51 protein-coding genes and 1 pseudogene (1 of these 52 running past the window's edge) are annotated in these 57,047 nt (G+C 70.1%); 25 read left to right on the forward strand and 27 right to left on the reverse strand.

The window, feature by feature from the left end; translation table 11 throughout:
• Positions 1-1,197: 1,197 nt before the first annotated feature.
• The 6 genes from ACFWVV_RS19960 (at position 1,198) to ACFWVV_RS19985 (ending at position 7,649) form a co-directional block, all read left to right on the forward strand.
• Positions 1,198-1,848, forward strand: a complete 651-nt coding sequence (locus ACFWVV_RS19960; protein WP_384352840.1) for a GPP34 family phosphoprotein — start codon at positions 1,198-1,200, stop codon at positions 1,846-1,848.
• Between the two features lie 69 nt (positions 1,849-1,917).
• The gene (locus ACFWVV_RS19965; protein WP_384352843.1) at positions 1,918-2,652 is read left to right on the forward strand and encodes a DUF3159 domain-containing protein; all 735 of its coding nucleotides are present in this window, start codon (positions 1,918-1,920) and stop codon (positions 2,650-2,652) included.
• A gap of 40 nt (positions 2,653-2,692) precedes the next feature.
• Positions 2,693-3,943, forward strand: coding sequence for a peptide synthetase (locus ACFWVV_RS19970; RefSeq protein ID WP_384352846.1), 1,251 nt, complete (start codon positions 2,693-2,695; stop codon positions 3,941-3,943).
• Between the two features lie 166 nt (positions 3,944-4,109).
• Entirely contained in the window at positions 4,110-5,417 is a 1,308-nt protein-coding gene (locus ACFWVV_RS19975; protein WP_384352849.1) for an FAD-binding oxidoreductase, read from the forward strand.
• Positions 5,414-5,575, forward strand: a complete 162-nt coding sequence (locus ACFWVV_RS19980; protein WP_384352852.1) for a BBE domain-containing protein — start codon at positions 5,414-5,416, stop codon at positions 5,573-5,575. Before ACFWVV_RS19975 ends, ACFWVV_RS19980 begins: the two co-directional genes overlap by 4 nt.
• Positions 5,576-6,083: 508 nt before the next feature.
• Positions 6,084-7,649 (forward strand): alpha/beta hydrolase, encoded by a 1,566-nt coding sequence (locus ACFWVV_RS19985; RefSeq protein ID WP_384352854.1) that lies wholly within the window; start codon positions 6,084-6,086, stop codon positions 7,647-7,649.
• Positions 7,650-7,769: 120 nt separating this feature from the next.
• Here ACFWVV_RS19985 and ACFWVV_RS19990 read toward each other — a convergent pair whose 3' ends face one another.
• The 4 genes from ACFWVV_RS19990 to ACFWVV_RS20005 all read right to left on the reverse strand — a co-directional run bounded on the left by ACFWVV_RS19990 (position 7,770) and on the right by ACFWVV_RS20005 (position 11,473).
• Positions 7,770-9,050: an MFS transporter gene (locus tag ACFWVV_RS19990; protein WP_384353124.1), complete on the reverse strand. Its 1,281-nt coding sequence runs from the start codon at positions 9,048-9,050 to the stop codon at positions 7,770-7,772.
• Between the two features lie 130 nt (positions 9,051-9,180).
• Positions 9,181-9,408 carry an NADPH-dependent FMN reductase gene (locus tag ACFWVV_RS19995; protein WP_384352857.1) on the reverse strand — a complete coding sequence of 76 codons (228 nt, stop codon included), beginning with the start codon at positions 9,406-9,408 and terminating at the stop codon, positions 9,181-9,183.
• An 84-nt stretch (positions 9,409-9,492) separates the two neighbouring features.
• Positions 9,493-10,578: an LLM class flavin-dependent oxidoreductase gene (locus ACFWVV_RS20000; protein WP_384352860.1), complete on the reverse strand. Its 1,086-nt coding sequence runs from the start codon at positions 10,576-10,578 to the stop codon at positions 9,493-9,495.
• A 118-nt stretch (positions 10,579-10,696) separates the two neighbouring features.
• Positions 10,697-11,473, reverse strand: coding sequence for an MBL fold metallo-hydrolase (locus tag ACFWVV_RS20005; RefSeq protein WP_384352863.1), 777 nt, complete (start codon positions 11,471-11,473; stop codon positions 10,697-10,699).
• A gap of 58 nt (positions 11,474-11,531) precedes the next feature.
• Between ACFWVV_RS20005 and ACFWVV_RS20010 the strand changes: the two genes are divergently transcribed.
• The 3 genes from ACFWVV_RS20010 to ACFWVV_RS20020 all read left to right on the forward strand — a co-directional run bounded on the left by ACFWVV_RS20010 (position 11,532) and on the right by ACFWVV_RS20020 (position 14,780).
• On the forward strand, positions 11,532-12,176 hold the full coding sequence (locus ACFWVV_RS20010) for a CGNR zinc finger domain-containing protein (protein WP_384352866.1): 645 nt from the start codon (positions 11,532-11,534) through the stop codon (positions 12,174-12,176).
• Between the two features lie 142 nt (positions 12,177-12,318).
• Positions 12,319-12,924 carry an MBL fold metallo-hydrolase gene (locus ACFWVV_RS20015; protein ID WP_384352869.1) on the forward strand — a complete coding sequence of 202 codons (606 nt, stop codon included), beginning with the start codon at positions 12,319-12,321 and terminating at the stop codon, positions 12,922-12,924.
• A 512-nt stretch (positions 12,925-13,436) separates the two neighbouring features.
• Positions 13,437-14,780: a polysaccharide lyase family 1 protein gene (locus tag ACFWVV_RS20020; RefSeq protein WP_384352872.1), complete on the forward strand. Its 1,344-nt coding sequence runs from the start codon at positions 13,437-13,439 to the stop codon at positions 14,778-14,780.
• Between the two features lie 176 nt (positions 14,781-14,956).
• Here the strand turns inward: ACFWVV_RS20020 and ACFWVV_RS20025 are convergent, their stop codons facing one another.
• Both ACFWVV_RS20025 and ACFWVV_RS20030 read right to left on the reverse strand, forming a co-directional pair.
• Complete coding sequence (locus tag ACFWVV_RS20025; protein WP_384353127.1) at positions 14,957-15,172, reverse strand: hypothetical protein; 216 nt, start codon at positions 15,170-15,172, stop codon at positions 14,957-14,959.
• A pseudogene (locus tag ACFWVV_RS20030) lies at positions 15,172-15,510 on the reverse strand (LD-carboxypeptidase); the annotation flags it as partial. The pseudogene ACFWVV_RS20030 and the gene ACFWVV_RS20025, both read right to left, overlap by 1 nt.
• Before the next feature lie 493 nt (positions 15,511-16,003).
• On the opposite strand from ACFWVV_RS20030, the gene ACFWVV_RS20035 reads away from it, so the two are divergent.
• A complete protein-coding gene (locus ACFWVV_RS20035) occupies positions 16,004-16,336 on the forward strand; it encodes a hypothetical protein (RefSeq protein WP_384352875.1) in 333 nt (110 codons plus the stop codon).
• Here the strand turns inward: ACFWVV_RS20035 and ACFWVV_RS20040 are convergent.
• Positions 16,300-16,821, reverse strand: coding sequence for a pyridoxamine 5'-phosphate oxidase family protein (locus tag ACFWVV_RS20040; RefSeq protein WP_384352878.1), 522 nt, complete (start codon positions 16,819-16,821; stop codon positions 16,300-16,302). The two genes, ACFWVV_RS20035 and ACFWVV_RS20040, sit on opposite strands and share 37 nt — an antisense overlap.
• A gap of 441 nt (positions 16,822-17,262) precedes the next feature.
• On the opposite strand from ACFWVV_RS20040, the gene ACFWVV_RS20045 reads away from it, so the two are divergent.
• Entirely contained in the window at positions 17,263-17,514 is a 252-nt protein-coding gene (locus ACFWVV_RS20045; RefSeq protein ID WP_384353130.1) for a transketolase C-terminal domain-containing protein, read from the forward strand.
• Between the two features lie 359 nt (positions 17,515-17,873).
• Positions 17,874-19,298: a hypothetical protein gene (locus ACFWVV_RS20050; RefSeq protein ID WP_384352881.1), complete on the forward strand. Its 1,425-nt coding sequence runs from the start codon at positions 17,874-17,876 to the stop codon at positions 19,296-19,298.
• Between the two features lie 184 nt (positions 19,299-19,482).
• Here ACFWVV_RS20050 and ACFWVV_RS20055 read toward each other — a convergent pair whose 3' ends face one another.
• From ACFWVV_RS20055 to ACFWVV_RS20065, 3 genes are all read right to left on the reverse strand, one after another.
• On the reverse strand, positions 19,483-20,067 hold the full coding sequence (locus ACFWVV_RS20055; protein WP_384352884.1) for a DinB family protein: 585 nt from the start codon (positions 20,065-20,067) through the stop codon (positions 19,483-19,485).
• A 247-nt stretch (positions 20,068-20,314) separates the two neighbouring features.
• The gene (locus ACFWVV_RS20060; RefSeq protein ID WP_384352887.1) at positions 20,315-20,950 is read right to left on the reverse strand and encodes a LysE family translocator; all 636 of its coding nucleotides are present in this window, start codon (positions 20,948-20,950) and stop codon (positions 20,315-20,317) included.
• Positions 20,951-21,177: 227 nt separating this feature from the next.
• The gene (locus ACFWVV_RS20065; protein WP_384352890.1) at positions 21,178-21,369 is read right to left on the reverse strand and encodes a hypothetical protein; all 192 of its coding nucleotides are present in this window, start codon (positions 21,367-21,369) and stop codon (positions 21,178-21,180) included.
• Positions 21,370-21,404: 35 nt separating this feature from the next.
• Here ACFWVV_RS20065 and ACFWVV_RS20070 point away from each other — a divergent pair, with 35 nt between their 5' ends.
• On the forward strand, positions 21,405-23,075 hold the full coding sequence (locus tag ACFWVV_RS20070) for a hypothetical protein (RefSeq protein ID WP_384352893.1): 1,671 nt from the start codon (positions 21,405-21,407) through the stop codon (positions 23,073-23,075).
• Positions 23,076-23,429: 354 nt separating this feature from the next.
• On the opposite strand, the gene ACFWVV_RS20075 is transcribed toward ACFWVV_RS20070, so the two are convergent.
• Both ACFWVV_RS20075 and ACFWVV_RS20080 read right to left on the reverse strand, forming a co-directional pair.
• On the reverse strand, positions 23,430-23,777 hold the full coding sequence (locus ACFWVV_RS20075) for an ArsR/SmtB family transcription factor (protein WP_384352896.1): 348 nt from the start codon (positions 23,775-23,777) through the stop codon (positions 23,430-23,432).
• Between the two features lie 67 nt (positions 23,778-23,844).
• A complete protein-coding gene (locus ACFWVV_RS20080) occupies positions 23,845-25,392 on the reverse strand; it encodes an FAD-dependent monooxygenase (protein WP_384352899.1) in 1,548 nt (515 codons plus the stop codon).
• Between the two features lie 107 nt (positions 25,393-25,499).
• Between ACFWVV_RS20080 and ACFWVV_RS20085 the strand changes: the two genes are divergently transcribed.
• The 9 genes from ACFWVV_RS20085 to ACFWVV_RS20125 all read left to right on the forward strand — a co-directional run bounded on the left by ACFWVV_RS20085 (position 25,500) and on the right by ACFWVV_RS20125 (position 39,191).
• A complete protein-coding gene (locus tag ACFWVV_RS20085) occupies positions 25,500-27,083 on the forward strand; it encodes an MFS transporter (RefSeq protein ID WP_384352902.1) in 1,584 nt (527 codons plus the stop codon).
• Between the two features lie 1,371 nt (positions 27,084-28,454).
• Positions 28,455-29,669 carry a cytochrome P450 gene (locus ACFWVV_RS20090; protein ID WP_384352905.1) on the forward strand — a complete coding sequence of 405 codons (1,215 nt, stop codon included), beginning with the start codon at positions 28,455-28,457 and terminating at the stop codon, positions 29,667-29,669.
• 228 nt (positions 29,670-29,897) lie between these two features.
• A complete protein-coding gene (locus ACFWVV_RS20095) occupies positions 29,898-30,893 on the forward strand; it encodes a ScbA/BarX family gamma-butyrolactone biosynthesis protein (protein WP_384352908.1) in 996 nt (331 codons plus the stop codon).
• A 49-nt stretch (positions 30,894-30,942) separates the two neighbouring features.
• A complete protein-coding gene (locus ACFWVV_RS20100) occupies positions 30,943-31,599 on the forward strand; it encodes an HAD-IA family hydrolase (protein WP_384352911.1) in 657 nt (218 codons plus the stop codon).
• A gap of 174 nt (positions 31,600-31,773) precedes the next feature.
• Complete coding sequence (locus tag ACFWVV_RS20105; protein WP_384352914.1) at positions 31,774-34,539, forward strand: AMP-binding protein; 2,766 nt, start codon at positions 31,774-31,776, stop codon at positions 34,537-34,539.
• A 4-nt stretch (positions 34,540-34,543) separates the two neighbouring features.
• On the forward strand, positions 34,544-35,506 hold the full coding sequence (locus tag ACFWVV_RS20110; protein ID WP_384352917.1) for an NAD-dependent epimerase/dehydratase family protein: 963 nt from the start codon (positions 34,544-34,546) through the stop codon (positions 35,504-35,506).
• On the forward strand, positions 35,496-36,623 hold the full coding sequence (locus ACFWVV_RS20115; protein WP_384352920.1) for a methyltransferase: 1,128 nt from the start codon (positions 35,496-35,498) through the stop codon (positions 36,621-36,623). Before ACFWVV_RS20110 ends, ACFWVV_RS20115 begins: the two co-directional genes overlap by 11 nt.
• Positions 36,620-38,059 (forward strand): FAD-dependent oxidoreductase, encoded by a 1,440-nt coding sequence (locus ACFWVV_RS20120; RefSeq protein WP_384352924.1) that lies wholly within the window; start codon positions 36,620-36,622, stop codon positions 38,057-38,059. The genes ACFWVV_RS20115 and ACFWVV_RS20120 overlap by 4 nt, the downstream gene beginning before the upstream one ends.
• A gap of 157 nt (positions 38,060-38,216) precedes the next feature.
• On the forward strand, positions 38,217-39,191 hold the full coding sequence (locus ACFWVV_RS20125; protein ID WP_384353133.1) for a CynX/NimT family MFS transporter: 975 nt from the start codon (positions 38,217-38,219) through the stop codon (positions 39,189-39,191).
• Positions 39,192-39,660: 469 nt separating this feature from the next.
• Here ACFWVV_RS20125 and ACFWVV_RS20130 read toward each other — a convergent pair whose 3' ends face one another.
• From ACFWVV_RS20130 to ACFWVV_RS20200, 15 genes are all read right to left on the reverse strand, one after another.
• Positions 39,661-40,116: a CYTH domain-containing protein gene (locus tag ACFWVV_RS20130; RefSeq protein WP_384352927.1), complete on the reverse strand. Its 456-nt coding sequence runs from the start codon at positions 40,114-40,116 to the stop codon at positions 39,661-39,663.
• Positions 40,117-40,130: 14 nt separating this feature from the next.
• Positions 40,131-40,985 carry an EamA family transporter gene (locus ACFWVV_RS20135; RefSeq protein WP_384352930.1) on the reverse strand — a complete coding sequence of 285 codons (855 nt, stop codon included), beginning with the start codon at positions 40,983-40,985 and terminating at the stop codon, positions 40,131-40,133.
• Positions 40,982-42,004: a FomB family phosphonate monophosphate kinase gene (locus tag ACFWVV_RS20140; RefSeq protein WP_384352933.1), complete on the reverse strand. Its 1,023-nt coding sequence runs from the start codon at positions 42,002-42,004 to the stop codon at positions 40,982-40,984. Before ACFWVV_RS20140 ends, ACFWVV_RS20135 begins: the two co-directional genes overlap by 4 nt.
• Positions 42,001-42,261, reverse strand: a complete 261-nt coding sequence (locus ACFWVV_RS20145; RefSeq protein WP_384352935.1) for a phosphopantetheine-binding protein — start codon at positions 42,259-42,261, stop codon at positions 42,001-42,003. Before ACFWVV_RS20145 ends, ACFWVV_RS20140 begins: the two co-directional genes overlap by 4 nt.
• 43 nt (positions 42,262-42,304) lie before the next feature.
• A complete protein-coding gene (locus ACFWVV_RS20150; RefSeq protein WP_384352937.1) occupies positions 42,305-42,853 on the reverse strand; it encodes a thiamine pyrophosphate-dependent enzyme in 549 nt (182 codons plus the stop codon).
• 1 nt (position 42,854) lies between these two features.
• Positions 42,855-43,403, reverse strand: coding sequence for a thiamine pyrophosphate-binding protein (locus ACFWVV_RS20155; protein WP_384352940.1), 549 nt, complete (start codon positions 43,401-43,403; stop codon positions 42,855-42,857).
• A gap of 64 nt (positions 43,404-43,467) precedes the next feature.
• Positions 43,468-44,196 carry a maleylpyruvate isomerase N-terminal domain-containing protein gene (locus ACFWVV_RS20160; RefSeq protein WP_384352943.1) on the reverse strand — a complete coding sequence of 243 codons (729 nt, stop codon included), beginning with the start codon at positions 44,194-44,196 and terminating at the stop codon, positions 43,468-43,470.
• Complete coding sequence (locus ACFWVV_RS20165; protein WP_384352946.1) at positions 44,193-46,442, reverse strand: FAD/NAD(P)-binding protein; 2,250 nt, start codon at positions 46,440-46,442, stop codon at positions 44,193-44,195. The genes ACFWVV_RS20160 and ACFWVV_RS20165 overlap by 4 nt, the downstream gene beginning before the upstream one ends.
• Positions 46,443-46,479: 37 nt before the next feature.
• Entirely contained in the window at positions 46,480-47,601 is a 1,122-nt protein-coding gene (locus ACFWVV_RS20170) for a pyridoxal-phosphate-dependent aminotransferase family protein (RefSeq protein ID WP_384352949.1), read from the reverse strand.
• Positions 47,598-48,491 carry a hypothetical protein gene (locus ACFWVV_RS20175; protein WP_384352953.1) on the reverse strand — a complete coding sequence of 298 codons (894 nt, stop codon included), beginning with the start codon at positions 48,489-48,491 and terminating at the stop codon, positions 47,598-47,600. Before ACFWVV_RS20175 ends, ACFWVV_RS20170 begins: the two co-directional genes overlap by 4 nt.
• Positions 48,488-49,666 carry a nucleotidyltransferase family protein gene (locus ACFWVV_RS20180; protein WP_384352956.1) on the reverse strand — a complete coding sequence of 393 codons (1,179 nt, stop codon included), beginning with the start codon at positions 49,664-49,666 and terminating at the stop codon, positions 48,488-48,490. The genes ACFWVV_RS20175 and ACFWVV_RS20180 overlap by 4 nt, the downstream gene beginning before the upstream one ends.
• A 1-nt stretch (position 49,667) precedes the next feature.
• Positions 49,668-51,356 (reverse strand): amino acid adenylation domain-containing protein, encoded by a 1,689-nt coding sequence (locus ACFWVV_RS20185; RefSeq protein ID WP_384352959.1) that lies wholly within the window; start codon positions 51,354-51,356, stop codon positions 49,668-49,670.
• On the reverse strand, positions 51,353-52,396 hold the full coding sequence (sbnB, locus tag ACFWVV_RS20190) for a 2,3-diaminopropionate biosynthesis protein SbnB (protein WP_384353136.1): 1,044 nt from the start codon (positions 52,394-52,396) through the stop codon (positions 51,353-51,355). Before sbnB ends, ACFWVV_RS20185 begins: the two co-directional genes overlap by 4 nt.
• The gene (gene sbnA, locus ACFWVV_RS20195; RefSeq protein ID WP_384352962.1) at positions 52,389-53,363 is read right to left on the reverse strand and encodes a 2,3-diaminopropionate biosynthesis protein SbnA; all 975 of its coding nucleotides are present in this window, start codon (positions 53,361-53,363) and stop codon (positions 52,389-52,391) included. The genes sbnB and sbnA overlap by 8 nt, the downstream gene beginning before the upstream one ends.
• 47 nt (positions 53,364-53,410) lie before the next feature.
• Positions 53,411-54,271 carry an isocitrate lyase/phosphoenolpyruvate mutase family protein gene (locus ACFWVV_RS20200; protein ID WP_384352966.1) on the reverse strand — a complete coding sequence of 287 codons (861 nt, stop codon included), beginning with the start codon at positions 54,269-54,271 and terminating at the stop codon, positions 53,411-53,413.
• Between the two features lie 349 nt (positions 54,272-54,620).
• On the opposite strand from ACFWVV_RS20200, the gene ACFWVV_RS20205 reads away from it, so the two are divergent.
• The 3 genes in view from ACFWVV_RS20205 to ACFWVV_RS20215 are tightly spaced (at most 47 nt apart) and all read left to right on the forward strand, a layout consistent with a single transcriptional unit that may run on beyond the window.
• Entirely contained in the window at positions 54,621-55,589 is a 969-nt protein-coding gene (locus ACFWVV_RS20205) for a TauD/TfdA family dioxygenase (protein ID WP_384352970.1), read from the forward strand.
• A gap of 47 nt (positions 55,590-55,636) precedes the next feature.
• On the forward strand, positions 55,637-56,983 hold the full coding sequence (locus tag ACFWVV_RS20210) for a TldD/PmbA family protein (RefSeq protein WP_384352973.1): 1,347 nt from the start codon (positions 55,637-55,639) through the stop codon (positions 56,981-56,983).
• Positions 56,980-57,047, forward strand: partial view of a TldD/PmbA family protein gene (locus tag ACFWVV_RS20215; protein ID WP_384352976.1) — the 5' end (the start) only. The gene runs 1,276 nt beyond the window's last position; 68 of the gene's 1,344 nt are visible here — the first part of the coding sequence; its start codon is at positions 56,980-56,982; its stop codon lies beyond the right edge, outside the window. The genes ACFWVV_RS20210 and ACFWVV_RS20215 overlap by 4 nt, the downstream gene beginning before the upstream one ends.

Here is a 57,047-nt window from a genome sequence, read left to right on the forward strand (position 1 = left end):
GCTCAGCTTCGCCGTCATGTCCTCGGCGATCATCTCCGCAGCAGCCTGGAGAATCTTCTCGCGTGTTTCCATGCCTCCCGCTCTCCTTCGCTTTCTCACAGCCCTCCCACTGTACTAGCACGCCGTACTAGCACAGTGTGCTAGCGTTCCGTTTAACACGCTGTACTAATACGGGTGCGGCTGATGCCGAGGGGGAGGCGGAGCATGACGTGGAAGCAGTGGGCCGCATCGAAGCGCCTCAAGCCGGGAGACGGCAGGGAACTGCAACGATTCCGCCGGTGGCAGCTCCCCCAGCGCTCCCGGACTCGCCCGAGACCGTTTTCTGACCAGCCGCAGGCCAAACAACCGGTGCACGTGAAGTGGGAATTGCAGAAATGCGTATGCTGCGCATTTCTCTACGCGCGTGTGCCCGCGTCATTCGACTCGGCTGCTCGATCGCATTGTCGTCTCGCGCACAGGTGCGGGCGCGCGACTGATCATCCGATGCGATCGATTGCCTGGTCGCGGTCGGGATCTCCTGGCATGCGGGGGACGGGAGGCGGAGCCTGCGGCGAGGTCCGCCACCGCGCGGTCGGCGCGGACCTCCGCGTACGTGCCGACTGTCCCGCGCGGGTACGACGGCGGGCCGGGAACGGCGCATCGTGACTGCCCCGTCAGGGCCTGTTTCCGGCCCCGTCGCAGTGACGGCCGTAAACGCGGGAGACCGGGACGGGGCCGTGTCCTGCGTCAGCGGATGCGCGCGCCTCGCCCCCCCGGCCCGCACGTCCTCCACTGTCGCTTGTCGTTGCCGACGGCTTCAGTCCCAGCACCACAGCGATTCTCGGGCCCGCACCGACTCCCGGACGGACCGGCCCAGCACCACGGCCGGTTGAGGTTCGACCTCTGAAGTGGTGCACAAAACGCAACGGTGGCGCGAAATGTCCATTTTATCGGGCGCAGAGAAGTGTGCCGTAACGTCACCAGTTTCACGCCTCCGACTGGAGGTAGTAGTCACGCAGGAAGGAAAAGCAGCCGCAGAGAATTCACCACTGGTATGCATCACAGGGTGAATACCTCGCCTTCTGTATCTCCTCGCTGTTAAGGAAATCTGGGGGAAACTGCGGGAAGGGGGGGCGATAAATCCCGCTGGCGCGCACCACCTCTTTCCGCGGCAATGATCCCGCCGTCTTGCAACGGCCGACCTACAGGGAAATCCCCGTGCCCACGACTCTCGCTCAGAAGCTGTACCTGCTCTGCTACACCGTCGAGAAGGAGAAGTTCCAGCTGGACAACATTCAGGGACGCGGCCAGCTGCTGCGGGCCGGGGCGATGGCCGAGCTGGCCCGTGAAGGTCTGCTGGACGCCACCGGGGGGAAGGTTCGGCGACTCCCCGGCAACCCGCCCGAGGATCCGTTCACCGCCGCAGTCTGGTACGACCTGCCCGAGGACAAGCCCAGGGGCTGGCTCAAGTTCCTGCACAACAAGGCACACACCGCCGAGACTCCGGTCCGCGACCAGCTGCTCGCCTGCGGGGACGTCACCCTCACGCGGGAGAAGAAGCTGGGGGTCATCTCCACCGACCGGGTCACCGTGGTGCGCCCGGACCTGGTGCGAGCCCTCCAGGAGCGGGTGCGCTCGACCGTCGCCGACGGTGCCCCCACCGAGGACCTGACGGACGAACTGGCCATGGCCGTCCTGGCCGTGGAGCTGGAACTGGCCCCGGTGTGGAGCAAGGAAGACCGCCGCACCCACAAGTCCTCTCTCACCACGCATGCGGCGCGGTTCGACGACTTCGTCCCCGGACTGCGCAAGGCGCTGCGCGACTCCTATCTCGCGAGCCGGGCCGTGGGAGGCGGCTGGAGCGCCTGAACCGCAGCGCCTGCGCGCAAGAAATGCCCTGGGAACACCCAAGCCGCAGCACGTGAGAAGGAGTGATCGATGTCCCCCCCCGAAGCCGAGCACGGCCCCACCCCGGCCACACCACGGAGCCCACGGAAGACGCCGCCCGCCGCCCCGCGGCCGCCCCTGCTCGAGTCCCTGGGCGGTACGGCGGGACTCCTCTACTCGACCGTCCCTGTCGCGGTGTTCGTGATCGCTCTCGCGTTGCTCTCCACGAAGGCGGCCGTGATCGCGGCCGTCGGCACCGGTGCGGTGCTCACCGCGATCCGGCTGATACGCGGCGAACGTATCCTCGCCGCCTCCGGCAGCCTGACCGGCGTTCTGGTCGCGGCGGGCATCGTCGCGCTCACCGGTTCCGCCAAGGACTTCTTCCTGCTGGGCATCTGGGTGGCCTTCGCCGGTTTCCTCGCCACCTTCGGTTCGGTCCTCCTCCGCCGCCCCCTGACCGGCGTGGCGTGGAACCTCCTGCACGGGGGCACGTACGCCTGGCGCGAAGACCGTCAGGTGATGCGGGCACACGATGTCGCCACCCTCGCCGCGGCACTCGTCCTCGGATCCCGGTTCGTGGTGAAGCAGTGGCTCTACGTTCAGGACGCCACCGGCTGGCTCGCCGTCGCGAAGATCGCCATGGGCACGCCCCTGACCGTGCTGGCCGCGCTGGTCGTCGGCTGGGCCTTCCGCCGAACCTCGAAGCGCCTGGTGAAGAGCCGGCCGGCCGGGCCGGCCACTCCGCAGGAGGCCGAACTCCCGCCCCGCCACAGTGCGCCCAGCTAGCGAAGCCGTCACCTCACCCCAGCAGAGAAAGGGTCCCTGAATGTCGATCAGCCATACGGACGTGGAGACGGCGAGGGAACTCGGAGCTTTCGAGCGGACCATCGACCTCTACATGCACCACAACCCCGTCCAGTTCTCCCTGGTCGCCGAGATCGACCGGAAGGTCTGCGAGCAGACGTTGGCGCGGGCCCTGCGGGGTGTGCAGGCACGGCACCCGTTGCTTCGCGTCTCGGTCGACCGCCGGGCTCCCGGGGCCCGGTACCGCTGGGCAGAAGGGCCGGTCAGCGTCGAAACCGCCGCCGAGGGGACTCCCTGGCAGGCCGTTGTCGCCGGTGAGCAGACGCGCCCCATCGCGCCGGAGCCCGGCCCGCTCATGCGGACCGTACTCATTCCCGCGGAGACCGGCAGCGTCATCGTGCTGACCTTCGCCCACCAGATCACCGACGGCACCGGCGGCATGCGGGTGGTGGCGGACCTGGTCGCCGCGCTCGACGGCGACGAGGAGGGCGGCGAGCCGACCCCGCGAGAGGATGTGCCGCCCACCCAGGAGGCTCTGCTGCGCGCTCTCGACGTGGCGCCGCCCACCGTGGAACCGCCCCGGGACGAGGTGCTGAACGCCCCCGGCGAGCTGACACGGTTCTCGGGACGGGCACCGCACGTTTCCGCCCTGGCCTTGCCACGCGGACTTACCGCGCGGCTCGTGAGCCGGTGCCGTACTGAGGGCGTGTCCGTGCACGCGGCGCTGTGCGCTGCCGCCTGCACGGTCTTCCACCGCGCGGGACGCACCCGGGTGAGGGTGCTGAGCCCGATCGACCTGCGGCGTGCCGCGGGCCTCCCCGACGCTGTCGCCAACCGGTTCGCGGGAGCGAAGACGGCGAGCGAGACATCCCGGGCCGGGGATTTCTGGGAACTGGCCCGGCGACATCACCGGGCTCTGGAACTCCAGCGCACACCCCAGGTACTCCAGACCGGCTCGGAGGCGTTGGCGAAGCAGCCGCCGGCCACCCCCGAAGAGGCCGAGGCGATGATGACCGTCGCCACCGCCGCCGACATCCAGATCACCAACCTCGGGGTGGTGGAGACGCCGGCAGACGGCCGCACCTGTCTCACCGCTCTGTGGGGACCGGCGCAGACCACCCAGCTGCGCGGTGAGCACGTCCTCGGTGTGGCCACCGCCGGGGGACGCCTGCGCATGACGGAACTGACCCACGACCCCGTGGCCGTACTGCTGCCCGACATGGCGACCGTGCTGGCCCAACAGTGCGCCGAGCCGGAATCGCCGCATTCCTGACCGTTTCAGGACACCGCATTGCGTCCCTGGCACGCCGCCGGCCTTCCGGCGATGTGGACCGCGCTCGCCGACCGGGGCGGGCCGCTGCCGAACTTCACTGACCACCCGGTCTCCGACTCCGCGCTGCGCCCTGGAGGGCCGCACCGAGCGACATACAGGAGTGACCATGCATTCCCTCCCCGATGCCGATGCCGATGCCGATGCCGACGCCAATGCCCGCACCGCGGTCAGCACTGCCTTGCTGGCCGAGCTGCGCTCCCATGTCCCCGCGGACCGGGTACTCACCCACGGACCGCAGTACACACGAGCCGTGGCGCTGTTCAATGCAGCGGTCGACGTCCGCCCTTGCGTCGTCGTGCGGTGCGCGACCACCGCTGACGTCCAGGGCGCGGTGCGCGCGGCTCGTCACCATGGAGTGCCGCTCTCCGTGCGTGGCGGAGGTCATGACTTCTGGGGCCGGGCGTTTCGCCCCGGTGGACTGGTCCTCGATCTGACGGAGATGCGGGAAGTCCAGATCGACGCCGACCGCCGTTGCGCGACGGTGGGTGGCGGGGCACTCTCGTCCGACGTCGTATCCGCCGCCGAGCGGGTGGGCCTGACTGCCGTCACCGGAACGGCGGGCGCCGTCGGCATGGTCGGCCTCACGCTCGGCGGCGGCTACGGCCCCCTGCTCGGGCAGTTCGGGCTCGCGGCCGACAACCTGCTCGCCGCCGAAGTCGTCCTGGCCGACGGCTCACGGGTCAACACCGACGCCGAACACCATCCGGACCTCTTCTGGGCGCTGCGCGGCGGCGGCGGCAACTTCGGTGTCGTGACCTCGGCGCGGATCCGGCTGCACCCCACGCCGACGGTGGTGTCGGGGACCATCCTGTACCCGATCGCCCAGAGCGCCGGCGTTCTCGCCGGCCTCGGCGGGATACTTCAGAACTGTCCGGACGAACTGACGGTGGACGTGGGGTTCCTTCCCGGCCCGGACGGCAAACCGACGGTGTACGTCGCGCCGACCTGGTCGGGGGACCTCGAGGTGGGGAACGCCGAAAACGGGCCGGTGCGCGCCCTGGCCGGACTCGGCACACCCGTGCTCGCCGAAGTGGGACCTGTCGCCCGCTCCGCGACGCTGGCCGCGACGGACGCCATGTTCCCACCCGGGCGCATGGGCGCGATCCGCACGCGTACCCTCCAGAGCGTCCCCGCCTCCCTGGCGACCATCCTGGACCGAGCCGCCCAGGAGTTCACCTCACCGTTCTCCGCGATCGTGTGGCATCAGTTCCATGGCGCCGCCACCCATCCACCTCTCGGCTCGACCGCGTTCGGCCGACGCGAACCGCACCTGATGGTCGAGCTGATCTCCATGTGGGAGGGCAGCGACGGCAAGAACAACACAGGCGGTCGCGACGGCGGGTCACCACACCTGCGCTGGCTGGAGGAGCTCCACACCGCGCTGGAACCCTTCTCCTTGCCGGGGGCTACGTGAACTTCCTGGGCCCGGAGACTCCCGACCAGGTAGCCCACTCCTACGGGCCGAACACCGAACGCCTGCTCGCTGTGAAATCTGCCGTCGACCCGGATTCCGTCTTCACCGCCACACCGCTCCCCATGGGGGTCGCCGAGGCAGGTTCCACGCCCGTGTGAGGCGAAGACGACATCGCCACTCCGGCCGTCGGACGCGTGCCGCTCCTCAAGTCCCGCCTCGGGCAGATGACTTGCAGTGACCGGCACGCGTCGGGGCAGCCGAGGCGGGAGAAGGCGGCCGACAGCTGTGGGCAGAAGGCCCACTCATGATCGTGTGACAAGCTCCCAGTGCCGATATGGAGGCCCGAGGCAATGCTTCCTCGGCGGCCTCGGAAGTTCCGGTCCTTCACCCAACGGTCTTCGATGAAGGCGGAAAGGCGTCGCGCAGGCGTTGCACGGCCGCCGTCACGACTGCACGGACGTCTGCCTCACGCAAAGACGGTGACGCCGGGGGGCGTGGACGAAGCCCGTCCCGGAGCCGGGCGCGCCATTGCCACCGCTGCGCCCCTCCCTCTCACTGCAGCGCACACGGTTCGCGACTCGCCTTCCCGACGCGTCGACGGCAACAGTCGATGTCAACCACCGCCGCGCCCCTGTGCACGACCGCGGCTCGACACAGGAGAAACGCATGCGACCTGTCCCTTCGCCCCAGCGCCGCAAGACCGTGCTCGCCGCGGCCGCCGCGGCTTCACTCCTCCTGCTCGCCGGATGTGCGCCCGCCGCTCCTCCACCGGGCTCCGGCGCGGACGCGGACCTCGGCGCCTACCTCGGGCAACAGCTCAACTGGGTCAAGTGCGAGGACACCGCGACGAGCACCAAGGACGCCAAGCTGTTCGCGAACCCGGCGCTCCAGTGCGCGTCGGTCGAGGTCCCGCTCGACTACGACAAGCCGGAGGGCGAGAGGGCACGCATCGCGCTCACCCGCCTCCCCGCCGCAGGCGACGCCGAGGGCTCACTGCTGCTCAACCCGGGCGGACCCGGAGGATCCGGCACCGGCTTCGTCGCGGTCACCCTGCCACAGTGGCAGGCGAGCCCCGTCGCCCAACGCTTCGACATCGTCGGCTTTGACCCTCGGGGGGTCGGGTCGTCGACTCCGGCCCTCGACTGCTACACCGACAAGGAGTACGACGCAGGCCACGCAACCCGGTTCGGCGCGGTGCACGACATCACGAGCACCAAGGAGGCGACCGAACTCGCAGAGCGCTGCGCAGCCGGCTCCGGCGGCACCGCGAACCTCGTGAACGCCGGGTCCGCCAACGTCGTACGCGACATGGACATCATCCGACAGGTACTCGGTGACGACCGGCTGACCTACCTCGGCTACAGCTACGGCACCGAACTCGGAGCCATGTACGCCGCGGCCCACCCCGGAAAGGTCCGCGCGATCGTGCTGGACGGAGCCGTCTCGCCCGACCTGACGGCGAGCGAGTTCCGCCTCTCCTCCTTCGCCGGACTGCAGGCACGGTTCGACGACCTTGCCGCACTCTGCGCGAAATCGCCCGACTGCGTTCTCGGCCCCGACCCCGCGGCTGCGAACGACCGCCTGCACGAGATCGTCCAACCGCTCGTCGAGACACCGGCACCGACCACCGGCGGCCGGACACTGAGCGTCTGGGACGCCTACCTCGGCATCAGCGGCGGACTGTACTCCGAAAAGAAATGGCCCCACGTCATCTCCGCCCTCACCGCGCTCAAAGCGGGCAACGCCGACCAGATGCTCACCCTGCGCGACGCCTTCTACGCCCGCACAGCGAACGGCGCCTACGGCCACGACTTCGACACGAACATCGCTGTGCGCTGCATGGACTCACCCCGTACGACGTCGAGGGAACAGACGGCGCTCGCGCGCAAGATCGGGGAGGCCGCCCCGATGTTCGACATCGACACGTTCACGGCAGGTACTTACCACAGCGAATGCGAGGCGTGGCCGGCGCCGCCGACACGCGACGAACCCTGGCTCTCCGGTGTCGAAGGCATCCCCGAGACGCTCGTCGTATCGGTCACCGGCGATCCTGCGACACCGCACAAGGGCGGCATCGCGATGGCGAAAGCCCTCGGCGGAAGCCTGCTCACAGTCGACGGCAAGCAGCACGGCGCCTACCTCCTCGGTGGCAGCAAGTGCGTCGACGACGCGGTCAACAAGTATCTCCTCGACCTCAAAACCCCGCCCACCGGCACCCGTTGCAGGCTGTGACCCGCCCTGCCTGGCCCTGACGACATGAACTCACCGCCGCATTCCACCGCCTGGCCGCACTGCCCGCTCCTGGGGCCATGGACGATCTTGTAAACCCAGGTTCTGTAGTGACTACGCCGGCTACGCGGCGTGGGAGGCCTTGCGGGCCGCGACGATGGCGGTAGGGGCAGCCGCGGCCGCGAGAACCCCGCACACGGCGGCGAGGACCGGGTAGCTGGTGGCGGTGACGACGATGCCGGAGGCCAGGCCGCCGACCGCGCCTGCGAGGGCGAGGGCGACGTCGACCAGTCCCTGGACCTTGGCGCGGGTGGTCAGGGGCGTGCTGTCGGTGACGATCGCGGTGCCGGTGACCAGGCCGAAGCTCCAGCCGGCGCCGAGGAGTACGAGGGCGAGAGCAATGAGGGGGAAGGAGTGGCCGGGGGCGAGGGCGGCGAGCACTCCCGCGGTGAGCAGCGTGCCGGCTGTCACCACGGTCATCGCGGTGGCGCCGAATCGGTCGACGAGGCGGCCGGCCAGGAGTGACGGCAGATACATGGAGCCCGTGTGCAGGGCGATGACCAGGCCGGACGCGGCGGCGCCGAACCCGTGGGCGTGCATGTGGAGGGGCGTCATGGTCATCACGGCGACCATGACGAGCTGACTGAGGACCAGGACCATGACGCCCACGAGCAGTCCGGGGCCGGGCCGGGAGGGGTGACCCGATGGTGCGCCCTCCGCAGGGGCCGCGGGCAGGGTGCGGGCGAGCAGCAGCGGGTCGGGGCGCAGCCACAGAAGGAGGGTGAGTGCGGCCAGCGTGAAGGCGGCCGTGGACAGGAGGAACAGGCCGGTCAGCTCGGGCAGGTGGAGCGCGGTGGCGAGGTGCCCGGCGGGGGTGGTGAGGAGAGGTCCGGCGATGCCGCCGGCCGTGGTGGCGACGATGACGGTGGAGGTGGCGCGGGCGCGCTGAGGGGGTGCGGCGAGGTCGGCTCCCGCGTACCGGGCCTGGAGGTTGGAGGTGGTGCCGGCGCCGTAGAGGAACAGGGAGAGGAACAGCAGCGCCGGGCTGTCGAGTGCGGCCGCGACGACGACTCCCGCTCCGCCCAGCGCGCCGGTGAGGTACCCGGCGGCCAGTCCGGGGCGGCGGCCCAGGCGCTGGGAGACGCGTCCGATGGTGACGGCGGCGCCTGCGGAGCCCGCGGTGAGCAGAGCGATGGGCAGTCCGGAGAGCGAGGTGTTGTGGAGCATCTGCCCGGCCAGCAGGCCGGCGACGGTGACCCCCGCGGCGAGGCCGACGCCGCTGAGGATCTGGGAGACGAGCAGCACGGTCAGGGTGCGCTTCTGCACCGCGGCGATGGAGGCTGCGGAGGTGGAGGGAGCGGCGCTGGGCGGGGTGCGGGCGGGCGAGAGGGGAAGGTGGGCCATGGGGTCCGTGCTTTCGAGCTGCCCGGAGGCTGGGGTGGCGGTCACGGGGCGGGTCGGTCGGTGGTCGTCAGGCGGCGCTCGGGGGCAGCAGGTCGAGGAAGGCCTTGGGCAGGCCGGAGTAGGCGGCCTGCTAGAGGGGGGTGGCCACGACGAGGGCGTCGGCGACCAGGCGCACGGCGCGGGCGAGGGACGCGTCGTGGGTGTCCGCGCTGAGCAGTGGTGCCGCGGGCAGGTCGCGCAGGGTGAGTACGCGGGTGTGGTGGCCGCAGGCCCGCATGCCCGTGGCGGTGTGCTCGGCCAGCAGGTGGCTACGGGACGCGGGGGAGGGGCTGCCGGACAGGGTGAGGACGCTGGCCACGGGATCTCCCCGACAACTCCTGAAGGATCAGGAGAAGAGACATCTGGCGGTGAGGTTGCTGGACGGATGCCCGGCCGGCCCGCGTCAGTACGGGCTGTCGGGCATGCCGTAGGCGTCGGCTATCAGCTCGGTGGAGCGCAGCCGGGCCTGGACGGAGTGGCCGACACTGCCGATCATGAGCTCGTCGGCGCCGGAGTCCCGCTGGACCTGGTTCAGGTGGGCGGTGACCTGCTCGGGGGTGCCGTGCGGGACGTGGTGCAGCCAGCTTTCGACGGTCCGGCGTTCCTCGGCGTCGTAGGGATAGGCGTCCACTTCCTCGGGGGACGGCAGCAGGTAGGACTTGCGCTGGAACATGCGGAGCATGGCGTGCGCGAGGGTGCCGGCCTGGCGGCGGGCCTCACGTGCGTCGTCGGATGCGGCGACGGTGAAGCTGACCAGCGTGTACGGCTCGGCCAGGGCCTCTGACGGAGTGAACCGCTCGCGGTACAGACGCAGGGCGGCCACGGCATCGTGCGGGTTGAAGTGCGCGGCGAAGGCGAACGGCAGGCCGAGCCGGGCGGCGAGCTGTGCGGAGTAGCCGGACGAGCCGAGCAGCCACACCGGCAGGCGGCCCGCGGGCGGGGTGACGCCGTTGAGCCGGTCCTGTGCAGGTCCCGGGACGGCGTACACGCGGTCGGTGTAGGGGTGGCCGGCGGGGAAGTCGTCGCCGAGGAAGTGCAGCAGTTCGGCGACCTGTTGGGGGAAGTCCTCGGTGTCGCTCGCGCCGCGGCGCAGGGCGGCGGCCGTGGTGTGATCGGTGCCTGGGGCGCGGCCCAGGCCCAGGTCGATGCGGCCGGGGGCGAGGGCGTTGAGCATGCCGAACTGTTCGGCGACGACCAGTGGCGGATGGTTGGGCAGCATGATCCCGCCCGCGCCGAGCCGCAGCCTGCTGGTCTCCGCGGTGAGCCGGGAGAGGAGGACGGGCGGGCTGGAGGTGGAGACGCCGGGCATGGCGTGGTGTTCGTTCATCCAGTAGCGGGTGAAGCCGCGCCGGTCGGCGAGGCGGGCGAGTTCGATACTTCCGGCCAGGGCCTCTGCGGCGCTCTGGCCGGTGCCGGTCATGGCGGAGTCCAGTACGGACAGGGCGGCGGGGGCGGAGCCGTGGCGGGTGCCGCGGATGGGGTCGGTCATGGTGGGGCGGTCCTTCGGCGGTGCGGGAGGTGGGGCCGGGCGCCGGCGACAGCGGCAGCGGGGCTTTGTCGGCCGGCGCCCGGCCGTGTCCGGTCGTTCGGGTCGGACGTAGTCGGGGTCAGTCGCGGACGCCGAAGTCGATGCGGTCGGTGAGACCGGCGGCCGTGAAGGCGGCGATGAGCTCGTCGCGGCCCTCGGTGAAGTGGGCCCAGCTGTCGTAGTGGACGGGCACGATGCGGCGGGCGCCCAGGATGCGGGCAGCTTCAGCGGCCTGAACGCTGTCGAGTGTGAGCAGCGCACGGTCCAGGACGGGAGTGCGGACCGCGCCGGCGAACAGCACCGCGGTGTCCACCGGGCTGAAACGGTCGGCGATCTCACGGACGGGGGAGAGCTGGGCGTTGTCGCCGCTGATGTAGAGGGTGGGCAGGCCGTCACCGCTCAGGACGAAGCCGACGACCTCGCCGACGACGGGCTCGAGGTCCTCGCGTGCCCCCGGACCGTGCAGGGCCGGGACGCCGGTGACGGTGATCGTGCCGCCGCCGGGGCGGTCGAGCTCAATGGACTCCCAGTCCTTCAGGGGGCGTGCGGTGCCGCCCAGCCTTCCCGCGCCACTGGGCGTGGTCAGGGTCAGGGGCACATCGGCGAGCAGTTTGCGGCCCGAGGCGTCGAGGTTGTCGTCGTGCTCGTCGTGCGACAGCAGCACCACATCGATGCGGCCCAGATCAGCGGGCGCGGCGGAGGCGGGCGCGGTCTTGGCCAAGCCGGAGGGGTAGGTGCCGGGGGCGTCGAAGGTCGGGTCGGTCAGGAACCGCAGCCCGCCGTACTCGACAAGCGTGGTCGGGCCGCCGAAGACACGGATGGGGACCTGCTCGCTGGACGCGCCGGTTGATGCCATGGTGAAACCACCTCACGGATAGATTGACGTATATCCGTGACCATAGTGTTTGTCACGGATGAAGGCAAGCTGTAGCGTGAGGACTGTGAGTGAGACTGATACCCCTGCCACCGTCGAAACGGTCGACTCCGGGCTGCCGCCGGCGCCGGGCGCCGAGCATTACCCCGCGCTCGGCTTTGCCAACAGCGCCGTCGCCCTGCCGGGCGGCCAGTTCCTCGACGCCTTGGGCACGCCATCCGGCGCCAACCAGTGGCTGGTCGACCACCACCTGGCCCCCGTGGACGCCGGAATGCAGGAGATCTGCGCGGCACGCCTGCGTTCCCTGCGTGAACAGGTACGCGCCCTGCTCGCCGCCCAAGTCGGCGGCCACCCTGCCCCCGCCACCGCAATGGCTGCCGTCAACGAGGCCCTCACACGGGTCCCCACCGCCTCCCCGCTCGGCTGGGATGCGGTCCGCGGCATGCACCGCACCGCCCCGCACCCCGTCGACCAGATCGTCGACCAGGCCCTGGGCATCCTCGCCGCCGACGCCGCCGACCTGCTCACCGGCCCCGACGCCGAACGCCTGACGGCCTGCCCCTCCACCCCCTGCAACCGCTACCTGCTCCGCGCAGGACGCCGCCACTGGTGCTCGGTCCGATGCGGCGACCGTGCCCGCGCCGCCCGCGCCTACGCCCGCCGCACCCAGGCCACCGCCGACTGAGTCCGGCGGGCCCCGCCCCGCCGGTTCACCGGACCCGCGCCGGGGCGCGGCTTCGCACACCCTCACGCCCCGGCACGGACGGCACACGCCTCGCCCTCCCCGCCGGTCATTCCCCACGATCGACGAAGGACCATCACCTCTCATGACGGCCACATTCACCCTGCTGACCACCGGCTACGACAGCCTCGACGCCCGCAATGCGGACCGCGACGGCCGCGAGAAACCGTGGCACGTCGCCTCGACCGTCTCCCTCCTGCGAGAGGGCGACACGATCGTGGTCGTGGACCCGGGCATGGTTGCGGACCGCACACTCATCCTCGACCCGCTCGCTGCCGCCGGAATCAGCCCCGAGCAGGTCACCGACGTGGTCTTCAGCCACCACCACCCCGACCACACCCTCAATGCCGCTCTCTTCCCCCACGCGCGCGCCCACGACGTCTGGGCCGCGTACGAGAACCACCTCTGGTACGACCGGCCCGCCGACGGGTACCGGCTCTCCCCCTCGATCCACCTGATCGAAACGCCCGGCCACACCCCCCAGGACATCTCCACCGTCGCGGAAACCGCCGAAGGGACCATCGTCCTCACCCACGCCTGGTGGAGCGAAGACGGTCCCGCCCAAGACCCCACTTCGGACGACCGCGAGGGCCTGCGTGCCTCCCGCCGCAAGATCCTCCGCCTCAGCCCCGCCCTGATCGTCCCCGGTCACGGCAACCCCTTCGTCCCCGACGAGAACACCCCCATCTGAACCGTGGAGGTCACCCCGAAGCCAACTGCACCGTCAGCGCCTCGCGATCCGCTTCAGCACGTCGGTCCCACAGGGAAGGTGCTTTCCCTGCCAAGTTCGGGGCGTTGCAGCCGGGGCCGGGCCTGGCACAGGCGATCTACAGCGCTTGAAGGCTCGGCCGGCCGCCCGCCACGTACGGCGGCTGGTCACACACGGTGAACGCGGCCGGAACCGAATGCCGTTGTGCGCAGAGGTTGATGTCGGTCAGCCACTGAGCGGCTGATACGCGGGGTGATGCCCCGTCCTGCGGAACAGGGTGCTCTCTCCGGCAGATTCCTGCGACGGTTGCGAGGACGGTGACTTCCGCCGGATCGCAGGCCGCCATGGCATCGGGACCGGACGCAGGTCGGCTGGCTGGTCCTGCCCCAGTCGCGGGAAAGCGGAGGAAATCGATCTCCGCACGCGGCAACCTTTCACGGGCCGACGGCCACTGACAGGGCGTAACCCCATTTCTCCCCCTGTAAGGAAGCCTCGTGGCTGCTCGCTCCCACCGCCGGTCCCTCCGCTCCCGTCGTGCCGCTGTCCTCTGCGCGGCTGTCGTGACCGCATGCGTCGGCTCCGGTGTTGTTCTGATGAACGCCAACGCCGGGGCCGTCGACCTGTACCACCAGACGCTCGCCGCGAAGGACGGCTGGGCGTCCTCCGGTACAGGGACCACCGGTGGCACGCAGGCCGACGCCGCCCACACCTTCACCGTCTCCACCCGCGCTCAGCTCGTGAAGGCGCTGGGCTCGGCCTCCGACACCACGCCCCGCATGATCAAGATCAACGGCATGATCGACGCCAACACCGATGACAGCGGAAAGAAGCTGACCTGCGCCGACTACGCCCTCGGTACCGGCTACTCGCTGCCGGCCTACCTCAAGGCCTACGACCCGGCCACCTACGGCCGCTCCAAACTGCCCTCCGGCACCCAGGAGAAGGCACGCGCCGCCGCCCAGGCCAAGCAGGGCAAGAACATGGTCTTCAAGGTCCCCGCCAACACGACGATCATGGGTGTCTCCGGCACGGACGCGGGCCTCACCGGGGCCATGCTGCAGATTCAGAACGTGGACAACGTCATCGTCCGCAACCTGACCTTCGCCGCCACCGAGGACTGCTTCCCCCAGTGGGACCCGACAGACGGCGACGAGGGGAACTGGAACTCCAACTACGACTCGGTGACCCTGCGCGGCGCGACCCACGTGTGGGCGGACCACAACACGTTCACCGACGCGCCGCACTTCGACAACGCCAACCCGAAGTACTTCGGCCGCGAGTACCAGATCCACGACGGAGCCCTCGACATCACCAAGGGATCCGACCTGGTGACCGTCTCGCACAACCAGTTCACCCACCACGACAAGACGATGCTGATCGGCAGCACTGACACCGACAGCGTCGGCAAGCTGCGCGTCTCCATCCACCACAACGTGTGGAAGGGCATCATGCAGCGCGCCCCGCTGGCCCGCATCGGCCAGATCCACCTCTACAACAACTACTACGACGTCACACCTCTCAACGGGTACACGCCGCAGTACACCATCAACTCCCGAGCCAAGGCTCAGGTCGTCGCGGAGCACAACTACTGGAAGCTGCCCTCCGGCGCGAAGGCCGCCAAGCTCCTCAGCGGCGACGGCACCGGCGCGGTCAAAGGCTCCGGCAACCTCGTCAACGGCACGGCTATCGACCTCGTCGCCGCCCACAACGCCGCCTCGTCCAAGGACCTGAAGACCACGGTCAACTGGACCCCGGTTCTTACGACGGGCCTGGAAGCCTCGGCGAGCAACCTGCCGACGTCGCTGGCGACGACGACGGGAGCAGGCGTGCTCAAGTAGCACCCGAGACACGCGAGGGCCGGGAGACCGCCAGCCCCCAGCCCTCGCGCACCATGCCCCGCGATCCGCCGCGCCACGGACTGTGAGGGGCCCGGGATGCGTACCCGGGCACCCCACGGCGCCTCCCGGACAACAGCCCACAGGACGGTTCACGCACGCTGCATGACTCGCAGCCATCAACGACGGTCCGGGCCCCCCTCAAGTCGATGCACCGCCAATTCGAGCAGCGACAGCGTCCGTTGCTGCGCGTCGAGGGCGACGCGGATGCCGACCGGCATCGGCAGATTCGGGCCGGCGTGTCCGAACTCGACGCCGCCCAGGACCGGGATGTGTAGCCGAGGATCGGCTTGGGATCGGCCCTGATCGCGTCGAAGTCGATCAGGTCGAGATATCCGAACACCGTCTGGCCACCGTCGTGCGCGACGACGGCGCGCACCTCGGGATCACGCAGCAGACCGTTGAACTCCCCGGCTATCTCGTCCGGCCGTGCAGCACTCCACCAACGGTGCCGGCCGGTTTCGAGAAGCGGCGTGAGACGTACACGGAATCCCATCCCCTCCAACTCGGCCACCGCCTGCTGGAGATCAGGCAAGTAACGGGCATGGAGCGATCCGGACAGCGCGGCGATGACGACGAGGTCTCCGGGCTCCAAGGCGCGAGGCCGCAGCAACTGAGGCGATTCGGTAAGGGTCACTGCGGCAGTGTCCCGACGCCCGCAGCAACAGGCCACGCATTTTTCGGGGATGCGGTCGTCGTCCCAGGACCGGCCTCATCGAGTCCAGTTGTAGAAGCGCGCTCGCTCGGGACCGCACGCGCCATCGGCGATTGCCTTGTCGTAGCCTCGCTGTACGGCTGCATCGACCTCGGCCTTCGGCGCATTCATGGGGGTGTAGACCCCGGAGTACACGACGCACGATGAGTCGTAGACCGGCCACAGCACCCACGCTCCGAACGCAACGAGGGCGGCCGTCACGGAGAGCGCGGCTGCGACTCGGCGGCGTGGCGGGGAGAGAAGAGGGGACATCACCAAGGAGGGTACGGAACGGCGCACAGTAACGGACGCCCGGGGCCTTGTCGGCAAACGACGGATGCCCTCGGAGACCACACACTGTGACGCCACGGCTGACTCTCCGAGGAATACGCGACACGTCAACCGCGGGGGCGTACCGGGGCATGGCTGAAGATCAGACACGCGGACACCGTGGGCGCGCGGTGGTGGTGGGTTGCACCAGTACCCGCGCGCGCTCGTGGTGCGGCTGCCCGAGGGCCGGGTGATGCTCTCCCGCCGCCTCACCGCACCGGTGTGCCGGAACGTCGTCGCGCACCTGGCGGGCCAGGGGTCCGGCCCGCCCTCGCGCACCGAGGACGGCGACCCGTACACGCTCTGCCCGCCGGGGCTCCTGGTGGAAGCGCTGGCCGGCATCACCACGGCGCCGGCGGTACGCGACGGCGCGCCGTCGACCGGCCCCGCGCCCACCCACGTACGCGCAGGCGCAGATCCTCGTCGACGGGCCCGGTGTCACGTGCCGGTGAGTTTGTCGAGGTCGGGGGCGTAGACGGTCATCCAGTGCGGGTTCAGCCGGTAGTAGACGACCTCGCGGTTCCAGTCGAAGGCGTCGTCGTCGCCGTAGAAGTCCTGCAAGTAGGCGAGGAGTTCCTGCCAGTCGGCCGTGGCCTCCGCGCCCTCGGGGTTCAGTTCCTGCACCGTGCCGTGGGTGAACACGCCGAGGTCCTCGCCGCGCAGGTGCGCGACGCTGGCGGCCGGACGGGCGGCGAGATGACGGGCCTTGGCGGCGTTGCGCGCCGTGCCGAAGTGCCACCTGCCGTGCAGGAAGTGCCCGTCGGCGCCGCTGATCCGCGGTTCGCCCTGTGCGGTCACCGTGGAGAGGGCGAGCGTGCACATGCCGGTGAGGACCCCGGTGAGCTGCGCCGCCGTGACGGTGCGGCCCTCGACGATCGAGCGGAGGTGTGCGGTCGAGCCGGAGAGGGAGGAGTCGAGGAGGGACTGGAGCTTGTCGAGTTCTTCTGGGGTTTCGCGCATACGCCCATCGTCGGCAGTAAACCCGACACCCTCTGTCGTCATTGCTGCTGTCGTCCTTGACGAATCAGCGGTCAGGTTGCTCCGCGCGGGTTGCGCTCCGTGCCGCGTGGAGGGCAACGGGTGGGGGACGAACGCCGGCGGAAAAGGACGCCGAAGCCGTCCGGCGGCCAGTACAGGACCAAGGTGCCGTCGAGCACGGTCACCGAGTGCTTTCAGGGTGGCCACCGGTCGGGTGACGAGGTGGCTTTCCGCAACGCACGGGGCCCCCGTGCCGTTGGGAGTTCTTCGACGTCTCAACTCATCGGCGCAGGAGCTTCGTTGATTCCGTATCCTGCCGTACTCGACCTGCCTCAGGCAGCCGGGCACGGGTTCGGGAAACATTCCCGGAGGCAGGTGCCGCTTCCTTGCGGGCCGCGTAATGACCTCGTGACCGGACGCCCGGTGTCCGGCGACTGTGCGAGGGGAGGTCGCGTAGACGCGAGTGCAGAAGGCAGGATCCATGAGGGCGATTCGGTTCAGCGCACCGTCGTCGACCCGCGCTGGATCGTGCCCGTCCCCGCCGCCCTCGTGGAGCTCTGCCTCGGCCATTCGCTGGTCGCCACGGTCGAGGACGGCGGTCGCAGCGGCGGAGCCGGGGCCGCGATCGCCCAGACCCTCGCCGACGCGGGCGCTCGCGCTCGACTTCGACGATGAACCGGCCGTCCGTCACGCGGACACGGACGCGGACGCAGACGCGGGCGCGCTGGGGCATCGGGTCGGTGTACAACGGTTTCGCGATGACCTCGATCAGGCAGCCCGGCATCTCCGCGGCCTGCTTCCCGCCCGGCATCTCCGCGGCCTGCTTCCCGCCCGGCATCTCCGCGGCCTGCTTCCCGCCCGGCATCTCCGCGGGCTGCTTCCCACCCGGCATCTCCCCGAGCCATTGCCTCACGAGTCGTCCCGTTCTCAACCGCCCAGTCGAAGTCGCAGCTTCGCAGGGCACAACTGTGTGGCCAGGTCGTTCCGAAGCGATCGGTTACAACCCTCCGCCCGGCTCACTCGTCGTACGACGCATGAGAAACCGCAGCCTCCCCCTGCCCGGTCTGCTTGCGCTGCTCCTCGCCGCTGCTGCCTGCACGGCCGACAAGCCCGGCCGCCCCGCCCCGGAACCCTCGGCCGCCCCCACCGTCCGCCCGTTCCCCCTGCGCGTCCCGAGCACCCACTACGTTCCCTCCGCGGAGGACAGCGGTAAGTACACGAGGGGCTTCCTGGCCGACTTCGTAGGCGACGAGAACCTGATCAAGGCGGACGACAGGGTCACGTACGACCTGACAGCCCTTCGTGGCCGCCTGGAACTGAGCCCGGACATCGGCCTCCACTGCCGGAAGGAGGACTTCCGCATCGAGTGTCCGACTTCCGCCGTCAACCGCGCCGGTTCGCCGTTCCAGCTCCGCGCCCTCCCCGGCACCCCGCGGGGCGAGGCCGGTCGCATCTCCGTCACCGCCACCCGCCGCAGCGGCCCGCCGGTCACCCGTACCGTCCAGGTCGTGGTCGGCTCCCCGAAGTTCCGCAAACCCAGCCCGGCCCGCCGCCTAGGCATGCACCCACGGTCCACCGTCCAGGTCGAGCCCGTCTTCTCGTACAAGGGCGATCTCACCCTCACCCAGGGCGTGACCGTCCTGGTGAAGGCCGACGGCGCCAGCCTCAAGAAGACGCACCGCAACTGCCGTTACGACAGCCTTGCCGCGCCCACCGTCGCCGAATGCGAATTCCCCGGACCGCTCACCGACGGCACCACGCGCCGGCTGACCGAACCGGTGGAGGCCACCGTCGACACCGCGGCCCGCGGCGGCGGAATCCCCACGCACGGCTCCCTCATGTACTCGGCCTGGCCGACCGGCACCCCCGACGAGTACGAGGGCCTGCCGGACGACGCCCTGCACGGCACCGACCCCCCGCTCACCCTGGCACCGGCCGACGAGGCCCCCCGTACGACCGGCACCGCCCCCGGCGGCGTCACCTTCACCACCTCCTACCAGGAGGCGAAGACCGACTGGGAAGCCCCGCCCGTCACACTCCGCGGCAGGCCGGGCCAGCGGGTGGAGCTGGAGATCCCAACGATGAAGTGGCACCTTCTGGACCGCCCAGGGCAGGCCCCCCACGCCGTGCGCCTGGTCCTCCCGGAAGGGACCACCGCCCACCTGAGCCCGCCGCCCAGCAGCGCCCCGGAGCCCGGCAGCGACCAGCCGACCAGCGACCACCAGCCGTTCTGTTCGAGGGAGCTGGGCGAAGGGACGGGAGCGGAACTGCGGACCGGCCCGGCGACCACCGTCCTCTGCTACCCCGGCATCGGCCGGAGCCTCCCCACCCTCACCGTGAGCCTCGACCGCCGTGTCGACGGAGCCGAAGGCCGCATCGAAACCCTCCCGGCGGACCAGGCCGACGACCCGAACCCGTCCAACAACAGCGCCCCGGTCCACGTGGAGTTCACCGACTGAACCCCTCCCGCGCTCACCCGCACGCCCCTGACATGCCACGGTGTGCCCGATGAGCCCAAGCACTTTGCAGTCGCCACATGCCCACGCCCTACGATTCCCGCGGCGGCATGGCGTTCGGCGCAGACGAACCGCGTGTGCTCCGGTGCGCCCTCGCGCTCTACAACAGGTCACGCGGCACAGCCCTCTATGCCTTGACCGATGCGGCCGATCTGGCGGCCTGCTCGATCTTCGCGCAGTAGGCGTCCCGGGCCTCCTCATCGATCTGCGTCTCTTGTTCGGGCCGCATCCCGGTTCGGCCATCGACGTCTTCTCGCAGGATGTCGGCGTGCCCGGCATGCCGGTTGGTCTCGCCGAGGACGTGGACCAGGATGGCGAACAGATTCGTGTGGCGATAAGGCTCCGGCCACCACGGCACGTGGCCGGGGGCGTCGAGGGGAAGCTCGTTGATCGTCGCGTCCGAGTGTTCCCACGTGCGCCGGTAGGACTCGATGATCTGATCGCGGGTCTCGTCCGCAGTCGCCCACAGATCGCTGCCGTCATGATCCTGCCACCGGGGCAGCGGTTCGGAGGAAGGACGGCCCAAGACCTCGCCGAAGTACCTGGCCTCAACACCGGCCACGTGCTTGACCAGCCCGAGGAGGTTGGTCCCGGTCGCTGTCAATGGTCGGCGGGCGTCGTATTCGGACAAGCCGTCGAGCTTCCAGAGCAGCGCCTTGCGGTCCCGCCGCAGTCTCCCGTGCAGGGTGTCCTTGGCGAATTCATCGATCATGCGGCACGAGCCTGCCATGGACTACTCACGGCCTCAAGATCCCCGTACGTGGACCGCAACGACCGGACGAGCCTCCAGCAGCTTCGGCGGTCGCCTCGCCTTTCGACAGGGCCGTGCTGTGCTTCCCGCCGATGTGCGGGAAGTTCCCGATGCGGGTCTGTGCGGCGGGATGAACCGGGTAGACCGCCGTCCCGAGCAGGGGCCGGGGCGGCGGATCGGTCGGTCTGCGGCTCAGCCGTGCGGTGGTTCAGTTGGCGGCGGCGACCCCCACGCCGATCCCGATGAAGAGGCAGCCGGTGACACGTTCCCAACGGCGCCGCACGGAGGGGCGGTTGAGGAGGGTGCGGAGCTTCGCGGCGACGGTGACGAGGCCGGCCCAGTAGACGACGCCGACGACGACGTCGAGTGCGCCCAGGAAGAAGATCTGGCTCGTGGTCGACGTGCTGCCGTGCTCGACGAACTGGGGAAGGACGCTGAGGAAGAAGAGGGCGGCCTTGGGGTTCAGGACATTGGTGAGCAAGCCCTCGGTGAAGGCGGCACGGCGGGTGAGGGGGGTGGGAGCGGGCGCGGAACCCGGCCCCTCGGATGCGGGTGCGCTGCTGGCCCGGGCGGCCAGCAACGCCCGTACGCCCAGGTAGACCAGGTACCCCGCGCCCGCGAACTTGATCGCGGTGAAGACCGCCGCGGACTGGGCGGCGAGCACCGACAGGCCGAGGGCAGCCGCCAGCACGTGGACACAGAGCCCGGTCTGCGCGCCGAGGGCGGCGGCGCGGCCCAGCGCGGGACGCTGGGCCGCGGCCCGCACGACAACGAGGAAGTCAGGGCCTGGTATCAGATAGGCGAGCAGGACAACACCGAGGAAACCCGCGAGATTGACCGACACTGCAAAACTCCGTTCGCCGACGGGTGGGTGGCATGCATGAGGTCCGCTGTTCCGCAGGCGGCGTGCGTGCGGCACAAGGCCGGGTACCTCGATCGTGGACGATCAATCAGGTGTTTTGATGCGGAGCGTCCTCGGTCGTGCCGTCGTCGAAGCGCACGTGGACCCCGCGGCGATGCGACTTGCCGAACTCCTCACCCCGGCCCGTATCGTGTCGCGTCCCGCGGAGGTCACGCCACCGGTCCCGCCTCCATCAGCGCCACAGTGCGGCCGATGCGGTCCTTCCCGTTCAGCGCCCGGGCACCGGAAGAAGGCCTCATCTGCCAGCCCTCGTCGCGCTCGGCGGCCTCGTCCACGGTCCCTGACGGCCCGAGCCGGGCGGCCCCCTCTGTAGGGTGCGTGGCGGACGCATGTACGACCATGTGTCGCACGTCCGTACGGAGAGAGCCGCATGCGCATGCCGGGCAGCACGAACGGGCCGAGGACGCGCCGAGGAGCCCTGCTCCTGACGGCGACGCTGCTGGCCCTCGCCTCCCTCGCCCCTCCCGCAGGCGCAGGCGGAGCCGCTTCCGCCACCGAGCTCGACGGCTTCACCCTGGAACAGGTCCCCAAGGCGCTCTTCGTCACGCCCGCGGAGGCCGAGGACTACCAGGACCTGCCGCCGTACGAGGTGGTCGTACGCACCACCGGCGCCGCCTCCGACCACCCCGTACGGGCCGTCTTCGACCTGAGCACGCTCGACCCCGAGAAGACCCGGGTCGGCGTGATGTCCAAGTCCTGCTCCCGCAAAGCCATGATCATCACCTGCACCCTTCCTCCCAGCCCGGGGAAGACGCCCGAGGTGCGCACCCTGGTGCCCTTCCACGTCGGCTCCAAGCGGCCGGCGCGCCCGGGGGAACGGGCCCGCATCGACGCCGAGTTCAGCGCGCGGGGCGCCACCGCCGTGCGCACCACGACCCCCGTCGTCTTCGCCAGGTACGTGGGCTCGGTCCTCGCGGGTGAACCCCTGAAGAACGTCCCGCCGGGCAGTACGGCACGGATGCCCCTGAGCTTCGTCAACGAGCGCACCGGCGGCGGCTTCGACTACCCCGACGGCATCACGCTGCACCTCAGGACAACCCCCGTCGACCCCGCCGAACCCCGCCCCGCCCTGACCCTGCCGCTCCACCGCAACTGCCGCTACGACAGCCTCGAAGCGCCCACCGAGGCACTGTGCGACTTCCCCGGCCCGATGCCCGCGGACACCGGCTACGCACTGACATCGCCGCTCGCGGTCGCCGTCGCGGAGGGCACCAGGGGCGGCCGGATCACCGCCGACATCATCCCCACCGGTTACGAGTTCGCCCCCTCCCCGCTCCCGGCCGGCGCCCCGCGCGGCACCGGCGACCCACTGACCGCGCGGCCCGTCGCGGCCGGCACGCCGAGCGCCATCAGGGCAGCCAGCACGTCGTGGCAGCTCACCACCCCGGCGGCCGACGAGGGCGGCGACATCGAGGTCTCCCCGCTCCTCATCGAGGGTGAGGTGGGCGAGAACGTAAAGGTCTGGATCCCCGACCCGGTCCGCCACGGCGAGACGTCCACAGGAGCATGGCGGCTGCAGGGCGGGGCCAGGAACGAACACCGAAGGCAGCACCTGACGCTTCCCGAGGGCTTCAGCTACGTGTCCGACCCGCTCCAGTTCGAGCAGACCGACTCGGCCTACTGCGCTCCGGTGAAGGGAAGGGTCCTCGGCTGCCCCGCGGAGATCGAGGCCTACGGCACCGTCGTCTGGCTGCACATCGACAAGAAGGTCGAGGGCGCCACCGCCCGGCTCACACTTGTGGACCCTCCCGCCTCGGACCGCGTCCCCGCCAACAACAGCGCACCGGTCGAGGTCCGGGTGCACGGCGAGATCACCCCCGTGCCCGAGGCCGCCCCCGCCGAACCGGGCACCCTCCGCCGCCTCGCCCCCTGGGCGGCCGGCTGCGCACTCCTCCTGGCTGCCCCCCTCCTGTGGTGGCTCCTCCCTCGCCGGAAGCCCCGCACCCACGACGACAACGACAGCGACAACAACAACAGCGACAACAACAACAGCAACGACAACAACAGCAACAGCAGCGGCGGCAACGCGCCTACGCCGCCCGGCTGAGGCGCGGGCGGCAGCCGCAGCGGTGCGGGCGAGGGTGCGGCCGGTGGTCGACGTCGTCCTGGCCGCCGCCGACGTCGTGGCCGTCGTGTACGTGATGCACGGCGCGTTCAAACGCCACCGCCTGCCCGCCGAAGCCGGCCGCTACCTCTCCTACGTCCTGCGCGGCCGACCCCACCCCCGAGGCATGGACGAACAGATCGTCCAGAGGCCATCGACGACCACACCGCCCCGTCGGGCGGGGCCGCATGACGGCCGTCGACCTGCTGTCAAGCTGCTCAAGAGACAGATGTACGGCGGTACGGCCGGGCCCACTCCGATCGCTCCGCCACCCTGGCGACAGGCCAGGGCGGCGTCTCAGGCGGCGGGCTGGGTGCCGGGAGCCGGTTCCTTGGGACCCTCGGCGAGCAGCAGTGCGAGGATTCCGGGGAAACGGGCTTCGAACTCCGCGCGTCGCAGTTGGACCTTGCGGCTGTTTCCGCGGTCGACCTGGTGGATCAGTCCCGCTTCGCGCAGGATGCGGAAGTGGTGGGTGAGCGTGGACTTGCCCACTGGCAGGCCGAAGGACATGCAGGTGCGTTCGACACCGTCCTCCTCCCGGACGAGATCTGTGATGACGCGCCGGCGCAGCGGGTCGGTCAGGGCGGTCAGGACGCGCCCCAGTTCGACGTCCTTGAGCTCGGGGTGGAACAAATCTGTGGTCATGTCGGCCCTCTCTGTCTCTCCCTTCCCCCTAGGGTACGCTGTCGGCCGTACCTGCATGCCGTCACCGTCACCGTCCGCGCGGTGAGGCGGTTGCGGTGCGGTGTCCGGCCGCCTGAGGGCCTGGTCCTGCCACCGTCGAGGCCCGTTGCCGGCGCGGCCCCAGCAGTCGGCCGAGTACGTCCTGGAGTTCGTCGGCGCGCACCGCGTGCGAGGGTGACGACCAGGCGATGTAGCCGTCGGGGCGGATGAGCCGGACGCAGGGCCGCGGGTGGGAGAGGGCGGCACCGATGGTGCTCTCGAGCCGGTCGGACCAGGCGGCGGCAGCTTCTGCGGCGGCGCTCGCCCCCTGCGCCTCGTCGAGCAGGACGGCACGGCCGCCTGCCAGCAGGTCGCTGAGGCGCAGTCCCGTGTGGACGCCGCCCAGGGCGCGGTCCTGGGCGAAACCGTGGCCGTAGGCGACGTCCTGGCCGCTGATCATGTCGCCGATGCGGCGGTTCGCCTCGGGGAGGGTGAGGAGCTCACGGTAGTGGGTGCGCAGCGGGTCGAACCGGCTGGAGGGGTCCATCAGCGTGGCCTGGATCCGGGTGTTCTCGATGGCGCGGCGGGCGGTCGGCCGCCGTTCCTGCGTATAGGTGTCAAGGAGCTTCTCCGGCGCCCCGTCGCGCAGCACGGCGGAGAGTTTCCAGCCCAGGTTGAACGCGTCCTGCAGTCCGAGGTTCAGGCCCTGACCGCCGACGGGAAAGTGCACATGGGCAGCGTCACCGGCCAGCAGGACGCGGCCGCTGCGGTACGTGTCGGCCAGGCGGGCGAAGTCGCTGAAGCGTCCGGCAGGGCCGAGGTCGGTCATGGGGACGGGGTGCCCTGCGATGCGCGCTGTGGTCTCGCCGAGCTCGGCCAGGGTGACCGGTGCGCGCCGGTCCTCGTGCCGCGCGGCGAAGTCGAAGGTGAGCACCCGGCTGACGCCGAACGGGTTGACGTTCATCATGACCCAGCCTCTGGGGGTCTGGTGCCATCCCGGCAACGCCCGGGCGGGATCGGACAGCCGCACCATCCCGACCAGCGCCGCACAGGTGGCGGGGTGTTCGGTCGAGCTGATGCCGGCCCATGTGCGGACGGTGCTGCGGGCGCCGTCGCAGCCGACGACCCATCCCGCCGTGACGGTTGAGCCGTCGGCGAGTTCCACCTCGACGCTTTCGTCACCCGGACGGACCTCGCGCACTGTGGCGCCGCGCACGACGGTGCCGCCCAAGTCCCGTGTGCGCGCCTCGAAGTAGCGCTCGATCTGGGCCTGGGGCATGCCCACCACGGGCGCGCCCTCGGAGGCGGGGGCGTTGATGGTGAGCCCCGGCATGCCGGCGAAGTGGAAGGCCGTACTCGTACGTTCCTGTGCCGTGACACCGAGGGGGCCGCCGGGCAGCACGCCGCGCCGTGCCAGGGACTGCGCGGTACGGGCGTGCAGAGTGCCGGCCCGGGGCTCGTCCGCGGTTTGCTCCGCACGCTCGAGGACCACCACCCGGACTTGGCGCAGGGCGAGTTCGGCCGCGAGCAGCATGCCGACGGGGCCACCTCCGACGACAACTACGTCTGCTGCGGCGGGGAGGGGCGGCAAGGGCATGGAGACCTCCAGGGGTACGATGTGTAACGTACCTTCCATGGTACGTTACGGACCGTACCTTGGTTCGGTGTTCGCCGTACCAGTCCGTCCTGCCTATGGAGCACGCCATGCCCGACGCTGCCCCGAACCTCACCGCAACGCCCCCGGTGCAACTGCCAACAGCCGACGCCGGCCCGGCCCGCGCCGGCAGCAGCAAGGTCCTCCTCGCCGCCGTCCTGCTGGGCTGCCTGATCGTCCCCACCGGCGTCTCAGGTACCGGCGTCGCCCTGCCGGCCATCGCCGCCGACACCGGTGCCAGCGCCGCCACCCTCCAGTGGGTGGTCAATGCCTTCAACCTCGCTTTTGCCTGTTCCACCCTGCTCGCCGGCTCACTCGCCGACATCTTCGGCCGCAAACGCCTCTTCATGACCGGCGCGAGCACGTTCCTCGTGGCATCCATCCTCAGTGCGAGTACCACGAACATCGTGGTGCTCGACATCGCCCGCGCTCTCGCGGGCATAGGAGCGGCCGCCATCTTCTCCTGCGGCGGAGCCCTCCTCGCCACCAACTTCGAGGGCAAGAGCCAGTTGCGCGCCTTCGCCTTCATGGGCACAGCGGCCGGTCTGGGTCTGGGGCTCGGCCCCACCATCTCCGGTCTGCTCGTCGACCGGCTGGGCTGGCAGACGATCTTCGTCTTCAATGCGGTCGGCATCGCTGTCGTGCTGATCCTGGTCGCCATCGCCAAGTCCGCTCCCGAAACTCTGCGGCACGAGGCGAGCATCGACACCCCCGGCTCCGTCACCTTCGTCGGCGGATTGCTGCTGCTGATCTTCGCCATCGTCCAGGGCGGCGCCTGGGGTTGGACCGCACCCGGAACGCTCGCCCTGCTGGCCGCCGGTGTCGTTCTGCTCGCTGTCTTCGTGGCCGTCGAACGGCGGTGCGAGCACCCCATGTTCGACTTCTCGGTACTGCGCGACCGCCGCATGGTCGGGCTGATCATGGTGCCGGTCACCGCGTCCTTCGGCTTCGTCACCCTGCTCACTTACCTGCCGACGTACATGTCCATGGCATGGGGCGACAGCGTGGGCACCGCCGGACTGAAGATGCTCGTCATGACGGTCCCCATCGTCATCGCCCCGGTCCTGGCCGGCTGGATCGCTCAGCGTGGCGTGGAACCACGTCACATCCTCGCCTGCAGCCTGCTGTTCTTCGTCATCGGCCCGGCCTGGCTGCTCGTCATCGGCCCCCAGGCCTCGTTCCTCTCCGTCATCGTCCCGATGGTCCTGATCGGCGCGGGCTTCGGCCTCGGTGTCGGTCTGGTCGACGGCGAAGCCCTGCGCCTGGTCAGCCCTGAGAAGTCGGGCATGGCCGCCGGACTGGTCAACACCGCCCGACTGGGCAGCGAGGCCATCGCCGTCGCCATCTACGGCGCCCTGCTGACCACGTTCACCGCCTCGAAGATCACCGACAGCGTGCAGCGGGCCGCCGGCCCCGGCGTGGATCCGCACGAGATCGCCGACCAAGTCTCCACCGGCAAGATCACCGAGGCCGCGGCGCATGCTCCCGCCGCCGACCGCGCAGATTTCGCCCACAGCCTCATCACCGGCTACGACGCGGCACTGCACACCATGCTCTGGGTTCTCGTCGCCGTCGGCGCCCTCCTGACCGTCCTGGTCGTCGGCCTTCTGCGTCCCTCCACGAGGACCCGCTGACCGGCGACCCTCCCCGGCCGCCGCAGTGCGGCCCCCTCAACTCCCGCCCCCGGCCGCCATCCCCCGTTTCCGGCCGGGGGCGGGTCCGTGACATCCGGCTCGCCGCACTTCGAGCTCACCGTCTCCCGGTCCGGGGGCGGCGAGTTGGCCGTGCGGCTCTTCTGGTCGCGCTTCACCGGCGAAATGGATCTCAGCCGAAGGCAAGGCGTCCGATCTCGGCCAGCCGGGCGGCTACCCGGTCGGACGGGCGGTCCCGGTATGGCGTGACATCGGAACTCCCGGCTCGTGCGGGTGACTCGATTGGCGCCTGCATCAACCGGGGTCCGTTATGTACGGGCCGGCCGCATCGACCGACTGTTGTTACCGGCATCCTCATCGGCTCGTCGGAATTCCAAATCACGCTGAAGGGCTTGTGACTTGGTTCATAGTGCAATTGCCAAGCATTCAAGTACGATCTTGATAGAACCAAGGGGGTGGCCGATATGGCCGCCACCGAGCGAGGGGCTTCCTGGAGCTCCCTCCGCCGAAATGCCGAAGAGGCGTGAAGGGTTAACGGGAGACGGGGGACGTGTGACGCTGTCGCTGTTTGGATGCAGGGCCAAATCTCCATGCGCGGCCTTCGGGTACCTGCGTGCCGACGCGTGTTGGCCCGGATCGGCAGGCCCGCGAACCGCACCTGCTGCAAGGAATGGTCTCATCGGACTGTCCTGATTCAGGATGTTTCGATCGGGTTCGGCACTAGGTACTGCTGTTGAACCCGCAGAAAACCATGCGTACATGGAAACGGGGGAGCGACGGTTTCCGTCGCACAAGGTATGTCAATTATGGATCCGTTGATCAGTGCTGCCACATTGTGTCTGCAACAGAGGGTCAGATATTTCAGACAGGGTATTTCTCTGCCCTTTTCAGATAAGGAACCCTGTACGGCTTCCGGCTGCCGCCGAAGACGCGCGTAGGGTTTAGTCATCCCAATTCCCTCATGGTTCCGCAGGGGTGGTGCGGCGTTGCGCCGATTCCCCCGGACATGAGGTCTGTTGCGAAAGCGCGCGCCTCGGGAAGAATTCCGTGTCGCCCGCGGATCGTTTCCAGAAGCGGCTTGATGATGCAGCCGTGCCGTCGGCCGTACGGCCTTCCCCTGACTCGGTTCAGTCACTGGCGAGGCCGTCTTCGGCCGCCCTTTCATCATCTCGGCACTCCGAGCCGTCTTTTCCCTGCCTGCGTCGTGTCCGGGTGCTGCTGCGCGCAGCCCTGCCCGCCGTCGTGGACCCTGCCCGGCCTGCGCCCATGCCTGCCGCCGCGCCCTGGCGCGGCCCGTCAGGTGTCGGACGCTGCCGGTCCCGCAAGGTTCTTTCGCCCCACGAAGGAGAAGTCATGAGTTCTGTCACCGTCGCGACCCCCGTCGCCGACAAGCCCACCGTCCACGCCATTCCCCATCTCGAAACTCCGCCGCCCTACCGGGAGTTGTCGCGGAGTGACGGCCTCCCGTGGATCGAACTGCCCAGCGGGCACGATGCGATCAACCTGACCAGCTACGGGGATGTCCGCGCCGTCCTGGCCGACTCCACTTCCAGCAGGGCGGAGTGCAACGTCGAGGGAGGCCCCAGCTTCATGCCCACGACCTGGGCTCCGGAGGTGCTGATCAACCTGGACCAGCCGGTCCATGCCCGGATGCGTACCTTCATCTCGCAGGACTTCAGCGTGCAGGGGATCGCCCGGCTGGGACCGATCGTGGAACAGGTCACCGGCGAGTGCCTGGCGGCCATGCGGGACGGAACCGCCGAACCCGATCTCGTCCGTTCGGTGTTCGAGGTGGTCACTCCCGCCGTCACCGGTGAACTGCTGGGGGTACCGGCCGAGAAGTGGGCCTGGATGCACGCCGCCGGCCGAGTCATCCAGATGGCGGACCCCATGGACATCGAAGGTCTCGCCACGAACTGGACCGAGTTGTACGGCTACGTGCAGAAGCTGGTCCGCGGCGAGGAACCGGCAGCGCCCGGCGGGCTCATCGACCACTACAGGCGCCGGGCGAAGGAGGCGGACCCTCAGCTCACCCCAACGGATATCGACGGCATCGTGATGGGGATCGTCCTCGGCGGCGACAACAACGTCTCCACCATGCTGGCAAAGACCGCGTGTGTGGCACTGAGCCTGCCACACATCTGGGCCCGACTCGTCGAGGACCGCGCGGCCGTACCGGCGCTGATCGAAGAGGTCCTGCGGCTGATGCCGCTCGGCACGCCGGGCACGTTTCCCCGGCTGCTCAAGCAGGACCTCGCCACCAGCTACGGGACCATCCCGGCCGGCACCGTGGTCTATCCGAACGTCAACCAGGCGAACCGGGATCCGCAGGTCTTCCCCGAACCGCTGTCGATCGACCTCGACCGCAACGCCAAGCGGCACCTCCAGTTCGGGTACGGCATGCACCACTGCATGGGGGCGGCCATGACCCGGCTGGAGATGAGCCTCGTACTGAACAAGGTGCTCGAGGAGATGCCCGGTCTGCGCCTGGCCTGCGAGGCCGATGAGGTGCCCTGGGACCTGGGCATCGGACTGCGTCGTCCCTCTTCGCTCCCGGTCACGTGGTGACCTTCCGGCGCGCTCGCTGAACACCTGCGGTCCAGGGCGGCCGGAATGCATCCGGCCGCCCTGCATCCCGCGAAAGCCGCCCGGCCGAACCTTTCCCGGCGCGGGATCCGATCAAGGAAACTGCCCAGCCGCCTGTGATCCCGCTGTATCTGCCCCCCAAGGGCTCCCGACTGCCCAATTCCCCTGAAATGCACAACAAGTCTGCCCGGACACATGGAGGTTTACGTGATGAGCGTCATGACCCGCGAGCGCCACATGAATTCCTCGCAGCTCTCTTTCGCTGCGACGGTTCCACGCGTGAAGGTGCACAGAGAAGCCGTGTGTGAGGTGTTCTTGACGGATTCGGCGCAGGCCGGGCCCGACTCATTCCTCGTGGGAGCCCAACTTCCCCGAGTTCACAGTTTCTACAGTGACTTCCTCCTGGCTCCCAGGAACTACGACCCGTTGCTCCTGGCGGAGGTGTGCCGGCAGGCCTCGATACTTCTCGCGCACGAGTACTTCGGCGTCGCGCTGAACCAGAAATTCATTCTGAACTACAGCAACCTGCGTGTGGTTGACCGGGCGGGGCTCCGCGTCGGCGAAAGGCCGGGCAAGTCGGCGGTCGAAGTCACCATCACCGAGCGGAAATTCCGCGGCACCGAAACCGTCGGCTATACGGCGGCCATGCACGTCGACCTGGACGGACGTTCCGTGGTGACGCTCGACATCGCGATCCAGTGGATGCCGGGAAGTGCCTGGGACAAGCTCAGGGAGCGCGGACGCGCCCACCTGCCGGTGAGCTCCGGGCAGACCTTCCGGACCCCGCACCCTGCGGACCCCTCCGTCGTGGGCCGGCTGGATCCGGCGAATGTGGTCATCAGTACGCCGTGCGCCGACGCCTCCGGCTTCACCGCCGATGTAGTGGTCGACCAGTCGCACGCCGCACTCTTCGACCACCCGCTCGACCACATCCCGGGTGTGCTGCTGTTCGAGGCGTGCCGCCAGATGGCTGTCGCCAGCGCGCACGACCACTTCGGCTTCGCCCCGCAGCGGCTGGCGGTGGAGTCCTGCCGGGTGGAGTTCAGCCGCTTCGGGGAGTTCGAACTGCCCACCGTCTGCCAGGCGGAGGTGCCGGTCCTGGACGCCGCCGGCGACTCCCTGCGCACCCGCCTGACCGTGTCCCAGGACGGCCTGCCCATCTCCACCGCGGAGGTAGGCCTCGCCCTGGTGCGCGGCGCCTGGTAGACCGCGGCGCCGCTGCCGCCCCATTGCCCAGTCACACAAGGAGGACTTCATGACTCTCAAGACCATCTGGTTCGACTTCGGTGGTGTGCTCTCGCCCCCGATAGCGGACCTGTTCGACGCGTACCACCAAAAGACCGGTGTTCCGGGAAAGCAGTTGTGGTCAGCCATGGAGGACGTCGGCAACGAATTCGGCATGCCGGGACTCGCCCCTGTGGAGATCGCGGCGGTCAGTGAAATCGACTGGGGGAGGCGAGTCGCGGAGAACCTGACCAGGCGCTACCCAGAAATTGACCTCTCCAGGTGCGAGTTCGAAACATTCGGCAGGCAGTGGTTCGGCGGCCTCGAACCGAACTTCCTGATGATCTCGACACTGCGACAGCTGTGCGACGCGGGATTCACGGTGGGTATTCTCACCAACAACGTGGTGGAATGGGAGCCTTATTGGAAGGAAATGATCGGTGTCGCGGACGAGGTTGCGGCGGTCATTGACTCCTGCAAGGTCGGCATACGCAAACCCGACTCCAAGATCTTCCGCGTCGCCGCCGAATCTGTCGACTCCGAAGCCTCCGACTGCCTTCTGATCGATGACGTTCTCGAGAACTGCGAGGCAGCCCGCCGGGAAGGGTGGCAGGCAATTCACTTTCGATCCAACGCCCAGGCTGCGCGGGACATCGCATTCCACACCGGCATGCCCAGCATTGTCTGAAAACGGTGCATCGCGCGGCGAGTGGCACAGGAGCGGCGGTCGAGCAGGCCCGTCCGGTGTGAGCCGGGGGAAGTCACGTGGGGAAGGACATTCATGACGGTCAGCCAAGAAGCACCTGCCGGTCGAGCTGGTGCCGTAGAGGCCGGAGAAAACGCTGACCTGGGCGGGCTGTTGATGAGAGCCGCGGCACAGTTCCCGGAGCACGGGGTGGGCTACTGCTCGGGAGAGCGGCCCCTCGCCTTCGCGCTCCGCACCTATCCGCAGCTCCTCGGGGAGTCGCTCCGTCTGCTGAACTCCCTGCGGGAGGCGGGGGTTCGTCCGGGGCGCGTAGTGGCGCTGCTGCTCGAGAAGCCCGAGGACTTCATTCCGGCTTTCTGGGCGTGCCTGCTCGGAGGGATCACCGCCTGCCCGCTGGTTCCTGTCCGGGACGACCCACAGCGCTGGGCGGCGCAGTTGAACCATGCCAACACCCTGCTGGAGGGACCGCTCGTGGTCACCGACGGCCGGATACGTGAGGAACTTCCCGCTGTCCACGGGCTGGCAATCGTCACGCTCGACTGCCTTGCCTCGGCCTCGGCCGACACGGACGCGAGCACTGTCCCGGTGACCGCCGCCGGGCCGGACGACGTTGCGCTGCTGGTGCTCACCTCCGGCTCCACCGGCGCTGCCAAGGCAGTTCGGCTCACCCACGACAACCTCCTGGCCTCCATGGCGGCGAAGGCCGGGACGCAGTCGCTCGCCGCCCAGGACGTGACACTCAACTGGATCTCCTACGACCACGTCGCCGCGCTGCTGGAGGCACACCTGCTTCCGCTGTCCGTAGGCGCGGTGCAGCTGCAGACGTCGCCGGAGTCGGTGCTGGCCGATCCAGTGCACTTCCTGGAGCTCATCGATGCCCATCGGGTGACGATGACGTTCACCCCGAACTTCCTGCTCGGGCTGATCAACAAGGCGCTCGACCAGCTACCGTCCCCCCTGACTCTGGACCTGTCCTGCCTGCGGCACATCGTTTCCGGCGGTGAGGCCAACCCAGTGGCCACCGGCGTCGGCTTCCTCGACCGGCTGGCCCCCCATGGGCTGCACCGGGGCGCCCTGTGGCCCGCCTTCGGGATGACCGAGACCTGCGCCGGCAGCATCTACAACAGCGAGTTCCCCGACGCGGACCACGGGGCCGAGTTCGCGGCGGTCGGACGGCCGGTCGAGGGGCTGCGCATCAGGGTGGCGGAAGAGGGCAGCGACGGGCTCCTCGCCGATGGCGAGGTCGGCGAAGTCCAGCTCACCGGCCCGATGATCACCGGCGGGTACTGGAACAACAAGGAGGCGACCGAGAACGCGTTCACGGCGGACGGCTGGTTCCGGACCGGTGACCTCGGTCAGCTCAACGAGGGGCGACTGACCCTGGTGGGGCGGAGCAAGGACAGCATCATTGTCAACGGCGTCAACTACCACAGCCACGACCTCGAGTCGGTGCTCGACGACCTCGAAGGCGTGGAGAAGTCCTTCGTCGCCGCGTTCCCGACGCGCCCCGGGGGCAGCGACAGCGAGCAGCTCGCCGTCGCGTTCGCGGCCACCCCCGATGTGGCCGGCGACGAGGCGGCGCTCCACCGCCTGCTCATCGCGATCCGCAGCAGTGTCGTACTGCACTGGGGATTCCGACCGGCGCTGCTGTTGCCGCTTCCCAAGGACGCCTTTCCCAAGACAAGTCTGGGCAAGGTTCCGCGCTCGCTCATGCGACGCCGGCTGGAGGCGGGCGACTACGCCGCTCACCTGGAGTCGGCCGAGGCATTGGTGGCCCGTCAGCTCGGCGGCCACGTGGCCCCGGCAGGCGCAGTCGAGGAGACTCTCGCGGAGCTGTACGGCGAGCTCTTCGAGACGGAACCGTCCACGATCAGCGCCACCGCCGGCTTCTTCGACCTCGGCGGGACTTCGCTGGACATTCTGCGCCTGAAGAGCCTGGTCTCCCAGCGCTTCCCCGGCGTGGAGCTCCCGGTACTCGCGATCCTCACCTCACCCAGCGTCCGGGCGCTGGCCGCACGCATCGAGGCGGGCCGCTCCGGGGAGCCCGCCCCGTACGACCCGATCGTTGCGCTCCAGACCAGTGGGGACGGCACGCCACTCTTCTGCGTCCACCCCGGCGTCGGCGAGGTGCTCGTCTTCGTGAACCTGGCCAAGTACTTCGTTCACGAGCGGCCCTTCTACGCCCTGCGGGCACGCGGCTTCAACCCGGGGGAGAAGCCGTTCGGGAGCTTCATGGAAATGGCCGGCACCTACGTGGAGGCGATCCGCTCCAGGCAGCCGCACGGCCCCTACGCGATCGCCGGGTACTCCTTCGGCGCGGCAGTGGCCTTCGAGGTGGCCAAACTCCTTGAGGCGGAAGGCGAGCGCGTGGACTTCCTGGGCAGCTTCAACCTGCCCCCGCACATCAAGTACCGCATGGACGAACTCGACTTCGTCGAGACCGCAGTCAACCTGGCCATGTTCCTGGACCTGGTGCCCGAGCAGCAGGCGAAGACACTGCCCGCCGAGCTGCGCGCTCTGGGCAAGCAGGAGCAGCTCGGCCACCTGATCGACCTCGCGCCCCCGGACCGGCTGGCCGAACTCGACCTGGACCTGGCGAGGTTCACCGCTTGGGCGGACCTCGCCGACGGCCTCACCGGTCTCGGCCGGACCTACCGGCCCGACGGCAGCGTCGCCGCCATGAGCGTCTTCTACGCCGTTCCGCTGCGCGGCAGCAAGGAGGACTGGCTGAACAACGAGCTCAAGCGCTGGGAGGACTTCACCCGCGAGCCGCCCCGGTACCTCGATGTGCCCGGCGAGCACTACACCCTCATGGGGCCGAAGCACGTGGCTGCCTTCCAGGCGGTCCTGCGGGCGGAACTCGGCCGGGCGCTGTCCAATCCGTCCGCTGAGAGCAACCTGACGCAACCTGGCGGGAGTTGAGCCGATGCCAAACGATCAGACGTTGTCCCGGAAGAAGATCCTGATCACCGGGGCGACCGGTCTGGTGGCGCGCACCGTGGCCGAGACGCTCGCTGAGGACAACGAGGTGTGGTGCCTCGGCCGGTTCTCGGATCCGGAGGTGGAGATCCGGCTCCGGAACCGGGGGGCTCGTACCTGGCACTGGGACATGGCCAGGGACGGCCTCGACGGAGTCCCCGACGACTTCACCCATGTGCTGCACGCGGCCGTCGAACGGGGCGACGGGGACTTCGAGGAGGTGGTGGCGGTGAATTCCGTTGCCACCGGCCGCCTGATGACCCACTGCCGCGCTGCCGAGGCCTTCCTCTTCATCTCCACCAGCGCGCTCTACGCGCCACAAGCCCTGGATCACCTGCACACCGAGACGGACCCGCTGGGGACGGAGTCGGCATGGCTGCCGACGTACCCGGTCGGCAAACTGGCCACCGAGGGCACCGTGCGTGCGCTCGGCGTGACGCTCGGACTGCCCACCACCATCGCCCGGCTCAACGTTGCCTACGGGCCGCACGGTCACGGCGGGCTCCCCGTCATCTTCTACCGGTCGATGCTCGCAGGGCAGCCGATCGCCGTTCCTCACGAGGGACAGCACTACTGCTCCCCGATCCACACCGACGACATCGCGCGGCACGTGCCCCGGCTCTGGGCCGCGGCCAGAGCACCCGCGACCGTCGTGAACTGGGGAGGAGACGAGGTCGTCGGCGTGCGGGACCTCATGACCCACGTCGGCGAACTCACCGGAGTCCCGGTCGATTTCGTGCCCGGCGACGTCACCCGTCATGTCGTCGCGTTCGACGACGCCCGACGCAGGAGCCTCGCGGGTGACTGCGGGTGGTCCTGGCGCGACGGGATCCGCCAGGCCCTGGAAGCGCACTTTCCCGGCAGCGTAAAAGCCGGACCCACCAGAGAGGTTTTTCCCCATGAACACTGACGCGCCCAGTGAGACGTCCGCCGAACCTCAGGTGCTGGGGCTCCTGGAGCGTGCGCTCAGCGCCAGCTGCGCTGCCTCGCTGCGCGCCGCGGTGAAGCTCGGCCTTGCCGACGCCATGGGTGACACCCCGGCGACGGCGGAGGACCTCGCCACGGCGATCGACGCCGATCCGGACGCACTGCGGCGCCTGCTGCGCGCGCTCACCTGCCATGAGGTCTTCGCCGAGGACGCCGAGGGCCGGTTCGTCCACACGGAGGTCTCGCGGCTGCTGCGCGCGGACACCCCGAGCAGCCTCGACCAGCTCGTACTGTGGATGACGGAACCGTGGACGTGGGAGCTGTGGGGCCGGCTCGACGAGTCGGTCCGCACGGGCAGGGACGTCTTCGTCGACCTGCACGGCCGGGATTTCTTCGAGCAGGTGCACACCGCCTGGCCGGAGTCCGCGGTGGTGTTCGATCTCGCGATGACCCAAGCGAGCAAGCAGTCGGCGACGGCCATCGCGGGCGTTCTGCCGCTCTCCGGTGCTCGGACCGTCGCCGACATAGGCGGCGGACAGGGGCTCTTGCTGGCCTCGCTGCTCGAACGCCACCCCGACGTGCAGGGCATCCTGTTCGACCGGCCGGACGTAGTGGTGGGCGCCGACGCCCGGCTGCGCGACGGCGGGGCGCTTTCCGAACGGGTGCGGCTGCTGCCCGGTGACTGCCGCGAAGAGATCCCGGCCGACGTGGACGTGTATGTCTTCAAGAACATCCTGGGGATGAACGACGAGGACGCCGTCGTCGTGCTCAGCAACGTAGTGAAGACGGCCCGCGCCGGCGCCCGGGTGGTCATCGTGGAGAATCTCGTGGACGACGGACCGGGTCAGAAGTTCAGTACCGGGATGGATCTACGGATGCTTCTCACCGTCGGCGGCAGAAAGCACACCCGACGCGGGCTGCTCAAGCTCGTGGAGCAGTCGGGCCTCGTCGTCCGTGATGTGCGAGCGGTCGACTCCTACCAGCACATGATCGAAGCGACGACGCCCGCACAGCGTCGCAGGAATCGTCACTCACGCAGTTCAACTCCCCGGACAGCAGGGGGAGTCGGTCCGGTGAACGAGAAGGGCAGATCCACATGAGCGAGGCCGCAGACGTGCTGGTCGTGGGGGCGGGTCCCACCGGCCTGCTGCTGGCCGGAGACCTGGCCGCCGCCGGGTCGCGGGTCACGCTGCTGGAGCGGCGCGAACGCGCCGGCGCCCATATGACCCGTGCCTTCGCGGTGCATGCCCGCACCCTGGAGGTCCTCGACGCACGCGGGCTCGCCGATGAACTGGTCGCCCTGGGACGGAAGGCCCCTGTAATCGGGGTGTTCGGCAGACTGGAACTGAACCTGCACCGGCTGCGCACCCGCTTCCCGTTCGCGCTGATCACCCCGCAGTACAACCTCGAGGGGCTGCTGGAGCGGCGTGCGCTCGCTGCCGGGGTGCGGATCGTGCGGGGCGCCGAGCTGGTGGCGCTGCGGCAGCGGACCGATGGCGTCGAGGCGGACACGGTCGGCGCGGGGAGCTTCACTGCCAGGTACGTGGTCGGGTGCGACGGGGTGCGCAGCGCGGTACGGCGGCTGACCGGGATCGGCTTCCCCGGCCGGTGGGTGGTGCGGTCGGTGATGCTGGCCGACGTCCAGCTCAACGAGATGCCCGTCGACGCGGTGACCACCAACGCCAACCAGCACGGCTTCGCCTCCCTGGTGCCCTTCGGGGACGGCTGGTTCCGGGCGATCGGCTGGGTCGCCGGAGACGACCGGCCGGATGACGCGCCGGTGGACGCGGAGGAGCTGGCCGGGCTGCTGCGCCGGGTGCTCGGCAGCGACTACGGCATGCACGACCCGCGGTGGATCTCGCGCTTCCACAGCGACGAGCGGCAGGCCGAGCGTTACCGCGAGGGCCGGGTGCTGCTGGCGGGCGACGCCGCGCACGTGCACTCGCCCGCCGGCGGCATGGGCATGAACACGGGGCTGCAGGATGCCGCCAACCTGGGCTGGAAGCTGGCCGCGGTGGCTCAGGGCCGGGCCGGGGACGAGCTCCTCGACTCCTACGAGCGGGAGCGCCACCCCGTCGGTAAGCAGGCGCTGCGGATCTCCGGGGCCATCACCCGAGGCGTACTGAGCGCCCCGCGCAGTCCCCGGGTGCATCAACTGCGCGACCTCGTCATGCCCGTGGTCTCCCGGCTGAGCACGCGCACCGTACTGGGCGAGCGCCTGCTCTCCGGCATCGGCGTCTCCTACCCGGCGCCGCGCGGCAGCCACCCGCTCACCGGCCGCCGAGTGCCCGACCTGCGCCTCGCGAGCGGACAGCGGCTGTACGAAGTGCTGCGCGGCGGCCGTTTCGTGTTGATCACGCAGGGCCACCCGGTGCCGGAGACGCAATGGCTGCGTCTCGCCGCCCCAGCCGGCTCCTTGCGCACCACCCTGCTGGTCCGCCCGGACGGCCACATCGCCTGGGCCGGAGAGAATCCGGATGCGGCGGGGATCCGCGCCGCGCTGGGGCGCTGGCCGGTGAGGGCGCACGCAAGCTGATGCCGGATTCTCAGCGGGCCGCGCCGCCGCCTCGACCTGTCCGCCAGCGGTGTCGCGCTGCTGACCACCGTTCCGACGCCGGCGATGGGAGCCTGTGCCCCGCCGGCGGCCTTGATCGGCCGCCGCTGGGGCCCCCAACGGGGCGGGCCGGCGGGGCCTGTTCGTCGTCGGACTCGCGACCGCGGTCCGCGGACTCGGCGAGGCCGCGTGGCTCCAGCTGTGCGCCACCGCCGTGGTGGGCGCGGGAATCGCCATCGCGCAGACCCTGCTGCCCGCCGTGGTGAAGACCCGCTTCGCGGCCCGCGCCGGACTGGTGACCGGGATCTACACGGCGGGCCCCGGTCTCGGCGGTGCGGTCGCGGCCGGCGCCGGCGCCCCGCTCGCCCGGGCGCTCGGGGCCTGGCCGGGCGCACTCGCCTCGTGGGCCGTGCTGGCCGTGATCGGCATCGTGATGTGGACGGCCGCCCGGCGTTCGCTGAGCCTGGAGCACGTGGCCGGGCCCAAGGGCATCGCCACCAGCGGTCTGCCCCGGCGAAGCTCCCTCGCCTGGCGCATCACCGCGCTGTCGGCCGCCAACCCGGCTCTCCACTACTGCGAACTGGTTTGGATCGCAACGCTGTTGCACGACTCCGGTGGCGTCAGCGAGGCCAACGCGGGTGTCATGCTGACCGTGATGATCTCCATCCAGGTGGTCTCCAGGCTCGGAGTCCCGGCCCTGCTGGGGGAGCGCCCCGACAAGAGGACGGGCCTCGCCGCCACCAGCGTGCTGACCGCGATCGGCTTCCTGGGCTTCGCGTTCAGCCCGGGCAGGGGCGCCTGGATCTGGATCCTCGCGATGGGAGTCGGCCACGGCGCACTCTTCACGCTGGTGCTGACCCTGCCGGTCTCCGCCAGCCGGGACGCGGTCCAGGCCGGGCGGTTCAGCGCGATGGCATTCTTCGTCGGATACGGCTGCGCGGCGGTGGGACCGGTGCTCGTCGGCAGCCTGCGCGACATCACGGGCGACTACCGGCTCGCCTTCGGCCTGCTGGCGGTGATCGCCTTCCTCCTGCTGCTGCCGATCGCCCGGCTGTCCCGCGGCGCATCGAGCAGGACCAGCAGAAGGCGCTGTAACGCCCCGGCCCCGTCGTAGGTCGACGGATCCAGCCGTCTCCCAGGGCCCGCCGCACACCGGCGGACCCTCGGTCGTGTCCCGGCGCACCCGCAGCACGGGTCCTCTCGGACGTTTCTGGCGCTCGCTCTCGAACGGCCCTTGGACACGCCAGACACCGGCCCCGACTCTCTCTCAACCGGTATGTGCCTGGTGGCGTGTGGCCAGGCTGCTGCCGTGCTTGGGTGTGGTGAGTGGCGGTTCCAGGACTTGGTGGCGATGCGGTGTCCGGGGTGGTCCTTGAGGATCGCGGTGTCCTTCTTGTTGTCCCAGACGTAGTTGCGGCGGTCCTGGTGGAGGTCGGTGCGGAAGTCGCGGCCGATGCCGGTGTGGATGCGGACAGTGGAGCGGCCCGCGAGGCGCTCCGCGTCCGCGCGCCTCCCGGTCCGCGCGCCTCCCGGTCCGGGTGCGGTGCCCCGGTCCGGGTGCGGTGCCCCGTGCGGAGCGGAGATCATTCCGCCAGCGAGGCGTTCGAGTACGCGCGCTCTCCCGTGACCTCCCCGGCGACCCAGCCGGGCAGGTCCGGGCACGGGTCCTCGGTCTCGGCCCACTCGATCTCCAGGACGATCAGGCCCTGATGGGCGCCCGTGTACTCGTCCACGACCCACTCGCCCACACCCGGTGCCGCCAGACGATGCCGGTGCTTCTCCACGAGCCGCCCCGTGCGGTGCGCCAGCAGTTCGAGGGCGTCACCCACCGGGACCGGGTACTCGAACTCGGCGCGGACGGGACCCTGGCGCCCGGCCTTCACGGTCAGGAAGGCCTCGGTGTCGTCCACGACCCGGACCCGTACCTCACGGGCGGGGTCGGTGGAAAGGTATCCCTGGCGCAGGCGGTGGCTCTCGCGGACCAGCGGGCGCCAGCCGTCGGTGCGCACGAGGTACTTCCGCTCGATCTCGGTCCCCATGTCCTTGACTCCTCTCAGGTGGCCCCGAGCATCAGCGCGATACCCGCCACCATGGTTGTCGCCGCGACGATCCGCGGACCTCCGAACCGCTCCTTGAAGAGGAAGGCGGAGATGGCCGCACCGGCGATCACACTCGACTCGCGCAGCACCGCGACCGGTGCCAGCGGCGCCCGGGTCTGTGCCCACAGCACGAGCCCGTACGACACGACCGACAGCACGCCTCCCACCAGGCCCGGCAGCACGACCGGCCGCAGCCGTTCCGCGAGACCGCCGCGGAGTCTGGCCGCGGCGTACAGGGGGATGGCCATGCCGTCGAGGATCATCAGCCAGGCCACGTATCCGGCCGCGCCCGCGGCCGTGCGTACGCCCACCCCGTCCACGATCGTGTAAGCCGCGATGGTGAGCCCGGTGGCGGACGCCATGGCGACGGCCGCCCAGTCCGGCCGTCGCGCCGACTTCCCGCGTACGCCCCACACCGCGAGCCCGATGATGCTGAGGGCGACCGTCACCACCCCGGCGGTGCCGAGCACGCCGAACCGCTCGCCCAGGGCGAAGATCCCGAACAGGGTCACCACGACCGGCGCGACCCCTCGTGCGATGGGGTACACCTGCCCGAAGTCGCCGAGCCTGAAGGACCGCATCAGCGCCACCTGGTAGCCGACGTGCAGCACCACCGAGGTGATCAGGTACGGCCAGGCGCTCGGATGCGGAAGGGGCACCAGGACCGCCAGGACCACACCGGACGCCGTGCGCCCCGTTCCCACCAGCGTCAGGCACGCCAGTTCGTCCTTCACCCGGTGTGTGATCGCGTTCCACGCCGCGTGGGTGACCGCCGCGACCAGCACCACCACGACGACGAGTGGCGTCACCCGGCCGGCCCGGAGGCGAGCTCTTCGAGCACCGCGGCCCGGCGGGCCGGGTCGAGCATGTCCACATTGGCCCGGAAGCACCGTGCGTCCGTCACCAGCCGGGACAGCCGGTCCTTCATGGTGCGCAGCGCGTCGGTGAACTTCTCGAAGTCCCCGCCGAAGTGCGCCAGCAGGTCGTCCTTCAGCCCGTAGTTCGTCACGGCGGAGGCGAACTGCTCCAGGAACAGTCCCGCCTGCTCCGGGGTGATCCGCTCGAAGCCGCGGTGGCCCGCCGGATCATGGTCGGTGATCACGATGTTGCGTACGCGTCCGGAGTCCACCGGAGTCCCGGGGAACAGCAGTTCCGGCGCGGCCACGTAGTCACCGCTCTCGATGTGAGGGGTGAGCCGGTGCCGGTCGATCAGCTCTTCGAGGTGCGGGGCCCTGCGGACCCGGACGGCCGACGGGACGCCGAAGGCCTCCCCGTCCCTGACGAGCACATGTGTGTTCGTCAGGAACCGGGCGCCCGCAAGGCACGCCTGGGTCAGGAACACCGTCTTGCCACCCCCGTTGGGGCCGACGAGCAGTGTCGCGCCGCCGTCGTCGAGGGTGAAGGCGCCCGCCTTGAGATGGAGGTACCCGTGGTCGACCGCGAAGTCGGTCAGGATCCGCTTCACGAAGTACGGCCAGACCGTGCGTTCGAGGCGGCGGCCGAAGACGTACGACCGGTTCCCCTCGGTGATCAGGTGGGCGGGGTCGCCGAAGATGTGGTTGAGGTAGTACCCCGCCAGGAACCGCTTGGCCCGCAGGGACCGGTCGGCGCGGCGGCGCAGCTCCTCGACGTCGAACGCGTCCCGGTCGAGGTCGACGCAGTGGATCTCGTGGTCGGCGGGCTCGGCGGACGGGGAGCCCGGGGCCTCGCGGGAGAAGTACGCGTACGCCCCGAACTCCTCCAGATTGCTGGAGATCCTGACCCTCAGCAGGTTCAGGTCCACCACCTTCGAGGAACGCACCGGCAGGTTCCGCAGGTCCAAGGTCATGGCTCCACCAGGCCGTCGACCGCCGCGACGATCCTGTTCAGGCTGGTGAAGGTCTCCCGGGTGAGCAGGGCGTCGGGAAACTCGATCCCGAACTCGTCCTCGAGCCCCGTCATCAGTGAGACGCTGCCCAGGGAATCGAGGCCCGACTTCCAGAGGTCGGTGTCGGGGCCGATCGCGGACGGGTCGGCGGACGCGCCCAGGACCGGCAGAAGTATGTTCCGGACCCGGGCTTCCAGGGCCGTGGCTGTGCCTTCCATGTTCGGTCGACGCTCCTTTCGTAGGGTGGGGCAGGGGTGTTCGTCAGGCGACGGCTTCGGCGCGGAAGCGTTCGACCAGCTGCTGCGGGGTCCACTCCACGCGCTTGCCTGCGTGCCCCCCGCGGGGCGCGCACCGGACGTGCAGCAGGGACGTGGCTCCCGGGGCGGGCCGGGTCTCCGCCAGCTCGCGCGCCGATCCGACGCTGTGGGCGGCCGCGTAACCGGCGGCGAGCGCCAGGCCGACGGGGTCGCCGATGCGGACGGGACGCTGGCCGCCCGTGCTCTCGTGCAGGCCGTTGTCGAGCACCACGTGCACCAGGTCGGGGGCGTGCTCGGCGAGCATCGGCAGCACGCTGAGGTTCATCGCGAAGGAGCCGTCGCCGTCGAGGACCACGACGTGCTTGTCGGGCCGGGCGAGCGCCACCCCGAGACCCACGGGAGCGGCCATGCCCATGGAGCCGACCAGATAGAAGTTCTTCGGCCGGTCGGCGATGTTGAAGAGGTCACGGGTGATGAACCCGCAGGTGGAGACGTACAGCGACGTCGGGAACTTCTCGGTGACCGCGCGGATCGCGTCCTGGATGCCGAACACGTCAGATGCCTTCCTTGACGATGAGGACGGTGGTGAACCGTCCGTCTTCGGCCTTCGCGAGGCACCGGTCGACGGACGCGTAGGGCTGTTCCGGATCGAACACGGTGTGGCGGAGGCCGAAGACGTCCAGAAGATTGGTCAGTTCACGGCCGATGACGTCGTGCTCCACCGCGTCGTTGCCGTCGTGACCCCGCCAGCTGACGATCAGCGGCACATGGAGGTCGTAGATCAGGTTCAGCGAGGTGATCACGTTCAGCGAGTAGCCGAGACCGGAGTTCTGCATGAGAACCACCGGCTTGGCCCCGGCGGCGGCGAGCCCGGAGGCGACACCGAGCGCGGAGTCCTCGCGCGGCGCCGGCAGGTAGGCCGGAACCGAGGTCCCGCCCCCTTCGAGCACCCTGAACACGCCTTTGAGCAGGGAGCAGGGAACGCCGGTGAAGTGCGTGAACCCCCGGTCCGCGAAGGCCTGGACGAGCTGTTCGGCCGGTGTGGCCGTGCGCTCCCGCGGTTGTGCGGGCGGCGGGTCGAGGATGGTCTGGACGTCAGTCATGAAGGACTCTCTTCTGGAGGAACGGTGTGCCGCGCCGATGGCGGTCGGCGCGGCAGGGGACCGCCTACGGCCAGGCGTTGAGCTCAGGGAGAGCCGTGCCCGCGTCGGTGGTGGGGAGCGTGCCGTGCGGCCGCCCGGAGATCCAGGCCGCGAGCGCGCGTACGGAGCCGCGGATCACGGTGGTCCCGTCGCCGTCGGTGCGCCACTCCTGGCCGGTGTCCTCGCCGACGAGGAGGGTGCCCTGCGGCAGGCGCGGCAGGAGGAACGACACGACGTGCGAGGAGAGCGCGAGGCTCCACTCCTCGGACCGGTGACCGGCCCCGAGGTCCACGTCGTGCAGCGCGCTCTCCCGCCACCAGGCGAGCTGGGTCGCGAACAGCGGCGAGTTGCGGTACGCGCAGGGCAGGTCCCAGCCGTCGGGGCCGAGCGCCGCCCACGCCTCGTCCAGGGCCGTGAGGCCCTCGTCGAGCTGCCCGCGCAGCCACTCGACGGGCCGGCCGTGCAGCTCCTCGATCCGGCTGTCACGGGTCGGCCGGCCGCCGTCGTACACCTCGATCGTCCGGCCCTCGACGGCGTAACGCGCCTGCCGGGCGAAGGCTTTGGAGAGGTCGGCGAGGTGGATCAGCACGTGTCCCCGGGTCCAGCCAGGCAGTTCGATCGCCTCGCGCGCGCCCTCCTCGGTGAGGGCGGCGGCCTCGGCGCGCAGCCGGTCGTGCGCGGCCGAGATCTCCTTCAGCCGCTCGGGGATCCCTATGCCGCCGAACTCCGCACCGCTGTACTGGGTCGTGGTCATGCCATGGTCCTTTCGTTTTCCTTCGTCTCCGCACCGGCCGGGGGCTCCTGCGGCATGAATGTGTTGATCCAGCAGAGGATGTCCCGGATGACGTGGTGGTCCTTGTTCGGGCGGAGAGCGCCGATCTGGTGGTACATCACACCTTCGCTGGGCGGGCCCAGGAAGGTGATCCGCGTCTCGACACTGCCATCGGCGCGCACCGGATGGAATTCGGGCGTGAGATCCAGGCCACCGGGGACGAAGTCGGGCTCCCCGACACCGGGGTTGGTCCACTTCCGTACCAGGCCGCGGCGGAGCAGGTTGGGGTAGACGGGCATCACGTCCCGTTCGGCGTCGAAGCCGTGGACCCGTGCGTCGACGAGCGCGTCGGCCTGCCGTACGGTCCCGGTCACCGGCCCGGTGACGCGGAACCGGCCGCTCTCCGGGTCGCATTCGACGCGGGCGTCAGGACCGGCCGAGATGTCCACGTGCCCCGATCTGATGAGTGCGGTGACCTTCTCCATCGCCTCGACGGACGCGCCCTGGCAGAGCCGGTTGTGGTGCGGGGTGTAGACGCCGAGGAAGGTGCGGTGCGAGGAGGCGCGCAGACCGCCGAAGTCGACCGCCTCGATCACCACACCGCGCAGGTCGCGCCAGGCCGCGTCGGCCGCGGCCTTGGCCGGGTTGCTCAGGTTGCCCTGGGCGGCCCAGCGGATGTCCACGTCGAGGAAGTCGAGGAAGGTGTCGACGTACTCCTCGGCGCTCGCGTAGCCGGTCCGCGGGATGGGGCTGATCGTCCTGTCCCACGAGAAGCGGTGGTCCGCCGCCCGCTCCGCGTGCCGCCACGGTGACTTCGCCGCGGCGACGGCCGCCGCGAAGTCCTCGGGGGAGTCTGTGCGGGCAGCCAGGACGGCGGCCTGCTCAGCGCCGTAGACGACGGTGAGGAAGGTCCGCAGGACGCCGGCGAGGGCGGGCAGTCCGGCCGTGGGCGCGTCGGCCGCGGCACGCCCGGCGAGCACCTCGTCCACCCGGCCCGCGACGGACTGCGCCAGCTCCTCCAGCGGGGCCAGCAGGAACTCCGCCGCCTCGTGGTGGCCGGCGAACTCGTCGGCTCCGGCGAGGAACTTGTCGTACGCCGGCTGTGCGCTGCGTACGGCGGCCTCGCGGAATCCGGGACCGTACAGGGTGCTGTAGTAGATCAGCGCCATTTCGAGCACGATCAGCGGGAAGACGTGCGCCTCGAAGTCGAGCTGCCGCTTCTCCCCGCCGCCGATGATGTTGGGCGTGCCCACGGTGGCGCGCAGTCCGGTGACGGCCTGGGTGGTGAGGAAGCGGCCCTTGTACTCCAGGGACGCGATGTCGCGTTCCTTCTCGTTGTACGGACGGGCGAAGGTGAAGAGACCGGAGCGGCTGAACGGCACGATGGAGTCCGGCTCGGCCCCGCACGGCCGGTAGGCCAGCCGGCCGCTGTCGTCCCGCTCGAAGGTTCCACCCCTGCCCTCGGTGAGGTAGAGCAGCACATCGATGCCGGTGAGGCCCATCCCGAGGCAGGCCACCGTGGTGCCCGGGCCGGTGTGCGCCGGGTCGAGGGCGCGCTCCAGCGGGTACGCCGACGGGATGAGGTGGGCCCGGTTCTCCTTCGCGAAGCGGGCCAGCGAGGACTGCCACGGGTCGAGTTCCGGGCGGTTGGAGGAGTGCCCGGTCAGCATGAGGACGTAGTCGGCCTCGCGGGGCGGGGCGCCGTCGGAGGTCAGTACGGCGAACCGGTCGCCCCGCTCCTCCAGGTCGACCACCTCGGACCGCTGGAGCGTCACCGTGACACCCTCGGTCGCGCGCAGGATGGCGACGTACTGCGTGAACTGGTCCCTGAGCGCGAGCCCGTGCACATAGCGCTTGGGCCAGTCCTCGGCGACCATGTCGAAGCGCGGGTCGCCCGTCTCCTCGAACTTCTTCCGGCACCACTCCAGGAGCGTGGGCCGCTCGTGGGCGTCGAGGAGGGGGCCCGCCTCGACGACGCTCTCGTCGGCGGCGAACGCCACCTGGCCGACGACACGGTTCAGATAGCTGGTCCTCGTCTGGTCGGGGCTGTGCACCTGGCCCGGCCCGAACTCGCCGGACAGGTCGTAGACGACGACCTCCAGCGGTACGGATTCCGTCCGGGCGCGGACCAGGGCGGCCAGGCGCTCCAGGACGTACGTGCAGGTGGGGCCGCCACCTACGATGGCCAGGCGGATCGGCGCAGTATGCGCGGAGTTGTCGGTTGTCACCGGGTCACCGCTTCCTCTCTCTGTCTCGGCTGGTCGGTCAGGCGGCCGGGGCCGCGTGGCGGGCGACGACGTCGTCGAACGCGGCGAAGAAGCCGGTGATGTCGGCCTCGGTGAGCTGGCCCATGTTGGCCAGCCGGAAGACACCGGCGGACTTGTCCTGCGTGGCGTAGATGACGTAACCGTGCTCCTTGAGCCCGTCGTGGAGCTCCTCGTACGTCATGCCGTTGGCCAGGTACGCGTTGGTGATCGAATTCGCCCGCCGGTGCGGGGGCAGGAGGAGCTCGATGCCGCGCTCCGTCAGGCCTTCGCGGATCTCGCTCGCCCGGGCCGCGTAGCGCCGGCCTCGGGCCGCCACCCCTTCCTCCAGCGCCAGGTCGAGCGCGCTGTCGAGGGCCCGGAGCACCTGCAGCGCCGGGGTGAACTGCGGGGTGCGGCCCAGGACCTGGGCCCGGTAGTTGGCGAACAGGTCGAAGTAGAAGGTGCGGGCGGGCACCGTCTCCAGGGCCTCGAAACGCTCGCGGGGCGCGCAGACGAAGCTGATGCCCGGCAGCCCTTCGAGGCACTTGTTCGCGGTGCCGACGCACCAGTCGACGTGGTCGGCCACGACGTCGAGCTCCTCGGAGCCCAGACTGCTGATGGCGTCGACGACGAGCGAACGTCCGTGCCGGGCCACGAGCGCGCCCAGCTCGCGCACGGGGTTGAGCATCCCGGTGCTGGTCTCGTGGTGCACCACGCCCACGTGCGTGATGCCGGGGTGGTCCGTCAGGAAGTGGTCGACCAGGTCGAGTGCGACGGGGCTGGCCCACCCGAACTCCATGCGCTCCGTGGTGATCCCGTGGACCCGGGCGATGCGTGCCAGCCGCTCCCCGTAGTGGCCGTTGTCCAGGACCAGCAGTCCGCCGTCCGCCGGGACGACGGAGCTGATGACGGCCTCCAGCGCCGCGGTGCCCGAACCGGTCAGCAGCACGGCGGCGTGCGACGGTCCACCTCCGGCCACCTCGGTGACCTTGCGGGCCACGGCGACCAGGAGCTCCTGGGCCTCGGGCTCCCGGTGGCACTCGTCGGGCGAGGCGAGGGCGGCGCGCACCCGGTCGTGCACGTTGACCGGCCCCGGGTTCAGCAGGACGACACGGTTCTCGGGTGCGGGCACGGTGGTCATGAGGTGGTCTCCAGAAGCGGTTCGGGGGCGCCGCCGGCGCGGTGCGAGATGAGCGTGCGGGGAACGTCCCGCGGCCATGCGGCCAGCGGGGCGAACAGGTGCCGGAGGCTGGGCGCCGCCCGGTCGCCCCGGGTGATCACACACTCGGCACCCCGCCGGGCGTGCGCGGCCAGGGCCTCGACCTTGCCCTCCATGGCGCCGGTGGCGTCCCATTCGTCCGTCCAGAACAGCCGCCGCGCGGCCTCCAGACCGTCGGGGTCGAGGTGGGCGAGCACCGGGCTTCCGGAGCCCTTTCCGGTATGGATGCCGGCGACGTCGGTGAGGGCCACCACCCGCACCGGACCGGTCGCGGCGTCCAGCACGATGCCCGGTACGTCGTCGCTGCTGAGGATGCGCAGCGTGCCCTCGGCGGTCACCACGCAGTCGCTGGACAGGACCGGGAGGGCGCCCTCGGCCAGGAGCCGCCGGACGACGGAGGTTTCGGTGGCCGAGGTGCCGTCCGGCAGTTCGCTGATCATCGACGTGACCTGGAGCGGCACGGCCCGCACTCCCCTGGCGCGCAGCCGGGTCGTCCAGGCCCAGCGCATCAGGAACGCCGGCTCGGTCAGCGCCACGGCGGCGTACGGATCGTCCACGGAGGCCTTGATCCGCAGCCCGACCGGGTGGCACAGTGCGCCGCCGCCGGTCACCAGGACCACGCGTCCGGGGAACTCCGCCACCAGCCCGGCGAGCAGCCCGGCGTAGTCGTCGATCGCCGTGTAGTCGGTCTCCCCGGTGGTGCGTTTGTCGGAGAGGAGGCTGCCGCCGACCTTCAGGACGAGCAGGCCGGGCGCACCGGCCTCCGTCGCTCCGGGCGCGGACCCGAGGACGGACGGGAGGGCGCCGCTCACCGGAGCGGCACGTTCGAGACGGTGCCTGCGGTGTGGCGGCCCGCGTCGAAGAGCCGGGTCAGGAAGCCCTCCTGCCAGTACGCGGTCTGGCCGTCGAGCGCCCCGTACTGCTCCAGGTATCCGGTGTCGTCCGGCCGCAGCGCGTCGAGCACCCGGGCCGGGACGGACTCCGGGTAGAGCACCGAGGTGAAGTGCAGGGAGTAGTAGACGATCGCCTCCGCACCGGCCTCCCTGACCCGCTTGAGGAAGAGTTCCCAGTCGTCCTCGCCGTTGGCCTGGGCGACCAGGCTCAGGTCGAGGAACTTGCTGAGCTGGAGGTCCTGCTTGTCCTCGACGAAGTGCAGGCTCGTGGCCTCCTTGTGGAGGTGGGAGCAGAGGTCGAGCAGCCGGTCGTCGGGGGCGGGGACCCAGGTGGGGGCGGAGCACAGCACGGTGGGGACGGCCCGGTCGAGCAGCTCGGCGGAGGCGACGGAGACGCCCGACTTCTTCTGGAAGATGTCGTGGCAGATGTCGACGTTGAAGTCGGTGATGTCGGGCCGGCCGCCGGGCTTGCGGTACGGCAGCTGGTTGCTGAGGTTCATCTTCCAGAACAGCTGTGTCTGGCGGCTGTACGGCTCGATGCGTTCGCCGTCCTCGGCGACCTGGCCCTGGGTGTAACCGAGCCGGGAGAGGACCTCGTGGGCGGCGGGCGCGTCGTCGCGGGCGAGGAGCACGTCCAGGTCGGCGATGCGTCGCAGGGCGGGGTCGTGGTACTCGCCCTCGCCGAGGGAGAAGCCCTTACGGACCGCGTAGCGCAGCCCGGCGGCGGTCAGTTCGGCGAAGACCCGGCCGAACTCGTCGGACAGCGCCTGGTTGCGTGCCCGGTTGCCGAGGTAGGCGCTGATGAACACCCAGGGGTAGGGGAAGGCCGCGGACGAGCCGGACTTGCGGTCGAGGCGGTAGCGGTCGATGTGCCGGCCGATCAGCGGCAGCATCTTGTGCCAGGCGGCCGCTTCGAGGAAGTCGCCCCAGGCCATGTCGGGGCGGCCGGCCAGCTCGCGTATCTCCGTGAGGCCGTCCTCGGTCAGGCGCAGCCGGGCCATCGCCAGGAGCAGCCGGGCGTGCGTGGGGAGGTCCGCGACGGTCCGTACGCCGTCCGTGCGCGTCGGTCCGTGGGAAGTGTTGTCGCCGGCCATGTCACACCTTTGCCTGGGGGGTGCCGTCCTGCGTCAGCTGCCGCAGCGCACGATGGTCTGTCTTGCCGTTGTGGGTCAGTGGCATCGCGTCCAGCTCGGTGAGATGGCGCGGCACCATGGCGTCCGGGAGCGCCTCGGCCAGGTAGGCCCTCAGCTCGTCCGGTCGCACGGGGCTGTTCAGCGTGTAGTGGGCGGCGAGTTCGGCCCGCCCGCCTACGACGGGTACGGTCACGGCGCACTGGCCGACCGACGGGTGACGGCGCAGGACGACCTCGATCTCGTCCAGTTCCATCCGGACGCCCGCCACCTTGACCTGCCGGTCGATCCGGCCCAGGTACTGGACGACACCGTCCTCGAAACGGGCCAGGTCACCGGTGCGGTACAGCCGGCCGGTGGGCGAGTCGGGGTCGAGGGTGTCGGCGAAGAACGCCGTCGCGTTGTTGTCCGGGTCGTTGACGTAGCCGAGCCCGACGACGACGCCACCCACGAACAGCTCGCCCGCCTCGCCGGGCCCGGCCGCCTGCCACTGCCCGCTCTCCTCGTCCCGTACGAGGAGGTACAGCCGGGCTCCCGCGACCGGGGAGCCGACCGGCAGCCGAGGCCGGGAGGTGTCGGGACGGGTCACCTCGTGGTGGGTGATGTCGTCCGAACACTCCGTGGGACCGTAGGCGTTCAGCACCCTGATGTGCGGTGACGCGGTGAGCAGACGGGCGGCGAGACCCGGGTGCAGTTCCTCGCCCGTCGAGATCAGCCACCGCAGGGCGGGCAGCGTGACGGTCATCCGGCGTTCCGCCTCGGCGGCGATCCAGCCGACGACGGTCGGGACGAGCTCGACGACCGTGGTCCCGGACCGCTCCAGGAAGTTCGTCAGACGGCGGGGGAAGGAGAGCTCCTGCTGCCGGACCACGACGACGCTGCCACCGACCAGGAGCGGGGCCAGCATCTGCCAGATGGAGATGTCGAACACCAGCGGGGCGGTGAAGGCCAGCCGGTCCGACGAGGTCAGCGCCAGGTCGTCGACCTTCGCCCACAGGTGGTTCATCATGCCGCGGTGCTCGACCGCGGCCCCCTTGGGCCGTCCGGTGGTGCCGGAGGTGAAGATGCAGTACCGGGCCTCGAACGACCGGTCCCGGCCGTCGTCGGCGGGCCGGTCGGCGGGCCGGTCGGCCACCGGGGCACCGGCACCGGGCGCGTCGGCCACGGGGATCCCGAGCTGCGCGGCCGACTTGACGGCGGTCACGCCGTGGGAGCCGCCGCCACCCGGGTCGCCGGAGTAGTCGAGGAGCAGGCCCGCCCCGCTGCGCTCCAGGACCTCGGTGACCCGGCGGCCGGGCCAGTCGGGGGCGATCGGCAGATAGACGGCGCCCAGGCCCTCGATCGCGAGGAACGCGGCGATGGTGTCGGCGCTGCGGTGGCCCACGGCCGCGACAACCGTCCCCACACCGCAGCCGGCCGCGGCGAGTACCGCCCGGAACTGGTCGCTGCGCGCCACCAGCGCGGCGTAGTCGAGGACTGACGTGCCGTCGACGACGGCCGTACGGGCCGGGGTCAGCGCGGCGGTCCGGGCCGTCAGGGCCAGCACCCCCGGCGTGTTGTCGCACGTGCTCGCGCTGCCGAGACCCAGCTCCGCGGCCCGGAGGGCCGCTCCGGGGGCGAGCGGCAGGGCCGCGAGGTCCACGGGGGCGCTCATGAGGCGCCCTGGTGGCGGTCGAGCTCGTGGAAGAAGCCGTCGATCCGGCTGGTGTCGCCGGCGGCGGTCGCCCGCTCGTGCACATAGGCGCCGACGACCAGGTCCAGTACGCCGAGGCCGAACGGTGAGAACACCACGGGCCGGTCGGCGGGCGCGGTGAACTTGCCCGCGAGGACGTCGTACAGGGTCGCGTCCACGAAGTCGCGGTCGCCGGTCCGCTGCTCGGTGAGGTGTACGGAGGTGTCGGCCTTCAGCACGTGCTCGACGTCGTCGACGACGTTGGCGCTCCGCAGGATCACGTCGGTGCCCAGGTCGCGCAGGGAGACGTGGAGGACCAGGGGGTTGTGGTCGAACCAGGCCGGCTCGACCACATGCGGGGCGGGCGCCGTCGTCGCGAAGACGATCAGGTCGCTGGAGCGGATCAGGGACTCGGCGCAGTCGTGGACCCGCACCGAACCGCCGGAGGGCTTCAGGACTTGCCCGGCGAACGAGGCGGCGTACTCGGGGCTGAGGTCGAACACCCCGAACTCCTCGACGTCCCAGCCCAGTACGGAGAGGTACTCATGGACGAACCGGGCGATCAGCCCCGTGCCGAAGAAGCCGACGCGGCGCGGCGCCCCGCGCTGCGCGGTCAGTGCGCGGGCGGCGGACGCGGCCGACGCAGCGGTCCGCACCGCGCTGATGATCGATCCTTCGAGGCAGGCGAACGGGTAACCGGTGCGCGGGTCGTTGAGCAGCAGCAGCGCCGACGCCCGCGGGATGCCCAAGTCCAGATTGGTGGGGAAGCTGGAGATCCACTTGATTCCGTCGACGCCGATGTCGCCGCCGACCGAGGCCGGCAGCGCGATGATGCGCGAGGACGGCCGGTCGGGGAAGCGCAGGAAGTACGAAGGCGGGTTCACCGTCAGGCCCTCGCCGTGGAGCCGGTAGGCGTCCTCGACCAGGTCGATGACGTCCGCCTGGCGTCCAGCCAGGCTTCGGTGCACCGCGCCGCCGGACACGACGGAGAATTCCGGAGGTCCGGCCTGCTGCTCAGCCATTGTTGTCATCCCGTTCCCTTTGGATGTCGCCGTAGGTGTCCTGGACCCACGCGTCGTCGTAAACCGTGTCGATGTAGCGGTCGCCCAGGTCGGCCGAGACGGCCACCGCCCGCAGGGACCGCCCGGGGTCGTGCTCGGCCAGCCACCGGGCCGCGCCGCTGACCACGGTCCCGGTGGAGCCGCCCAGCAGGAATCCGTGCCTGGCCAGGCGCCGGCACATGCGCACCGCGTCGAGCTCCGGGACCTGGACCAGGTCGTACACCTGCTCCGGGTCCACGAAGGGCATGTGTTCGCTCGCGCCGAGACCGGGCAGGTGGCGGGGGCCGGCCGGCATGCCGAAGTTCACCGACCCGACGGTGTCCACCGCGACGACGCGTACCCCGGTGTGGTTCTCCCTGAAGTAGTGGGCGCAGCCCGCGAGCGTCCCCCCGGTCCCCGCGCCGACGAACAGCACGTCGAGCCGGGGGAACTGCTTCGCTATCAGCGGCGCGGTGTTCTCGTAGTGCGCCAGCCAGTTGGCCGGGTTCTCGTACTGGTTGAGCCACACGTAACCGGGGTTGCGGGCGCAGAGATCGCGTACGAGGGCCTTGCGGGCGCCGAGGTAGCTGCCGCTCGCGTCGGGCTCCTCCACCACCCGGACGTCGCTGCCCAGCGCCCGCATCAGCTTGACTGTCGCCGGATTGCACTTCGGGTCGGTGACGCAGACGAAGGGGATCGACCTGGCGCCGGCGATCACGCTCAGCGCCACGCCGAGGTTGCCCGAGGACGACTCGACCAGTGTGGAGTCCCGGTGGATCAGGCCGCTGCGGATTCCCGACGAGACCATGGACGTGGCCGCCCTGAGCTTCACGGAACCCGCGAAGTTGAATCCCTCGCACTTGAGGTACAGCGGGATGCCGACCGAGTGCTGCAGATCGATGTAGACATCGCTGTCCACCATTTCGTCCGCCGTGGAGATGATTGCCAAGAGTCCTGTCCGCTTCTGTCGGGGCGCCTGCGCGGTCCGTTGGGCGGTCAGCTGTCGAGCTTCTGCCAGTCCTCGAGCCGCTGGAGGGCGAAGATGTCCTTCACCGAGGCGATGGAGCCTTCGAGGGCCGTGGTGTCACCGTTCTCGTAGACGGAGCGGTAGGTGTCGCGCAGCGCGCTGATGGTGGCGCGCAGACCCTGGTTGGCGTAGATGACCACGGAGACGCCGGCCTGCTTGATCTCGTCGATGTGCCAGTCGGGGTAGGTGGTCGGGACGATCACCACCGGGCAGCGGAAGTCCCAGCCCTCAAGGAACCCGACGACCTGGTCGCGGCTGCGGGCCTTGGAGTGGATGAGCACGGCGTCGGCGCCCGAGTCGGCGTAGGCGCGGCAGCGTTCGAGGGCGGCGTCGACGTCGAGGCCGCTGATCAGCGCCTCGGTGCGGGCGATGAGGAAGGTGTCCGAGGAGGCCTGGGCCTCCTTCGCGACCCTGATCTTGTCCGCGAACTCCTTGGTGCCGAGCAGCGTCTGACCGCCCGCCACGAAGCTGTTCATCTTGGGGAACAGCTTGTCCTCGACGCAGAGGCCGGTGATGCCCGCGGCCTCGAACTCGTGGACCATGTGCGCCACGTTGAGGTTGCCGCCGTACCCGGTGTCGCAGTCCGCCACGACCGGGATCCGGAGCACCTTCTGGATGTTCGCGGCGGCTTCGAGGTACTCGGTCATGCTCAGGATGCTGGCGTCGGGCAGGCCGCGGGACGCGGACACCTCGAGGCTCGAGGACCAGACGGCCTGGAAGCCGGCCTCCTGGGCAAGCAGGCCACCCAGGGCGTGATTCGCCCCTGCCACCCGGACGACGCCGTTCTCTGCCAGTACGGAGCGGAAGGAGGAATAGATCGGTCGCTGCACGATTGGAACTCCTGAATCGTCTGCCGCGGGGGACCGGGACCGTGTGACGGGAACCGTGGGAGCGGAACCGTGGGATCGGGACCCGGGGATTGAATCGCTCTACGTCTTTGTAGGCACGAAGTCTTTCTGGGCACGAAGTGTCTTTCTGGACACGAAAGGCAAGTCGTTGCCAAAGCTCTCGTTCTAGGCCGTCGCCGGTTTCCGGACGTCGTGGCCGAACTGCATGCCGAGGACGCTAGAGCGGCGCGGCAAGCTTGTCAATCACTTGTCAACGTGTTGCCAACGTGCTCCAATGCAGCCCTGGGTCCAGTCGCTGGAGCCACTGGGGAATTCAGAGAGGAACAGCAGAATGAGCACCGCTCCCGCGCCTACTCACCCGCGCACCCTGGAAGTTCCCGACGAGACGTTCCACGTGTTCTCGGAGCGGGCCCAGAGCGAAGTGGCCGCCTACGTGGCCGAGCTCGTACGGCGGCATCCGCAGGGCCGCGTCGACGGCATCGAGGCCGACCTTTCGGCCTGCCCCCGCTTCGCCGCGGAGGTCGACGCCAGCCGGGGCGTCATCGACGACTCGGCGCACTTCATCGTGTACGACCGGATCAAGGGCGTGGAGTCCCTGCGCGAACAGGCGGTCTACGCCTGGCTGCTGGGCACCGCGCTCGGCCGGCCCATGGTCCAGAACACCGACGGATGGCGCCTGATCGAGGTGTACGACCGCGGCATCCGCAAGACCATCGAGGACGGCGCCCGCTACCACCAGACCAAGCAGGGCTCCTACATGCACAACGACGCCGTCAACGACGTCGACCCGATCGACTACCTGCTGCTGTCCTGCGGCCAGTCCGCCTACATCGGCGGCGAGAGCATCCTGGTCGACGCCAAGCCGGTCCACGACGTGCTGGTCCGGCACCCCGACGTCCTCGCGGTCCTCACCCAGGACTTCTGGTTCGAGAAGCGCGGCATGTCGCTCTCGCAGGAGACCGGCTTCTTCCGGTCGCCGATCATCCGGTACACCCCCGGGGGCGAGCCGCTGGTCCGCTACTTCCGTACGTACATCGAGGTCGCCCACGAGAAGGTCGGCGAGCCGATCACCGACGAACAGCGCGCCGCCCTCGACTTCTTCGACGCGGTCCTGGACCAGTCGTCCGTGCAGTACCGCATCCGGCTGGAGCGGGGCCAGACCCTGGTCTCCGCCGACGACCGCTTCCTGCACACCCGTACGGCCTTCTACGACCGCTTCGAGCCGCGCGAGGTCGACATGTGCGCCGACGACCCGGAGAAGGTCAATCGCTACATGTTCCGGATGTGGTCCGCCAAGTAGGTCCGGCCGACGCGCCCCGACGAACCGACAGCCAAGGAGAAACCCCCATGCACCAGCGACAGTCCCTCCGGGCGGCTGGCCACGACCTGGCCGCCGAGATGCGACGGCAGCGCCCGCAGGACTGCGTCGCCACCTCCGCGGCGGTGCAGGCCTGGCACCGCACGAGCGGTCGCTACGCGGAAGGGCGGGTCAGGGACGTCAGCGTGCAGTGGGGCCAGGCCTCGGCCGCGCGCTACGTGCTGCGCGACTCCTTCCGGCACCGTGCCGTCTCCGGGCTCGATCCGTCGGTGGCCCGTCTCGCCGCGGACGGCGGCCACCGCGCCCCGCGCGGTCCGGCCGCCGCGCCCGGCCGGGTGCCGGAGTGGATGGAGCTGTCCGCCGCGCTCGCCGCACTGGAGGAACTGGAGGAGGCCGCACGGGGTTTCGACCCCGCGGTCGCCCAGGTGGTCGTCGACTTCGAGCTCGGCGAACAGGACATGTGCCTGGCCCGGGACGGGATCCTGCACGACGAACGCCGACTGCTCAGCTATCTCACGGTCCGGGTGATCGCCCGCCGCGGCGACCGCGTCGCGACCGGCTTCTACACCCCGGGCGTGAGCGGCCCGCTGGGCGGCATCGACGTCCGGGCAGCCGGGCGGGAGGTGGCCCGCAGGGCGGTGACCGGCCTGGACGCCAGGCCCGCGCCGGTGGGCCGGTTCCCCGTCGTCGTGGCGGGCGGCCGGGGCATGGTCCTGCTGCACGAGGCCTGCTGCCATCCGCTGGAGGGCGACGAGGTGCTGCGCGGCTCCGTGTACGCGGGCCGGCTGGGCGAGGACATCGCCTCGCCCCTCGTCACCCTCACCGACGACCCCTCGGTCGCGGGAGCCGTCGGTTCCTACGCGTACGACGACGAGGGCACGGCCGGCAGCCCGACCACCCTCATCGAGAACGGTGTGCTCACCGGCTACCTGACCGACCAGGAGTCGGCCGCCCGGCTCGGCCGGGAATCCAGCGGCAACGGCCGGTGCACGACCGCGCTCCAGCCGCCGCAGCCCCGGATGACCAACACCTGCCTGTCGCCCGGCACGTCGAGCGTGGCCGACATCATCGCCTCCACCGACTACGGCATCTACGCCCAGCACGTCGGCGGCGGCGAAGTCATCGAATCCACCGGCGAGTTCACCTTCAGGGTGACCAACGGGCATCTGATCGAGAACGGCCGGGTCACCGACCCGATCGAAGAGACGACCATCACGGGAACGGGGACACAGGTGCTCAGGGACATCGACGCCGTGGCCGACGACAGCACGGTGGGCGCCGCGAAGTGCGGCAAGTTCGGGCAGTGGGTCACGGTCGGCGTCGTCGGCCCGACCCTCCGCGTCGGATCGCTCCTGGTCGGAGGTACCGAGCGATGAGCCATGACGTGCGAACCGCCGGTGCAGGCCCCGCCACGGACGGGAGCGAGCTGCTGCTCAAGGA

Origin of the sequence: Streptomyces sp. NPDC058663, from assembly GCF_042716745.1 — a bacterium.
GTDB lineage: Bacteria > Actinomycetota > Actinomycetes > Streptomycetales > Streptomycetaceae > Streptomyces.

Coding starts and splice junctions, on each gene's coding strand:
- ACFWVV_RS19985 (WP_384352854.1), top strand. CDS start 6,084: ATGCGACCTGTCCCTTCGCCCCAGCGCCGCAAGACCGTGCTCGCCGCG.
- ACFWVV_RS20100 (WP_384352911.1), top strand. CDS start 30,943: ATGACTCTCAAGACCATCTGGTTCGACTTCGGTGGTGTGCTCTCGCCC.
- sbnB (WP_384353136.1), bottom strand. CDS start 52,396: ATGGCTGAGCAGCAGGCCGGACCTCCGGAATTCTCCGTCGTGTCCGGC.
- ACFWVV_RS20140 (WP_384352933.1), bottom strand. CDS start 42,004: ATGACCTTGGACCTGCGGAACCTGCCGGTGCGTTCCTCGAAGGTGGTG.
- ACFWVV_RS20180 (WP_384352956.1), bottom strand. CDS start 49,666: ATGGCCGGCGACAACACTTCCCACGGACCGACGCGCACGGACGGCGTA.
- ACFWVV_RS20055 (WP_384352884.1), bottom strand. CDS start 20,067: ATGATCGATGAATTCGCCAAGGACACCCTGCACGGGAGACTGCGGCGG.
- ACFWVV_RS20130 (WP_384352927.1), bottom strand. CDS start 40,116: ATGGGGACCGAGATCGAGCGGAAGTACCTCGTGCGCACCGACGGCTGG.
- ACFWVV_RS19965 (WP_384352843.1), top strand. CDS start 1,918: ATGTCCCCCCCCGAAGCCGAGCACGGCCCCACCCCGGCCACACCACGG.
- ACFWVV_RS20210 (WP_384352973.1), top strand. CDS start 55,637: ATGCACCAGCGACAGTCCCTCCGGGCGGCTGGCCACGACCTGGCCGCC.
- ACFWVV_RS20005 (WP_384352863.1), bottom strand. CDS start 11,473: ATGGCATCAACCGGCGCGTCCAGCGAGCAGGTCCCCATCCGTGTCTTC.
- ACFWVV_RS20110 (WP_384352917.1), top strand. CDS start 34,544: ATGCCAAACGATCAGACGTTGTCCCGGAAGAAGATCCTGATCACCGGG.
- ACFWVV_RS20040 (WP_384352878.1), bottom strand. CDS start 16,821: ATGCGCGAAACCCCAGAAGAACTCGACAAGCTCCAGTCCCTCCTCGAC.
- ACFWVV_RS19970 (WP_384352846.1), top strand. CDS start 2,693: ATGTCGATCAGCCATACGGACGTGGAGACGGCGAGGGAACTCGGAGCT.
- ACFWVV_RS20080 (WP_384352899.1), bottom strand. CDS start 25,392: ATGCCCTTGCCGCCCCTCCCCGCCGCAGCAGACGTAGTTGTCGTCGGA.
- ACFWVV_RS20120 (WP_384352924.1), top strand. CDS start 36,620: ATGAGCGAGGCCGCAGACGTGCTGGTCGTGGGGGCGGGTCCCACCGGC.
- ACFWVV_RS20095 (WP_384352908.1), top strand. CDS start 29,898: ATGAGCGTCATGACCCGCGAGCGCCACATGAATTCCTCGCAGCTCTCT.
- ACFWVV_RS20085 (WP_384352902.1), top strand. CDS start 25,500: ATGCCCGACGCTGCCCCGAACCTCACCGCAACGCCCCCGGTGCAACTG.
- ACFWVV_RS20075 (WP_384352896.1), bottom strand. CDS start 23,777: ATGACCACAGATTTGTTCCACCCCGAGCTCAAGGACGTCGAACTGGGG.
- ACFWVV_RS20145 (WP_384352935.1), bottom strand. CDS start 42,261: ATGGAAGGCACAGCCACGGCCCTGGAAGCCCGGGTCCGGAACATACTT.
- ACFWVV_RS20090 (WP_384352905.1), top strand. CDS start 28,455: ATGAGTTCTGTCACCGTCGCGACCCCCGTCGCCGACAAGCCCACCGTC.
- ACFWVV_RS20155 (WP_384352940.1), bottom strand. CDS start 43,403: ATGACTGACGTCCAGACCATCCTCGACCCGCCGCCCGCACAACCGCGG.
- ACFWVV_RS19975 (WP_384352849.1), top strand. CDS start 4,110: ATGCATTCCCTCCCCGATGCCGATGCCGATGCCGATGCCGACGCCAAT.
- ACFWVV_RS20010 (WP_384352866.1), top strand. CDS start 11,532: ATGAAGGCAAGCTGTAGCGTGAGGACTGTGAGTGAGACTGATACCCCT.
- ACFWVV_RS20115 (WP_384352920.1), top strand. CDS start 35,496: ATGAACACTGACGCGCCCAGTGAGACGTCCGCCGAACCTCAGGTGCTG.
- ACFWVV_RS20070 (WP_384352893.1), top strand. CDS start 21,405: ATGCCGGGCAGCACGAACGGGCCGAGGACGCGCCGAGGAGCCCTGCTC.
- ACFWVV_RS20105 (WP_384352914.1), top strand. CDS start 31,774: ATGAGAGCCGCGGCACAGTTCCCGGAGCACGGGGTGGGCTACTGCTCG.
- ACFWVV_RS20170 (WP_384352949.1), bottom strand. CDS start 47,601: ATGACCACCGTGCCCGCACCCGAGAACCGTGTCGTCCTGCTGAACCCG.
- ACFWVV_RS20160 (WP_384352943.1), bottom strand. CDS start 44,196: ATGACCACGACCCAGTACAGCGGTGCGGAGTTCGGCGGCATAGGGATC.
- ACFWVV_RS20185 (WP_384352959.1), bottom strand. CDS start 51,356: ATGAGCGCCCCCGTGGACCTCGCGGCCCTGCCGCTCGCCCCCGGAGCG.
- ACFWVV_RS20065 (WP_384352890.1), bottom strand. CDS start 21,369: ATGGTCGTACATGCGTCCGCCACGCACCCTACAGAGGGGGCCGCCCGG.
- ACFWVV_RS19990 (WP_384353124.1), bottom strand. CDS start 9,050: ATGGCCCACCTTCCCCTCTCGCCCGCCCGCACCCCGCCCAGCGCCGCT.
- ACFWVV_RS20000 (WP_384352860.1), bottom strand. CDS start 10,578: ATGACCGACCCCATCCGCGGCACCCGCCACGGCTCCGCCCCCGCCGCC.
- ACFWVV_RS20015 (WP_384352869.1), top strand. CDS start 12,319: ATGACGGCCACATTCACCCTGCTGACCACCGGCTACGACAGCCTCGAC.
- ACFWVV_RS20205 (WP_384352970.1), top strand. CDS start 54,621: ATGAGCACCGCTCCCGCGCCTACTCACCCGCGCACCCTGGAAGTTCCC.
- ACFWVV_RS20050 (WP_384352881.1), top strand. CDS start 17,874: ATGAGAAACCGCAGCCTCCCCCTGCCCGGTCTGCTTGCGCTGCTCCTC.